A 57,671-nucleotide genomic window follows, 5' to 3' on the forward strand; every position below is an offset into this window, starting at 1 on the left:
ATCAGCTCAATCGTCAGCGCCACGTTGTCCCCCGGCATCACCATCTCCGTGCCGCCCGGCAACTCCGCCACGCCCGTCACGTCCGTCGTACGGAAGTAGAACTGCGGACGGTAGCCCTTAAAGAACGGCGTATGTCTGCCGCCTTCTTCCTTGGTCAGAACGTAAACTTCGGCCTTGAACTTCGTGTGTGGCGTGATCGAGCCCGGCTTGCACAGCACCATCCCGCGCTCTACATCTTCCTTGGCCGTTCCGCGCAGCAGCAACCCGGCATTGTCCCCCGCCAGGCCTTCATCCAACTGCTTCTTGAACATCTCCACGCCCGTGACCACCGTCTTCTGCGTGTCCCGGAAGCCTACGATCTCGACTTCCTCGCCGACCTTGATCTTGCCACGCTCAATACGGCCGGTAACAACGGTTCCGCGCCCCTGGATTGAGAAGATATCTTCTATCGGCATCAGGAACGGCTTATCCACATCGCGCGCCGGCAACGGCACGTTCTTGTCTACCGCTTCCATCAGCTCATCAATGGATTTCTCCCACTTCGCTTCCCCGTTCAGCGCTCCCAGCGCCGATCCGCGAACGATAGGCAGAGTGTCTCCCGGGAACTGGTACTTGCTCAGCAGCTCCCTGACCTCCATCTCCACCAGGTCCACCAGTTCGGCATCTTCTACCGCGTCCACCTTGTTCAGGAACACCACGATATACGGTACGCCGACTTGTCTTGCCAGCAACACGTGCTCCTTGGTCTGCGGCATCGGTCCATCGGTCGCCGCCACCACCAGGATCGCCCCATCCATCTGCGCCGCTCCCGTGATCATGTTCTTGATGTAATCCGCGTGCCCCGGGCAATCCACGTGCGCGTAGTGCCGGTTGGCCGTCTCATACTCCACGTGCGCCGTCGCGATCGTGATGCCGCGCTCCCGCTCTTCCGGCGCGTTATCAATCGAATCGAACGAACGGAACTGGATCTTGGGGTTGTGCTTGGACAACACCTTCGTGATTGCCGCCGTCAACGTCGTCTTGCCGTGATCAATGTGCCCGATCGTCCCTACGTTCACGTGCGGCTTGCTGCGGTCAAATTTTTCCTTCGCCATGTTCTCTCTCTTTGCTCCTGGCTCTTTGCTCTTACTTGCTTTAAATCTTTCGCGGAATTGATCCGCGCTTTCCGCGTTCATCCGCGGCAAAAAATTCTCTTTCAGTAATACGAGTACAACTTCTTAAACTTGCTGCGAATCGCGGGTTCCACCTGCTCCAGCTTGGTCAGATAATGTTCGCGCAACTGCGCCTGATCGGCCGTGCCCAGCGAGCTAAAAAGCTGCTCAGCCAGCGCTTGTGGCAAAAGCCCCTTTTGCAGCACACCGGCAAAATCGCGAATGCGGAGGTTGCTCTTTTCCATGCTGCGCAAAAACTTGTCGACCGCCTGGGGAGCAAAAACCGCGTCAATCGCCGCCTTCAACTCGCCAAAGACCTGCTGGTTATCAACTGCAATGCCTGCCTGCGTATATGTCATCGCTCGCTACTTAACTTCTAATCCTGACTTCGGCTAATCCTGGAGCGGGAGACGGGAATCGAACCCGCGACCAACAGCTTGGAAGGCTGTGACTCTACCACTGAGTTACTCCCGCCAACTCCCGATTGTGTAATTGGGTAATTTAGTAATTGGGCAAATTGCACAACCACTCCGACTCACAGCTTTTCACTTACTCAATTACAAAATTACCCACTTACCCAATTTGCATCTCTGGAGCTGATGACCGGGATTGAACCGGTGACCTCTCCCTTACCAAGGGAGTGCTCTACCAACTGAGCTACATCAGCAAATCTTTATTTGTCCTCAGCTTCGGCGCGCCTGCGAAACTCGTGGGTCACAGTTCGAATTGCGAACAGTCCCAGAATCGCAAGAGTAACCAACCGAATTCGCTGATCGCTCAACGTAAACCAGGCAAGAATTGCTATTCCAACATAAATCGTCAGCGCAATTCCTAGCTTGGTCACACAACCTCAAAGTAAAAAATCCTGGTGCACAGGGGAGGATTCGAACCTCCGTAGGGCTTTGCTCTAAGGGCTCCGCAACGCTTCGCTGCTGCGCCCTCGCGCTCTGCTCACGCCATCCAGCGCTCGCTCCGCGCTCACCCTTTTTACTGCTACTCAAATCCTGGTGCACAGGGGAGGATTCGAACCTCCGTAGCTCCAAGGAGCGGCAGATTTACAGTCTGCTGCCATTAACCACTCGGCCACCTGTGCGCAGGGCCGGTCGTTAACTCTAATCACCCGGCTCTTAAAACCATCTCTAAGGACTCAGCAACACTTTTCTGCTGCGCCCTTTTTACAGGCATAGCTCCGCGTTTGCGAACCAAGCAGCTATAGACAAACCACGTTCCGGAAATTTTCCTCGAGTGGAGTGTTGCTGTTGCAGACCTGCACCGCGTCCCGTCTGCTGGCGGATCAAAACTGGAGCTGGCGAAGGGATTTGAACCCCCGACCCTCTGATTACAAATCAGATGCTCTACCAGCTGAGCTACGCCAGCCTGATTCCTTCCGGGAACTGCCCTGAATGGAAACACAACGTCCCAAAGAGTTCTTCACACCAGGGACAAAGTTTAAAGGTTAGCACAGCGGCTATGATCCAGCAAGCCGCAGTGTTATTCAACAGTAACCATGCCGGCAAAACAGAATGCTATGATGCCGACTGAATAAATTTTAACGGAAACCAGCATATTCCGCCACTCTTGGATGCACGAATGCGACTAAAAAAACGCTATTTTGCCCTCGCGCTGGCCCTGGTTGCGGCAATCGCCTCGGGAATTTACCTCTGGATGTGGATGCACGCCGCGCCGGAGTGCGTCCGTTTGCTGCCCGACTCTGATGCCGTGGTGTACGTGAACCTGGCGCCGCTGCGCGTGGCCAATGTTTTCACCAGCCTGAAAAAAGTCGCCCATGACCAGGACTACGAAAATTTTATCGAGCAAACCGGTTTTGACTTTGAACGCGATCTGGATGAAGTCGGCATTGCAGTCCATCTTCCTTCGCCTCCGGATGCAAATGCTCCGGCGGGAGCTGCACAGGAAACCAGATTTTCAGAAGTCTTTAAAGCGAACTTTGACCGCAACCGCGCAAGCATTTTTTTTCATAAAATCTCCCGCAGCACAGAGATCTATCGCGGGAAAGAAATCTATACCATTCCCGTGGAAAACCGGCTGGTACGTGTGGCAATCTTGAGCGCGAACCAGGTTGCGGTTTCCAATGTGGAGAGTCCCCAAATCATCCATCAAATGATTGACCGCGCGCCCGAGTCGGGCCTGCCGTTCATCGAGCCTGCGCTGGTACGCGAGCACTACAAAGATGTCACCTTCGGCAGTTTGGCGTGGGCCATCGGGAAATATTCTTCTTCCAGCAACAGCCAAAATCTTAGCCTACCAGGTGGGTTCGACCTGCCCCTTCCTGCCCAGACGACTTGGGTTGTCTCTCTCCGCTTTGCCGGCTCCATTGAACTGAAAGCGCAGGCCCTCACCTCCAACGAAGAAGATGCGCGCAAAGTTGCCGACACGCTGGGTACACTTTTGAGCCTCTTCCGCTCATTGCAGACAAATATTGGGACGCAAGGACCAGATGCGGACGTAAAAAGCTTTTTTGACAGCTTGCAGGTCACACAGGAAGAAAACCGCGCAACCTTTACGGCAACGGTTCCCATTGGATTTATCAGGAAACTTGCACGCGATGCGCCTCAAGCGATGACAAATCAACCGGAAGCAACCCCGTCACCACAGGAAAAGAAGAAGAAGTTTTAAAGAAAATAAAATTAAGAAAATAAGTTACGAGCCGGCGGCGAGTACAACTGCCTGCGCCAGGGTCGTGCGCAGGTATTTGTAAGGATTGACGGGAGTGTTGTTGATGCGGACTTCGTAGTGCAGGTGCGGGCCGGTGCTGCGCCCGGTCAGGCCAACGTAACCAATTACGTCTCCACGTTGCACATGCTGGCCTGCGATAACAGCAAAGGCGGAAAGATGTCCGTAACGTGTGCTGATGCCGTGGTGATGGTCAATCTGGATCAAACGGCCGTAACCGCCTACTTCTTCAGCCATGGTAACAACACCGTCTGCGGGCGCGATGACCGGGTGGCCGTAACTGCTGGAAATATCTATTCCACTGTGGAATGCACCCTCGCCATTGAAGGGATCAATTCGTTCACCGAACGATCCGGTCACCATTCCTTCGACCGGCCACAAATTCGGGGCCTCAGCCATTCGCATCCAGTCGGCTGTGGTTGCATTCTTCACCAGAGGAGAGCTGAGTGCAATGGATGTAACTCCCGTCAACGCAGAAGTGCGCAGAGCATAAAGCTGATCCAGAGAACTGTTGACCTGCTGGTGATTCAAAGAACCGGAAATGGCATTATCCAGAATGGGATCTGACTTAAGGCCGTACAAGGAAGAAACTTCGCTTGCCAGCGACCCTAGCGATGCCACCTGCGTATCTTTTTCCTGCGCTACCTGCTCCAACTGGTTATAGCGGTTGGCAATAATTTCCTTTTCCGTCCGTAGCTGATTGAAGCGCGCCACCTTGGTCAGCATGCGGGTATAGGAGCCGGCGATGCCCGTAATGGTAAACATCCCAATCAGGGCGCCGGCAAGAAATACATATAAGTAATGAATAGGAATGGGAATTTTGCGGATCTGCCCTTCGGCATCGCGGCAAACAAAAAAGATGTAGTAGCGCTTCCGCAAAATATAAATCCCTCCGCCCACTCTGGGGCGAGTGCTGTTTAATACCTACTGCGGTTGACCCACTGTTGGGTTACCGATTCAATGCTCCCTGGTTTTGAGCATTGAGGAAACTATCGGTGACGGTCTGTAAACCATCCAGGGGTCGTTGCGACAGAACCTATTATGGAAAACGGCCCCCTAAAGCTAACAAAGCGGTGGGGCCGTGTCAATTCATTCCATTAACAAGATAGTTACATCAGTCGCATTGACACCTTTGGTGAGGTGGCCCATAGGGAGGTGGCCTTTGGTAACAAAATATCGTTTCTCGCAGCCTGCTCTGAGTTGGTTCTGAGATGAATATCGTGCTGTTAAGTCTTGTATATTGAATCAAATGCCATTATCGGAGCTATTGCTGATTGAAAAAATCCGGGCTTTAGCGCGCCAGACTTCGGGCAGGCATCGGGGGGCAAAAGACGCTCTGGGGGCTATCCGCATCGGCATAGGAGACGATTGCGCTGTATTGGCTGGATCGAAAACCCACGACCTGCTGGTCACCACTGATCTGTGCATTCAAGATGTACACTTCCGGCTTGACTGGCATCCCGCCGAGTCGGTGGGCCATCGCTGCCTGACACGAGGGCTGAGTGATATTGCCGCCATGGGCGGAGAGCCAACCGCGGCATTTCTCTCGTTGAGTATGCCGGCTCGTCTCCCTCAGAAATGGGTGGATGGATTTTTTAAGGGCTTTCAGCGATTGGCAACGCGATTTGGTGTCGCGTTAGCAGGAGGGGATATCGCCACCAGTCCCCAGGGCATTTCTGCAGATATCGTTGTGCTGGGCCGAGTGCCAAAAGGTAAAGCTATCTTACGTTCCGGAGCGCGTCCGGGCGATTTGATCTATGTAACCGGAACTTTGGGCCGTTCGACGGAGGCGCTTGCTGGATTCAAGCTCGGGCAGCGACGCTCGCCATCCGTCACTTCCACTCATTACCTTCCTCAACCCCGCCTCAAAGCAGGCCAATGGCTGCAACATCAAGACGCGGCAACTGCAATGATTGATATCAGTGACGGGCTTTCGACTGATATGGCGCATATTTGCACTGAGAGCCGAGTGTCCGCATTATTGCTTCGCGAAGCCATTCCGTTCGATCGCTCTCGCAAACGCAGTTTTGGAGAACGCCTCGAAGAAGATACGCGCAGGTATGTTTTTGCCCTGCATGGCGGGGATGACTACGAACTGCTCTTCACCGCGCCCCGCAGAAAAAAACTCCCGCACACGCTCGGGGGAACGCGAATCACCAACATCGGTGAGATCACGGCGCCCAAAAAAGGCGCCGCTCCGATCACCATTGTTCATGGAGATGGCCGGGTTGAGCCCCTGGATGTGCGCGGATGGGAACATTTTCCTTCGTCCGCGATGGGAGATAAATAGCCTGATGGATAATCTCGATCTCTTGATGCGTCGTGTTCGTAGTTGGTTTACCGATGACTTTGAGCAAATATGGGCACGGTCGGATAATGAAGTGGTGCAGTAATCGGCCAGTCTTATGTTCCCGATACCCATTTCTTTTTCTTTAAGGGTCTCGAATGATTGAAACTGTTGTCAAATTCATTCGCCAGCACTGCCTCCTTAAACCCGGTGAGCGTGCAGGCGTAGCGGTTTCCGGCGGCGCCGATTCGGTGGCATTGCTGCGTATCCTGCTCGAATTGCGCAGTGAACTGGGAATCGTACTCGTGGTTGTGCACTTCAATCATAAAATTCGTGGTGTGGAATCGGATGATGATGAGCGATTTGTGCGCGAGCTGGCAGAGAAATTCGGGTTGAGTTTTTTGAGTGGCGAGGACGATGTGCCGGCATACTCTCGCGAACACGGATTGGGCATGGAAGCGGCTGCTCGCAAACTGCGTTATAAGTACTTCGGCACGTTGTTTCAACCGGAGGAAGGCGGTAGCGTGCCAATGCTCGACAAGATTGCCACAGCTCATACCCAGAACGACCAGGCGGAAACCGTACTCATGCGCCTGCTCCGCGGAGCCGGTACGCGAGGGCTGAGCGGGATTCATACCAGCCTTGCAGATATGGACCCTGAGGATACTCACCACCAACTGAATTTAGGCGCTCCTCGCATCATTCGTCCTCTCCTTGCGATCACTCGCGGTGAGATTCTTGATTACCTGCGTTCTATCAACCAATCCTGGCGTGAAGATTCCAGCAATCGTCTGCTCGAACACACACGCAATCGCGTGCGGCATGAATTAATTCCCGCGTTGGAGCGGGAATTCAATCCGGCAATCACGCGAGTGCTGGCGGAACATGCGGAAATCGCGCAAGCAGAAGAAGAATATTGGAATTCACAAGTGGAGCAGGTTTTGCCCGCAGTTTACGCTGCCGACCGCAATGTCTTGAAGGTTGACTCTTTATTGAAATTACCTTTGGCCCTCCAGCGCCGCGTGATTCGTATTGTGGCGGAGCGCAATGGACTCACTCTGGATTTTGAACATATCGAGGCCGTGCGGCGGCTGGCTCACGGCAAAGCCGGCCTTAGGCCGAGACAAGTAGCGCTTCCTGGAGGAGCGGCCGATCTGGCCGTACGTGATGGGATTTTGGAACTTATGTTGCGGTTGGGTAGTCTAAGTAAAGTAGCGGCGAAGGACTATGAATACCGCCTTCCGGTACCGGGATCGGTTGCCGTGCCGGAGATCGGAAGGTATATCCGTGCACGGCTGGTAACGGTGCAAGAAGAGGGGAAAACACCGTTCCAGAGTTATAATCAGGCCCAGCTACTCAATCCAATGACCCTTAGCGCCGGGCTGACTGTAAGAAACTGGCGTCCCGGAGACCGGTTTTGGCCAGCCCATACCAAGTCTCCAAAGAAAGTGAAGGAGTTGCTGCAGAAGATGGCGGAAACGGAACGCAGATCCTGGCCGGTGGTAATCAGCGGTAACCAGATTGTGTGGATGCGGGGATTTCCATCCCCTGCCTGCTTCAGTCTTCCAGCCAATGCGCCAGCTTCCACGCGCGGCCTCTTAATCGAAGAGGTCGGAGACAGAAAATCTGTGAGCGAGTAAGTGAATTTTTGATGAGTGTTTGTCCCGAGCGAGCGGGTCGGGTTCCCAAAGCACCCGGGTTCGCAGAGCGCACCGGGTTTGTAGATAAACGAGGGTTATGGTTTGAGTAAGACAGTTGCCACTGAAGAACGTGTTCTGCTGAGTCCAGAGCAGATCCAAAAGCGCATTCGCGAGTTGGCCCGGCAGATTTCAGATGACTACCGGGGCAGGACCTGCTGTGTTGTCGGAGTACTGGAAAATGGCTTTATGTTCATGTCTGATCTGGTGCGAAACTTGGAAGTGCCCGTGATCTGCCAGTTCATTAAGCCTCATATGCATGAACTTTCGGCGGGCGGCATTTCTCGAAAAGAAATCAATTACAGCCCCTCGGTGGATGTAAAGAACCAGCACGTGCTGCTGGTTGAAGGATTAGTGCAAAGCGGCATCACCAGCGATTACCTGATGCACCATTTCAAGGCTCAGGGGGCGTCTTCGGTAAAACTGGCGGCCTTTCTGGATAAATCCTCGTCTCGTAGGGTTTCCCTGCGGCCCGACTATTACGGATTTGTTCTTGATGAATCGTTCGTGGCCGGCTATGGCCTCGGATCTCCCCATCTAAACCGCAATTTGCCCTATGTAAGGATTGAAAACAGCCGTTTTTCAAACCCCCCGGACGAGACTGTTCGCTGAAATCCGGGTTAGGGTAAATATCCCACGGGTTAGAAAGCTAATCCTTTAGTTACGTTAGTTATATCCATCTCTGGTTAAAAAGGGTTTAGAATCGTAGGAAGTGGTTTTTTGCGTCGGTCGAAAATGGTTACAACGCATCTAATCACCAAGCGTCATAACAGTTATGAGGCTGTCTCAAGGTCCCAGTAAGGCTGTGACCTGCAGAAGTTAGGAGTACGTGGTGAATTCAACCGTAAAAACGATTGTGGTATGGGCGGTCATCCTGTCGTCCATCATTGTGCTGTACCAGGTAATCAAATCAAATGGTCCCAACAAGGAAAAGGAACTCAACTTTTCTGACTTCATGAGCGAAGTGGACCAGGGAACTATTACAAAACTAACCATTTCTCTGGAAAATTATGAGGCTAAGGGTACGCTTCGCGACGGTAGCACCTTTCGTACCGCGGTTCCTCCCAATTATCCGCACATGATTGACGTTCTGACCGAGAAGAAAGTCCCGTTCATATATCAACCTATAAGCTCGGGCAATTGGCAGACTGCTTTGATGTTCTTCGGGCCGGTGCTGCTGCTGGGAGCGTTCTGGTTCTTCATGATCCGCCAGATGCAGACCGGGGGCAACAAGGCCCTCAGCTTTGGCAAGAGCCGCGCCCGGCTGCTGAGTATGCAGCAAAAGAAGGTCACGTTTAAAGACGTTGCTGGCGTGGACGAAGCCAAAGAAGAGCTGCGTGAAATTATCGAATTCCTGCGCGAAGCGCAAAAATTCCAGAAGCTGGGCGGACGCATTCCTAAAGGCGTGCTGCTGGTCGGCCCTCCAGGAACCGGCAAAACGCTGCTGGCCCGCGCCGTGGCCGGCGAGGCCAATGTGCCTTTCTTCTCGATCTCCGGTTCAGACTTCGTGGAAATGTTTGTAGGCGTGGGCGCAAGCCGCGTCCGCGACCTGTTTGAGCAGGGCAAAAAGAATGCGCCTTGCATCATCTTCATTGATGAAATTGACGCCGTGGGCCGCCACCGTGGCGCTGGCCTCGGCGGTGGACATGACGAGCGCGAGCAAACCTTGAACCAGTTGCTGGTCGAGATGGATGGCTTCGAGTCGAACGAAGGCGTCATCCTGGTGGCTGCCACCAACCGCCCTGATGTGCTTGATCCGGCGCTGCTGCGCCCCGGCCGCTTTGACCGGCGCGTAGTGGTAAGCCGTCCGGACGTGCGTGGACGCGAAGAGATTCTGCGCGTTCACACTCGCAAGATTCCTCTCTCCGACAATGTGGAATTGAACATATTGGCCCGCGGCACACCTGGATTCTCAGGCGCTGATCTGGCCAATATGGTGAATGAAGCGGCACTGCTGGCGGCACGCAATAACCGCAAGACCGTCACCATGTTCGACTTCGAGCTGGCCAAAGACAAAGTTCTCATGGGCGCGGAGCGCAAATCGCTGCTTCTTACGGATGAAGAGAAAAAGGTCACGGCCTATCATGAAGCAGGCCATGCCCTGGTTGCCTCCAAGCTGCCGTATGCCGATCCTTTGCACAAGGTCACGATTATTCCGCGCGGCATGGCGTTGGGTGTAACCATGCAGTTGCCTGAGACCGATAAGCATAACTACACCAAGGAATACCTGGACACCGAAATTGCTATCCTCATGGGTGGCCGCCTGGCGGAGGAGATCTTCCTCAACCAGATGAGCACGGGCGCCAGCAATGACATTGAGCGTGCCACCGAGATGGCGCGCAAGATGGTCTGCGAGTGGGGCATGAGCGATCTGGGTCCGCTGACCTTCGGCAAGAAGGAAGAGCAGATCTTCCTGGGCCGCGAAATCGCCCAGCACCGCGACTTCAGCGAAGAAACCGCCATGAAGATTGACGTTGAGGTCCGTAAGATCGTGGATGCCGCATATCAGCGGGCCAAGAACGTGCTGGAAACCGACCGTGAGGCCCTCATCCGCGTGGCCAAGGCGCTGCTAGAGCGTGAAGTGCTCGATGCCAACGAGTTGAAGCTGGTGATCGAAGGCAAAGACTTGCCTAAGCCACCAACTCCTAACGACAACGACGGCGCCCCTCAGCATGTGCTGAAGCCGGAACTCAAACCGGAACGCGCTCCGGGTATGGCTCCAGGACAGCAGCCGGCGTAATCGTTACAACTAAAATGTTCAACAAGGGCGGCCTCAGTGCCGCCCTTATTTTTTTAGGTCGTTATCTAACTTCCGAGCGGCGGACTGCTGGCTAAAGCCGGTTGGTCGCTTTCCATATGTATGACTCCATCCTCTGAGCTGAAGAAATGCCAGCAGCCCGTGCAGCTGGGTTGGATAGGATCGGCATTGATGGTGAATGAATCCAGTTTGCCTTCGTGTTTCTTGTGGAAGGCCCGGTAGGTAAACACGTATCCATTTCTGCGGTGGTCCGCCCATGTTCCGTTTGTGAGCCACTCATAATTCTGCTTAGACGACGTGGTTCCCTTTAGTTGCGACATCTGTTCAAGGCTGTCGGGATAATAGCCATATTCGGTCTGATACGTCGTCGCAGCGTTAACGATAGTACGGACGCCGACAATTGCCGAATCTGTATTGCCGAGCTGTATGAACCGCGGCACAACAAAGGCAATCGCAACAACCAAACAGATAGTCGCGACGGCAACTATTGTAAAGATCGTCTTGTTCAGCTTCATGTTCCCTTGGATGCACTAGTCCGATTCATTGTGAACGAATTTCTGTATCTAGACTAACTGGCAGCTATTGCAATGGGGGGCTCTCGGCTGAGGCCTGGTGGTCGATTTCCATCCTCACAACTCCATCCTCTGAGCTGAAATAATACTTCATGCCTGTACGGCCGGGTTGAATGGGGTCGGCGTTGATCGTGAACGCATCATATTTGCCGTCGTGGTGCGAGTCAGAGGCCTGGTAAGAAAACACATATCCGTTTTTGGCACGGCTGGCCAGCGTTGCATCAATGAAGCCGGCGTGGTTCTCATCGGGTGCAGCATTACCCGGAGGCTGGGAAAGCTGATCGAGCGTCTGCGGATAATGACCGTATTCAGCCTGATATTGTATGGCTGCGGTAACGATCGTACGCACACAGGCAATTGCCGAAGACTGGTTAGCAGAAATTCGGGCCCTCATCAAGTTGGGAATGGCAATGGCAGCAACAATAAGAATCAAAGGGATTGCAAGCACAAGAATCGCGACCACCACCACGGCAATGACGATGGTCTTATCACTCGATTTGGCCTTTGCCGCTGGCGGGTAATAGGGCGCGGCGGCCGTGGGTAAGACGCTGGTATCGGCTCCGCACTTCATGCAGAACTTCTGGCCGTCGGCCGCGGACTCTCCGCATTGCGGGCAAAATCTCATGGTCTCACTCCTGTTGACTGCAAACCAGCATTCATTATGAACCCACTTTGCAAAATTTAGTGCTGCTCCCCAGCTTCGTTTTCGGGTTTCTTTTTCTGCAGGATCTTTACTGCTGCTTATCCTGGCTGTCTTCCGATCCCAGAGGAGGACTTCCTGCCCCCGCAACTCTCTTGGAAACGCGGATGATTCCCGTTTGATCTAAGTAAAAATGACGCTCTCCCTGGAAATTAGAGACCGGATCCACATACAGCACAAAGGCCGTGGCATGGCCGGCGACATCCAGCGCGCGGGCATCGTAGGAAAAGCGATACCCGGATTGCTCGGGCAAGGTCTGGGACGAATCTACCAGCGCCGCGCCAAATTCATTGGGCTCTCCGCTGGCACGCGGGCCCAGGAGCGCGAGGTCGGTGGGATATCCGTGCTGGTATGTGTCGTGGTACACGGTCAAAGCATGGTTCAGTTTCTGCAGACTCTGGACCGCGGCCGCCTCGTTGGCGCTTATCTGTTTGCTAATGATGGTGGGAACAGCTACGGCTGCAACAATCGCCAGGACAGGAATGGCAACAACCACCAGGATTGCACCCACGACCAGCCAAATCGTCTTGGAGCTGGTTTTGGCAGGAGTGGGAGGAGGGAACAACGGCGCCGGAAAGTTGCTGCTGGGGCCAACAGCGGGAATTGCACTTACATCCGTGCCACATACCATGCAGAACCTTTGATGATCCTGCGCTGTCTGGCCGCATTGTGGACAAAACCGCACCCTCTTGTCCTCGCAAAGAAGGTTTTAGCACATTTTCGAATCGTTAGCTCTTAAGCTTTTGCCTTTAGCTCTTAGCTTTCAAAAACAAAACCGCCGCAGATGCACGCAGACTAACACTGCTTCGGGAAAATTACTCAAAAAGCCTCTGCGTAACTCCGCGATCTCTGCGGTTTCACTTGTTTGTTTTGGGAAGAAAAATCAAGAGGAGACGAGAATCAAAAAGCTGAGAGCCAAAAGCTACTAAGAGCTTCTTTCCAAAATAAAAGAATCCCGAGGGGGCGGTTCACCAATTCTCCTCTGCCAGCAGCTCGCGTTAGACCCTCGCTGACCTGCTCTCGCAGATTGTGCGGCTTTCACCGCGGCAAACTGCGCGCGATCATGCTCGGGCTCCGGGCTAACCACCAACCGGGAAAATCCGGTTAACTTCCTCGGGACTCTATACTGCCTTCAACAAGATTTCCGTTCTCCTCACCCAGCAGATTGCTATAGACCCTCACCGACCCTCCGCCTTTTTCTGACTACGCCTTGCGGCGCAGCCCCCACCAAGCTTGCGGGCTTGATGGTTTTCTGCTCCCGAGCGCCGCTACGCTGTGGAAGCATTTGGCGGTGATCTAAGCTTGAGCCCCGGACGCACTACCAACTGGGAAAACTTAGAAAAATGTCAAAGAACGATTATGTTTTTACGCCTCTCAGTTTTTATGTCAATGAAATTATCGAGCTTTTATCGCCTTTGTTTTCACTAAGCTGCAGCTCGTCCACAGGCCGGTGCCGCAGATTTTGTGCAGGTGATTTTTTATTTTCTCCAAACGGCACAAATTGACGCGAATTTTGCAGCGTATTTTATTTACGCAATCGAATAACTGCTTTGCCTGCGTGGAAAAATCGTTGTGCAAAAACTGTGCTAAGACAATGTTAATGCGGGTTACCCGACAAAAGAGCAATCGAAGATTTAATATTCGAGATGCCCCTGTTGTTGGAATTGCGTGATTTCTCGCTCACAAATTACGTCAAACGATCACCAGAAAACCAACCTGCTTCTATGGGAAATATCTTCAGCGCTGTGGAAATGCCCACCCCCGGGTAAAATCCGGGGCGGGCATTTTGAATGCTATGCAGTCCTGTACATACTCATCATTTTCCACCCTTGACCACATTGATGTATTGTTGCTTGTTTTTCAACAGACTCTTGAGTTCGTCTTGAACCTGGGTTTGAAACTGGCTATCCGCTGATGCGCGTTCGGCAATGGCAGAAAGCATGTCCAGTTTCTTCAGATTTGTCTCTATGTCATTCTTCTTATTCAACTTTTCTAAGTTATCAAGCTCCTTGTCATTCATCTCTATGCGGATCGCTTTCGCGGCCTCAGCAGAAAGTGCGAGCCCATATTGCTTAGCGGCCTTCACCAACGCTTTGTCAATCTGATCACTGACGTCGACGCCAAGTACTTTTTTGGTCACGCCATCACCGATGGGCGTGCACGCACCAAATTCACATCCTTGGCTGTTTGGCAACAATCCGCCAAGCAGGCTTTGGGGCTGAAGGTGTATAAAGCCGGGAAGCCCCAGGTTCTCGCTCAACGGTGGACGCGGACGGGGGTTGACTGTGCCATGGAAGACAGGATGAGGATGTCCTCCGCCAAACAAGAAGTGGATCAGCTGTCCAATCCCGAGAATCAGATCGATGATGCAAATTTCCGGATTACCCGTGGCCACGCCGATTGCGCAGGGACCGCCTCCGTCCAAGCCGGAGGGATCTCTGAAGTTGGCTGGGTTGCCGTTGACATAACCGTAGCGATTGAAGCTTTGCGGATTGCTCGGATCCCCTTCCAGCAGATCCGCGCTCATAAAGCGTCCCAGACGCGGGTTGTAATAACGAAGATTGGCATAATCGAGACCGGACTCGAAATCGTGTTGGTAGCCGGTGAAGTGGATGGCGCTGTAATCAGGCCCGGAGCAGGACAAGCCATCGCCGTAGATCTGGCTGGAGCAAACCTCGACCACCGAACCGGTCCAATCGGTCGTCACCCGGTCCGTCTGCTCCCAGTCGTTATAGGAAAAATATGCGGCCGAATTTCCAGGAGCGTTGTTGTAGGAACCAATATGGGAACCGTCAAAGTAGTTCTCCGCCTGGGTCCATGTCCCCGAAGGTCCGACGGTTGCAACCACATTGTTCGCAAGATCGTAGACGAACTCAGAGACGCCCCCTGGAAGTATCTTGTGGACTCGTCTTCCGTCGACATCGTAGGTATAGGTTGCGGTCGAGCCGCCGTCTATGGCAATGATCCTGTTTTCGGCGTCATAGGTGAAAGTATGAAATCCATCGTTCGTAACGTTACCCAGAACGTCGTAGGTCACTCCACTGCCATGATTGTTGGCATCAAAGGACTGCTGTACGCTGAGTGCGCCATTCTGATGCCAGCGATTGGCGTAAGCGTCAAAGTCCCAGGTATATCCGGTACCGCTGTTAAGGCGCTTGAGGTCATCGTAACCAAAACTCAGGTTCCCCATCACGGAATCATTGCTTGAGGTGATGAGGTTATCGAGTCTGAGAGCATTGTTAAATGAATATATCGTGTTAACTGGGTGACTATCGGTGCCACCACTTAGACTGCCACTGTTGGGACTGAGGGTATAAGGCGCAGGAAACATGCTGCCGTAAACGGAACTGTAGGTGAAGCTGAAAGCAATTCCATTGCCTACTGTTCCTAAATGCTTAGCCGTAAGAGTAATTTGCCCATTGGAAGCGCTGGCGCTAACGTCGGGCGAGCTAAAATTATTCACCAGCGACTGTGCCATCTGTTGTGCAGTAAATCCGCAGATGTAAGTGATCTGCGGTGTGGAAGCTGAACCTACACTCATGCTGACGTAGCCGATGTCGCAGTTTCCGCTGCTGTCGCTATAGGGCTGTCCACTCAGTGTGATCGTGGCCTGGGCTGGCGCAACTCCAACCGGCGGAGCCCCTATGGTCTCTCGTTTCGAGCTCACCGAACCTCGTGGAGAGTATCCAATGGCCTCCACGACTCCGTTGCCATACGAAGCCTGTGTGCGACCGAACGGTCCGTAGTGGATACCCGAGATCAAAGTGCCGGGATGAGTAGAATCTGCCAAATTGCTCGTCATTCCGATGGTGCGTCCGCCGGTCGTTCCTCCTGAGTGGTAAAGGTAAGAATACGTGACGCCGGCCGCGCCATTCGTAAAGCTGGTGCGCGAAGAAGCCAGATTATATTGATAGCCCATGGTGGTGTAGCTGCCTGTCGCAAAAAGCCGGGGAGTAGATTGGTAGTCATAAAGCACATTTCCCATGGCATCGTAGTAAAAACCAGAACCATTGCCCCTGGGGCCCCGGGCAATTTTCGAAGTAAGCCTGCCGATTCCCATCGAACCAGAATGTCCAGCCATCGTGGTTTCATCGTAGTAATAGTTCACGGGCGGAGTCACGCCATCGTCGTAGCCCGTGCTGAGTAACCGGCCCAACGGGTCATAAGTGTAGGTCGTTGTCAGCAATTGTGTGGGATCACTTTGGTTGGGTTTAGGTCTCTTTCGAGTCTGTAGATTGTCGTTATCGTCATAGCTGTAGGACACAACAGAGGACTGACCATCCATTTCAGGAATCGCATCAGCCACCAGGCGCCCCAGGCTGTCATAGGCCTTGGTCCGGACCGTGCGATTCCCCTGGTTGACCTGAAGCAAATCATCGAGAACATCGTATTGATAGATAGTCAAATAACCCGTGGCGGCATAATCCTGCCCGCACGCTGCCGTCGAACTGCTGCCAATATAGCTGGTGGAACTGACCTCACAAACGGAGGCAGTCCGCCCAAAGGCATCATATTGCTTTACCTTGGTTACGATGCCGCGTTCGTCATAGAACACCTGCGCTGCGTTATCAAAACCAAAACCGATGAAACTTTGGTCTGAGTGGGTAATTGTGTCAAGTCTTCCGAATGTATCGTAGGTATAGGAATCTCCATTCCCTGAGCAAACTTTCGGGGTTGCACCGTTCGTCTGGTATGGATAGGAATTGAATTGCAACTGGCCGCGCGTATCATAGCACTGGTCCTGCACATTGAAAGTGCCTTCCTCGTTGGTAACACCTTTGCGGTCAGGACGGCCCAGGGTATCGAAGTGTATGTACGTCACCTTGGTTGTTCCTGACCCGTCGATCTGTTCGGTCCTGGTGTTGTAGGTTGGATCAGGGTAAGCGAAAGTAGTGTTACCCCCGCCCGGAGGGTTCGTGAGAGAGGTAAGACGTCCGAGGTTGTCATATCCGTAGCCGGTGGTCTGTGAGTTTTCATCGGTTGTGCTGGCGATCAGGCCACTGCTGAGGTCATAGCTGGTTTTGACAATATGCTGGGTTGTCGTCGGCGGGTTTGTGGATGCTGTATTCGGGGACTGGACTTGCGTCAAATATGCGTAGCCGTAAGCGCTGGAATACGCAAACGTGGTTTGCGCACCCAATGGATCTGTCTGGCTGACTGCATTCCCAAGCTGGTCATAAGCTGAATGGCTTGAAATCCACCGGTCACTCCCTCCGTTGGTTCCTTGCAGCCAGCGTTGTACGGTAGTCACGTTGCCGCGAACTAGATCGGTATAAGGGAAGTTCTGGTCATCATGCTGGGGAACTCCGTCAATATGAACAAGCCCAGGCTGAGGTTCGTCATAGCTGATTTGGATTTGTGACCCGGGCTTTCCGGAGCTGTCTTTGATGACGACGCCGGAAAGCCGGTCAAGCATATTCTTCTGGATATATGCAGTATCGGTTTTATAGGAATAGTCCGTTTCCCGGTAAGGAACCGCCGGTGGAGCGCCGGTTGGATAATAGTCCCATTCCTTGACCGATGTTAGATTGCCATAGGCAGGGTTGTCGTAAGTGTATTCAGTCTTACTGCTCTTCCCATTGGGCAGGGTGAGCGTATTGCGGAAAGCTTTTATATATTGCGCTCCAGCGCAGTTCATGCCACAGGGATTGCTGAAATCATAGTCCGTCGTTGCTGTAGCCGACAAAGATCGACCCGGGCTCCCGGGAGCGTTTGACCCGGTGTAATAATCCACTTGAGAGTTCCATGCTCCGTTGTTGAGAACAAAAGTGTAGACAATATCGTCTGCAAGTCTTGTCGCCGTCGCTGGACGGGTAACCGTCACTTTTTCCTGGCACCCGGTGCCGTTGGCGGCGCATTGCGAGATCACCGAAGGCGTGAATTGCCACGTTCCGCCATCGACAGCCATAGATGTAATCCAACGATTTTGGTTTTGATAGGAATCCAGGAAATTGGAATAACCGTAGTTGATCTGCCCTCCGTTGGGAAGCGTAATGCTGGTTAATTCGCCATAGGCCCCTGCATCGTAATTGAAGGTATAGGATCCTCCATCCGGAAGTTGAATGCTCTGAATGACGGTTATGTTATCTCGAAACTCCGCGACGGCAGATTGTTGAAAGTGTGTCTGTACGAGAATCGTGCCTGTCGTGACGGTGTAGCGCGCGCGATTCCCCTGCCAGGTAAGCACATCATAGTAAGTCTGGTTCCCATTTTGCGTGACATTGACCGGTGACCGCTGCAACGTATCCGTCAACAAGCCGCCATTGGTTCCTGCCGACAAATAGTTACCGTTCGAATCAGTAGGGCGCGGATAAACCTGGCTGCCATCTCTTGCATAGATGGTTATGTTGTTGTAGTTGGTTACAAATGCGTGCAGGCTGGAGCTGTCTGCCGCCATGGCATCAGCGTTCGGTTTGTCCTGGGGGCCAACGCCATTGGGACATCCTCCGCTGGGTGCCTGGAACGTTTGCAGGCCGTTGAACCAGTGCGACGTACCGTCCGGATCGGTATAGACCCAGGAACTATAGGAAGTTGCGCCCGGATTGTTATTGACTCCATTGCAATATATTCCTGACGTTATGTTCGTGACCTTTCCGCTCAAAGGAGTTACCACTCGCCATCCTCCTTGTGAGTTGGGTATGTTGTCCGGCCTGAAACTATAGGCGACTTGGGGGTTGGCGATATTCACGATGTGCCAGATCCGGCTGTCGTATACCAGTTTCACATCGGCGGAAATGTTGCCGCGCTGCGGCAGTGAGCTCAAAGGAATTTCCAAATGCAAATTGCCGTTGCCCACATTGATAAAGCCGTTCTCGACCGGAATCTCCGTGGCAAATGACGGATGCCCCGTAGCATAAATGTAGTCCTGCCCGTAGGATCTGGATGTCATCCAGAGCAATAAAGTGCAGCAAGAGAAAAATAATACTTTCCCTCGCAATGACCCCTGCAGTTTGCGCCATGTAATCTTCATGATCTTCTCCCTACAATTCTGGTTCTTGGTGATGGAAAGAACGGCTTGTTTCACAGAGAGGAATCCCCTCCGCTTGCCTGTGACCCTTTTAAACAGGCAGAGCACAGCAGGATTCCCCTCTCTATTCATCAAGTGCTGGTTTTAAGAAAAGTATTGGAAATTTTTTTTAGCTAAGGTAAGAAATGGCGGTTGATTGGGAGTAAGTCTTTATTTTTCAGTTGTTTGCCAAAACAGTTTCCCCGTTCTCAGTAAAAGACAAGTCTAACCACAAAGGCACAAAGGAAAACTGGCAAACTGAATACTGCTTGATACCACCCTGGTATCAAATGATTGATTTCTTGGAAACTGCGGGCCATCATTGTGCCAGACGTGTGTCTACGTTAAGCATTCAAGTATGCCCAGGCTTAGGCCGGGTAAGCTTTTGGTGAGCGCTTGTCCCGCGCGAACTAAAAGCGAGGGCGTAGCGGTTTTACCGCGGAGCCCTTAGAAAGAAAGTTCTTTGACAATTCGTTGTCGGTGAATCGAAGCGTGAGCTTTCGGCGTCCTTGGGGGCCTGGAGCTGTTTCTTAGACTGCCGGGTCCATTACTCCATTCTTAGTCGTAAGAAATTGATTGCTAAGGATTTAGAGTGGCGTCCACTACTCTAAGTAATGGGGGGGTGAGGACCTACGGAACAAGGGATTTAAGAGCAGTACTCGGACTTTCTTATGTACTCTCACCCCATCCGGGCAGACTAGCAGCAAGTCCCCTCCCCTGGATCGCTCTTCGCCAATAATAACGCGGGGCAGACGCGATTCAGGGCACTCCAAACACTTGCTAGCAAGTGGGTTGGCGGCCCCACACAATCTTCTAAAAATCTGCGTTGATCTGCGGCGAAGGTCCTTATGCTTTTCTCAGTTCGAGACCCCGTCCCCTGGGCATTCCGCAAATTTTCATTTTTTCAACCAGATTTCGACGCGGCGGTTCTTGTCGCGTCCGTCTTCGGAGTCGTTGGATGCTACGGGAAGTTCAGAACAAAAGGCCGCGGTGGTTGACGGCCGCACTCCCCGCAAAATGAACTGCTCTTTCACAGATTCGGCGCGCTTCTTGGAGAGATCACAATTCACGCGCGCGCTTCCTTTATTGTCGGCAAATCCGAGAAGGAAGATGTTGTCGCCGGAATAATGCAGATCGGTCAAAAAGGTGACGACGCGGTCGAGATCATCTACCGCTTTGTTGTCCAGGTCGGATTTCCCGGCACGGAAGCGAAAATTCAACGACAACCTCTGCGCGCCCTCGATAAGCCGGCGGTATTCAGTCGGCGCACCAGTCGGAACGGGACCGGCAACCGGCTGCACGTTTTGGCCGACGAAGCCGATCTTCTCGACGATGTTTTGTCCCTCGCTGGATAAAGCGAAATTTATGAACTTGAGAGTCAGATCGTTGGGCGGGCTGGCAGGGGTATAAAAGAATAGGCGGCGTGAGAGCGGATAATCTTCCGTCGCAACCGTCATGCGATTCGGCATGAGCGAGCGGCTGCCACTGTCAGAGACGGCAATGGCCTTGGCCGATTGAACGTAGGGCAACCCGATGAAGCCAATAGCACTGGGATCTTTGGCAACGGAATCGGAAAGTTCGCGGCTATCTTCCACTCTGTGAGCGGAGGCGACCAGAGGTTTGCTGCCCAGCACAAGAGTTTTGAAGGTGTCATAGGTCCCCGACTTATCATTGCGCGCGAACACGTTGACGGGCGCACTGGGGCCGCCGACTTGCGACCAATTGTTAATTTCCCCGGTAAACAACTGCGCAACCTGACTTTTACTGAGCGACTCTACGGGGTTGGTTTTGCTTACGATCACGGCGATGCCGTCGAGTCCTAAGACGTGCTCGGACGCGGGTGAGGTCATGTCCCCAAAGCTTGCGAGCTGGCCGGCTTCGGCGGGCTTGATCTTGCGCGAGGCCATGCCGACATCACAGGCGTTCTTCTGCAGATCTTCAAATGCAGTTGCCGAACCGTGAGCGTGAATCTCAATCACCCGGGGAGCGGAGTCGCCCGGCATGATGCCCTGGACGCGCACCTCGTCCTCTTTGTCACCGGGAACGGTTTTTACTTCGGTTGCCCCCTGCTGCCTGAGAAACCCTTCAGCCAGGGCCGGCGCCAAAGCAGCGCCGATGGTGTTCGAGCCGCTTAGCTTGAGAATCGCTCCGGTAGAGGAAGCAGCAGCGTTACCATGAAGCCGGGCAGAAATCTGTGGCCAGAAAAAGTAGATTGCTCCTCCTGCGAGCACGATCACCAGCAAGGCAACCACGGCCTGGACGGGAGACTTCCTCTGCGACTGCGGAGCTTTCCAGATCGGGCCCAGGGCCCGATTGCATTCCGGACAGGCGAATGCTTTGCCTTCTGCTATGGTGATGAGTTCACGGCTGTCGGCTTTATTGCACATGCCGAAATTGGTGCACTTTCCGGTACGGGTTGGCATAGTCGTTTCTCTATCTTTAAATTGTTTATTTATTGTCTGGTTCCCAGGAGGACTACAGCAGCTTCTCCCGCGTTATAAAACATGCGATAGACCTTATCCGACGGATTCTTGCGCCTGGCCTTGATCTCTTCCACCTGCGACTGCACCGAGGCGCTCAAAGCCTCTCTCTTCTGCACGTGCAGATACTCTTTTTTCAGCAGCGGCTGAATGGTCGCCACCAGCGCGTCGAAGGTGAGCTTGTTGGATTCACTGATGGCCTCGTTGATATCACGTCCCAGAGAGACCGGAGGATTGTCTGCTCCTGCCTCGCCCTGATTGACCAGGTAGAGATTTTTGAGGCCGGTCGAGGGGTCCTCCAGGGTCTGCACCACGTGCATGGCTTTGCCGATCATCAGGTAGGCCAGGAACTTTCTGGGTTCAACGTCCTCCACGTAGAGGTTCGGCAGGGCCGGGCCTTCGCTTTCCAGGTGCAGCTCCATTCTGGCCTGCTCGGAGTTGCTGGCCCTGATGCGCTGCTCATATTTCTCGCGCAGGAATTCGGCTTGCTGGATGAAGCGAACCGGGAACAGATTGGTGATGTTCACCAGGGTGATTTCCCGGGCTTTGGCGTTGCTGATCACCTCGACCTTGGCTCCGGCCGCCGCCTTCTCAAATTCACTGCGCAGCGCCCCGAGAAATCCCGCAGCGTGGGCAGCCTCGGGGAGGATGATGGAAAGGCAGGAGACGAATCCCTCGCCCGGAAACGTGCCGGGGCCCTGGCGCGTGATCTCGGCCTGACTGAAGCGCAGATAAGGCCTAGCGCGGGAAACAACATCGGCGAGATACGCCCGCAGCGCCTGGGGATCTTCCTGATACTGGTGCTGCAGTCGCTCTAAGACGCTCAACTGCAAAATCCGCGCATCAGGAGAGGTGGCGGCAACATAGTTGTTGTGCGCCGCGACCACGTTTTTCAGGCTGGTGATTTCCAGAATGTCCGCAAACTTTTCTTTGGGAACGCGAAGATTGAAGCTGGCGAAGCCGTGATTCGCTCCCAGCAGCCGGGCCAGTGCGGCGCGCACGGTGGTGCTGTGCTTCTGCTGCTCGGCGCGGTCACGGACCACGGCTTTGACAAAGTTTTTGACCGCCTCGGGTTGATAGAAGCGGATGACCGGTTTCTGCACGCCGGCCTGGCCGGCATCGGAGCAGCGCTCGGCGACGCGTGCGGTGAAGTCTTTGATGACCTCAACCATCATGGCCGCGCAGTGATCAGCCTCTGAGGCCAGCATGGCCACCTCGCTGATGAGCGCCGGCAACAGCTTCACGGCAAATCCCAGGCCTTCGATGCGCGTGCGATAGATATACAACTGCTGCAGGGATTCGATCTGCGCATTCAGCAGGGTCTCGCGTTTCCCCTTGCCGGCAATCACGCCCAGGCGAGACCACTCGGCGGCATGGGAGGCGACGCGGGCTGCGGCCTCCTCTTCCATTTGCCGGTGTTTGGCGAGCTTGCCTTCCATCTGCTGCTCGCGCTCTTCGAGCGAGGCCAGAAGCGCTGCCAGAATGCGTGAGATATCATGCATAGACCGCAGGCCCGCGATCCATTCCTGGAAAAGCTCTTTTTCAATGCGTACGCAGAGTTCGCGGACGTAGCCGCCGATCTTCTCGCGCGGGGTCTCGTAAAAACTTTGCACGCCGACGTCGCGATAGTTCTGGGAAAAGGCGGCCTCGCAAAGCTTCGACAACTCCTCCAGCCAGACGCGCTCGTTTCTGTCGAACGACTCGTGGACGTGCGACATCAGGTTGGGCACCAGGTTGAGCCAGAAGGCGTTGATGGGCTTCCAGCGCTTGTTCTTGACCTCATCGGGCAAAATACCTTCGGAGAGGACCAGGTGCTCGTCTGACAGACACCAGCGCTGCAGTGTTTCCTTCAGGCGAACGAACTCGGTGAAATTCCGGGTGCCGGGACCTTCGGAATATCCGCGGGATTCGATCCAGTGATTGAATTGCAGTTGCAGGGCTGCCTGACGTGCGAAGGTGTAGGTCAGATACTCCTGGATCTCTTCTTCCGGATAGATAATCTGCTTGATGCCAAAGGTGAAGAACTGGCGGGAGCGCTCGGCATTGCGGGTGAAGGGAGATTCTTCGGCGCGGCTATCCATGTTCTCGAAGGTCTCCTGCTGTCGCAGAGAATCCCAGACCATGTCTTTTACGGCGACGATCTTCTGATATAGAAATGCAGAAACCAGCTCAGGAATTTCCTTGTCCACATCAAGTTTGTTCTGGTCTTCGTTCTCGTCGGAAAACAGGTAACAGCAGTTGAATGGGTCCTGCTGCACGAGCCGGTCTTTCCTCTCGCCTGACAAGTCGTGCGGCTTGAAAGCGCCGACACTGAGCGCGTTCAGCTCCATCAGTGCTGCATAACCGTTGGCGTGGTAGTTGGCACCGGCACGGCTTGCGCCCGGATTTCGTTCCGGCAGCAAAGCATAAACCAGGATGCGGTAATGCTTGTCGGGATACAGCGCCCGGATCTGGGAAACAGCATCCACAACGCATCCGCTGCCGATGCCGCCCGCCAGACCACAGCAGACGTGAAACGTCACCGGGGCCGGACTGCCAGCTTCCATTTCCTTGACCAGTGTCTCCACTTGCCAGCGGAACCAGGTCACGCCACCAGCAAACAACAGCCTTCCCAGACGCCGCTTCTGACCGCCAGTGATACCTCCGGCAGCAGCGGAGTTGAATACACTGCGAAACATTTCGCGGTCGCCGATCCAGGGGCTGATCCCCGGATAAACCTCAGGATTTTCCAATACCGAAGTCAGGTCCTCGCCTGAGATCTTGCTGAGCTGTACGTTATGGTCCACGACCTTCCATGGGCTGGTGGGATCTTCAGGAACCATACTCTCGTCGCTGGAGTCTACGTAGAGATAGCGGACATTCACCCCCACAGGGCCTTCACTGCGGAAGTTCTGACAGACCGTCTTGCGTAAATAGCGCAAGACCTTTCCGCCGGTTCCACCGAGTCCTATGACGAGGTGATTATTGATCATGGTAATGGCCGCCCATCATAAATAATCTTAATAACGATAGAAATGGAATGAGACGCTGACTCAGAAAATTCATCGTCTCTTAACAAATCCGCCATGCACAGAAACGAGTGCAACTGTGAGGGTCACAAATTATGAGTTGCGAGGATTGCGAGCATTATATCCAAAGGATGCACAGATAAAAATACAGTTTGTTGCATGGCCGGTTACTGATTTGCCTGGTGATTTCCAATCTCGGGAAAATCCCAAAATGGTTCGGCCAAAGACCCCGGCAGTTCCATGGCTTGGAGTTTCTGCGCCTAAAAGCCATGGCCATGATTCCGCTCAATTACCGTTGACATCGCAAAGATTCCAAAACGCTATTCATTCTGTTTGCTACGCTGAGATGAGACAATAAATTCAAGCTGAAACCATGCTTTCGGTTGAGAACCTTAACGTCTTTTTTCGGGCCGCTGACGGCAAACAGCCACCTGCCGTGCGGGATGTTTCTTTCTCGCTGCAGCCGGGTGAGGTGCTGGGACTGGTGGGAGAATCCGGTTCAGGTAAATCGGTAACCAGCCTGGCGATTATGCGGCTGCTGCCACCACAGGCGAGCATCGAAGGAAAAATTTTGTTTCAGGGCGAGAACCTGCTGCGGATCCCGGAAGAAAAGATGCGCGACCTGCGGGGCGCGCAGATTTCCATGATCTTCCAGGAGCCCATGACTGCGCTCAACCCGGTCATGCGGGTCGGCGACCAGGTTGCCGAGGCGGCGAGGGCGCACGGAAAAACTTCCAGGAAAGAAGCTTACGCTCAGGCGGTGCAAGCGCTCAACGATGTTGCTATTACGGATGCCGCGCGGCGGGCACGGGATTTTCCGCATCAACTTTCGGGAGGCATGCGCCAGCGGGTAATGGTTGCTATGGCGATTGTGAACCGGCCGCGGCTGCTGATTGCCGACGAGCCAACCACCGCACTCGACGTAACCGTGCAAGCCCAGGTGCTGGAGTTACTGGCAGAGCTGCGCCGCAAGTTCGGGTTGGCCATGCTGTTGATCTCGCACGACTTGGCAGTGGTCTCACAGGTGGCCGACCGGGTTGCGGTCATGTATGGCGGCAGCATAGTCGAGATGGGGACCGTGGAGGCCATCTTCCGGCGCGCGGTGCATCCTTATACAGCCGGGCTGTTGCAGGCGGCACCTACTCTGCACTCGAATCGGAGCGCGCCTTTAGCTACAATTGAAGGTTCGGTGCCCTCTCCCGATAGATTCCCCCCAGGATGCGCATTTGAGCCACGCTGCGCAATACGAATTCCGCAGTGTCGGGTGAGCTTGCCGCCGCTGCTTGAGGCGGAACCGGGACATTGGGCGCGTTGCCCGGTTGGGGTGCAGCATATGGAGATAAAGACCGGTTAGGGGGCATTACTGGAAAAACCACTTATGAGATGGCTTCTGGTAACGGAATGTTGCGGAGCGCTAACATGTTGATATAATCAGCGCCCGCGAATCAGCCGTAACATTTTTTTAAGAGATACATTCAAGACTTTAATAGTACTGAGAGCTCCAGTTTGCGAATTCTGTTTCTCACCGACATACATGCCAACCTGGAAGGGATGGAGGCATGCGTAGCCAGCGTACCGGGGCACGATATGATCGTCAATTTAGGCGACATCGTGGGCTATGGTGCTTCGCCCAATGAGGTCAGCGACCGCTCGCGCGAGTTGTGCCACGTCTTTGTACGCGGTAACCACGATAAAGCTTGCACGGGCCTCGCCGGCATTGACGACTTTAATCCGATTGCGGGCATGGCGGCCATATGGACCCAGCAAACCCTCACGGTAGAAAACCTGGAGTGGTTGCGCGCCCTGCCCCAGGGGCCGATTGAGCTGGAAAATATCTGGCCAGCAAATAATGATCCGCTCCATGCAGTGAAGGTACAGTGCGTACATGGGTCGCCTTTAGACGAAGATGAATACATCATCGTCATGCGCGATGCCTATCAACCGTTGCTGGCCACCGACGCTACCATTACCTTCTTCGGACACACGCATATCCAAGGCGGCTTCTGCAATCATGGAGAAGAATGGGAGACACTGCGTCCGATGTATCGCACCAAGCGCGAGCTGGAATCCTGTGACCTGGCCATTATGCCTGAGGCCAAATACCTCATTAATCCGGGATCGGCGGGACAGCCCCGCGACGGCGACTGGCGCGCAGCCTGCGCTCTGCTCGACACCAACGAAAACCGCGTCACGTTTTATCGCGTGCCTTACGACGTGAAAAAAGCGCAGGACCGGATCTTTTCGGCTAAGTTGCCGGACAGGTTGGCGTTGAGGTTGGGGGAAGGAAGATAGAAATACAGTTTCAAGTTTCGAGAGAGTAGTGAATCGGCTTCCTGTCTGCCTTGTGAGTGGGAACATTGGAGCTTATGCCGAAGAGAAAAAGATTCACATGCGGCTTGCTGTGGATGGCGATATTGATTGCAACAGGCCTGCCGGCAAGTTGGGTGTCTGAACTGCGGGCACAGGCGACGCAGCAACCCGAGAGCGTTAGCGTGGTGGACGGAGCAGCAGGCCCATGTTCCGTTGAATTCACAGTGGCCGATGCCAGCGGAAAGCCGGCGTACGCAGCTCTCATCAATGTCCATATGGCTTACGGCTTCATGGGCCTTCGCAAGCTCGATCTCAGCGTGTACACAAATACTGCCGGTAAAGCGAGATTTACCGGCCTTCCGGAGAAGGTCCAGAAGCCCCCTCTTGTATTCCGCGCTTCAAAAGAGAAGGAAACGGGTGGTGCGATTTATAATCCTGCAACCGAGTGCCAGGCAAAGCATGACATCATGCTGAAAAAGCCATGACTACGCGTGCTGTCCTTCAGTCCTGCGCAGACGCGCGATGACAAGTCTGATTTCTTCGAAGGTTATTTCCGGGGGCAAAGCATCTTTGAGCAGCTTGAGGCGCTGCATTCCGTGCTGGGCGCAGGCTGCTTCAATCTGCGCGCATTTTCCGGCATCAACCCAGGCGGGTTGAAACTCCAACTCTCCACGTTCCACCATCGCCGCCACCAGAGACACAACGCTGCCGAGTTGGCGGCCACGAAGGTTTGCGATCTGCTCAAGGCTGTGTCCCTTCCCGATCAACAAGACTGTTTCTTCCGCGGGGGCCAACTTCTTTTCAGACGCTTGCCGTGCCCGCGCGCCATCGCTAAACTGCTTGATTGCGTTCAATATCTGCCGGCCATACAGCTCGGTCTTGCGTTCCCCGAATCCGTAAACGCCCCGCAGGCCGGCCAGCGAATCGGGCTGCACGCGGCACAATTCTTCCAGCGAGGTGTCGTGCATTACGACAAAAGCGGGGACCCCCTGCTCCTTGGCGGCAGCGCGGCGCCATTCGCGAAGATATTCGCGCAGGTCGTTATTTATATCTGCGTTTGGATCTGCGTTTTGGTTTATGTCCTGATTTATGTCTGAACTCCGATGCCGTGCGCCGCGTTCTGCCCGCATTGAAGGCCCGCTGCCAACAATCGGCGAGACAAATTTTTGCCGCGGTAGACGGGGCACGAAAACAGGACCGGACAGCCACTCGATTGCGGGACCGCATATATCACAAGCCCCGCACGATTCCCATTTCGGGGTCTCGCCAAAGTGGGAACAAATCTGACGATGGCGGCAAGTAGTGGATGCGGCATAGCGGCGAATCTGGTGATAGCGTTGCCAGGCGCGCTCTTTTTCCGCCGGATCAGCAATCTGCTCGACGAAATAAGTCAGCAACCCCACATCGCGCTTCTGCCAGAGCAGAATGCAATCGGCCGGCTGTCCGTCGCGCCCCGCGCGTCCGGCCTCCTGGTAATACTGCTCGACTGATTTCGGCAGCGCAAGATGGACCACGGCGCGTACGGCCGCTTTGTTGATGCCTAACCCGAACGCGATCGTTCCCACGAGCACGCGAACTTCGTCGGACATCCAGCGTTCCTGGTTGCGCCGGCGCATGTCATTTTCCATCTTTCCGTGATACGCAACCGCGGCAATTCCCTGCTCTTCCAGGAAGTCCACCGTTTCCTCGACTTTATTGATCGTGGGCGCGTAAACAATGATATTGCTGCCTGAATATTGTTTGAGTGTTCGCACAAGAAGATCGGGTTGCGTACCCGGCTCGCACTCCTTCGTCACATAGCGAAGGTTGGTCCGATGAAAGCTGGCAATATATTTATGAGGATTGCGCAGCCGGAGCTGATCAATGATGTCGTGACGCACCTGCCGGGTGGCGCTGGCGGTAAACGCGGCGATAGGAAGGCCGGGAAAACGATCGCGCAGCGAGCTGAGCTGCCGGTACTCCGGACGGAATTCGTGGCCCCACTCCGAGATGCAATGCGCCTCATCAATGGCAAACAGCGCGATGGGCACACGCTTCAGCCAAGCGATCGTATCCGCGCGCGCGAGCCGTTCCGGGGAGAGATACAGAAGACGGTAGTGCCCCTCCGACGCCTTGCGTGTGATCCTGGATTGTTCTTCAGTGGCGAGCGAACTGTTTAACATTCCGGCAGCGATTCCCATCTGGGTGAGTTGCGCGATTTGGTCCTGCATCAGGGCGATCAGAGGAGAAATCACAATCACAGTCTGCTGCGGCAACATCGCGGCCGGCAATTGATAACACAACGACTTTCCGCCGCCCGTAGGCATGACTACACAGGTGTCATGGCCTGCCACCAGACTGGCGATGACTTTTTCCTGCAGTGGACGGAACGAGTCGTAACCCCAATAGCGACGCAGTGCCGCCAAAGATTCGACCTCTAAAGTCATGCAGCTAGTATAAAGCGCTGGAAATGCTCAGGGGCCAAATCGGAGGCGTTCGAAGCATCATTCTTCTCTAAGCCTGCATTCATTATAAAAATGCAATAAGATTGAAGCTCATGGCCCCTCGTCCTAAAACCACCTCTCAATCGGCGCTTTTTAAGAGCAGCGAACCTTCTTCCAAATTGCCTGTGGTAACCGTGAACATTGACGGCGGTGCACGCGGAAATCCGGGGCTGGCCGGCTACGGGGTAGTTTTCAAAGACGCCTCGGGGAAAAAGATCGCTGAGCTAAGCCGTTACCTCGGGATCCAGACCAATAATTTTGCCGAATATTCCGGGCTGGTTGCGGCGCTGGAGTTTGCGGTAGAGCAAGGTTACAAGGCGCTGAAGGTCTTCAGCGATTCGGAGTTGATGGTCAGACAGATCACCGGCGTTTACAAGGTCAAAAGCCCGGAGCTGCGCGAATTGTATGACAAAGCCCAGGCGTTGATACGCAAGCTGGAATCGTTTCGCATTGAGCACGTGCGACGCGAGTTCAACCGCGAAGCGGACAGGCTGGCGAACCATGCGATGGATGAAGGGAAATAGGAAGGGCGCTATTTCACGCCATCAACGATGAAAAGATGCGAGAGGGTACGTTGATAGCTGTAGGCATACGATTTGCCATCGGGCGTCAGGAGAACGGAATTCATGTTATTAATGCCCGCCAAATCCGACGGTTTCAGTTCTTTATATAAAGTGCCTTTGCCGGTGGCGATGTCGTGGCGGTAGATCTGGAACTGGCGGTCGCCTTCACGGTAAAGAAAAAGAGCGTGGCCGTCGGCGCTCCATTGAATGGGTACGTCGCCGGGTGTATTTCCCGTCAATTTCTGGGGCGTGCCGCCTTCGATGGGATAAATGAAAATATCGTCGTGGGCGCCCATGAGGGCTACGGATTTGCCGTCGGGCGAGACCGTAAATCCGCCTCCAATATCGGAGACGTCAATGCCTTCGGGCGTTATCGGGCGAGGTTTGCCGCCATCAACATCCTGCACATAGAGCCGGGCAGCATGATCGGTTGCATTGCCGGCAAAGATGAAGTGCTTGTCATCGGGAAGCCATGAAGCAAACTGATAAGAGCTTATTTCATCGTTAACGATCTCTTTCGGCTGACCGACACCGGTTGACTGTACGAGTAATTTAGGAGGGGAGCCCGCCATGAAAGACAGCGCCCAATTTCCATCGGGAGAGAGGGCGGCGGCCTGGCCTTCTCCAAGCTGAACGGGAACGGAGCCGTCAGATTTGCTTAGATAAGTGGCGGCGTTCTTGCCTCCTGCTTCCCCGGATTCATTCATCAATAGCATGGTGCCATCGGTTGACAGGTCAGTTGCGGTGGAAAGGTCAAGCCAGGAAAAATCATGCTCTTTTTGACTGCCCGAGAGCATTCCGATCACTTCAGCATGTACGTCGTCTTCGGCCAGCAGGACCCTGCCGTGAGAAATATCCTGCAGGGTAAGAATGTCGGGTGTGCTGAGCAGAATGCGCTGATGCTGGGAAAGATCAACCGCCCACAATTGCCGGTCATTGCCGGTTTTCGACGCGGTAAACCAGATTTCATCTCCCGTGGGCGACCAGGCAAGGCCCAGGGCGCTGGCCCAGTCGCTGGATAATACCGTCCGCTTTCCGGATAAATCCATGATGACGACGGATCCGCTGTCATCGCGATGGCTAGGATGATCTATGAAAGCGATCAGCTTTCCATCCGGAGAAAAACGCGGGTTGGTGACATAGCCTGCGGTGGAATACAACACCTTGCCGACGGGAAACTCCAACTGGTTTTTTACGCCGGCATCGCGAACCACGGCCATGCTGCTGCCATCGGGCGTCCAATCGGCAAACTGGATGTTGGCTTCCCTTTTTCGGGGCGCACCACCCGACAAGGGAACCTCGGCCAGCGTGTTATTTTCATCGGGCAACAAGATCGCCATGTTCTCAGTAGACGAAATGGAAAGAATTTCTGCTTTGGGAATCTCCAAGGAACGCGATTCCAGGCTGCCCGGCCGGGTGGTGAAGATGGCCAGGTCTTCTCCATTTAATTTTGCGCCGTAGATGACCGTGTTGCCATCGGGAGTGAAACGCGCAAAGGGAATGGAACCGCGGCGAAATGTCAGTTGCTGAAATGAGGGCGGCAGCGAATAACTCAAACGCTTGCCCAGCCAGAGACCGAAGACAACCGCAATGACGGCAAGAAGACCGGCATAGAGCGGCAGCTTCCAGCGGGCGAAGCGGATGGCGGTATCCTGCTGCGCCATTCGGGCCTGGGTGGAGGTCCCCGAAAGTCCTCGCAGGGCAAAAGCCAGATCATGCGCGGAGTGGAAGCGTTCGTCCGGGCTCTTTTCCAGACAATGCCGCACGATTTGTTCCAAACCGGGAGGAATGGTGGGATCAGTCTGTGAGATTTCCGGTGGGTCGTCTCTTAAGATCGCGGCGTTGATATCGGTGATGGTTTCTCCGCTAAAAGCGCGGTTGCCGCAGAGCATTTCATACAAAATTGTTCCGAAGGCGAAAATATCAGAGCTGGGTTCCGCACTCTTGCCCCTGATTTGTTCCGGAGACATGTAGCCGGGCGTGCCCATCACCACTCCAGCCATCGTAGCCATGTTGGAATCGTAGAGCCGGGTTTCTTCTAATAGTTCAGGTTTGGTTAGCTTGGCGATACCGAAATCGAGGATCTTGGCGCGTCCATCTTTGGTGATGTAAATATTTTCCGGTTTCAGGTCGCGGTGCACGATTCCTTTTTCATGCGCAGCAGCCAGGCCACTGGCGATCTGAATGGCATATTCCACGGTCTTGCGATAAGGCGGCCGGCCACTCCGCAGAAGATCGCGCAAGGATTGCCCTTCGAGCAGCTCGGTGACAATGTAGGGCGCACCCTCAAACAGGCCAAAATCAAAAACGGCAAGAATGTTGGGATGGTTGAGCATCCCGATGGATTTGGCTTCCTGTTCGAAGCGGTGCAGCCGCTCAGCATCTTCTGCCATGGCGGCAGGCATCACTTTGATGGCTACATCACGGCTGAGCCGGGTGTCGCGCGCGCGGTAGACCTCACCCATACCTCCGCTGCCAATCATCCCGATGATGTTGTAAGGCCCTAATTGTGTGCCTGTTTTCAGCATGCAAAGTGGAAGTGCTGGTGAACTCTCCTGAGCCGGTCTTGCTGAGTGCTATGGTTATAGCTGATTACGGTAATTGCTACAAGATTGTTACAAGGGCCCGCGCATCGTTTCAGATAGAGTACGCGCCGAACCAGGTTTTAGTTTTTACCGCAACGAAGCTTTAGTTTTTACCACATAGACACAGCGGCACGGAGAAAAGCAAAGGCAAGACCCGCCGCAGATCAACGCTGATTTTTACGCAATGCCACTTCCAACGCTTTTCCTCTGCGCTTCCTTAGCGCCCTCAGCGGTTAGATTTGTGGTAAACCTAATGACTTATGCTCCGAATTTGTGTGGTTCTTGCCCTAGTCACCTGTAGCTTTGCCGCGTCCATATCTACGCCCGAGCATCCGCTGGCGACACTGCGGCCGCATCCGAGAATCATTGCCACCGATGCCGATTTCGCCCGCCTGCGCGAACTAGTACGCAAAGATGCATTCGCAGCAAAGCTCTATGCCGACCTCAAGCATCAGGCCGACCAGATGCTCGACCAGCCGACCGTGGTGCATCGTTTGATTGGCCCGCGGCTGCTCGACCAGAGCCGCCTGTGCCTGGAGCGCGTCTACACACTGGCGCTGGTATATCGTATCAGCGGTGAAACTAAGTACCTGAACCGCACGGTAAAAGAGCTGCGCGCCGCCGCAGCGTTCCCAGATTGGAACCCATCGCATTTTCTCGACGTGGCCGAGATGACCCATGCACTCGCCATCGGCTACGACTGGCTCTATCAGGACCTCAGCGCCGAAGACCGCGCCCTGTTTCGCCGGGCCATCACAGAAAAAGGACTGGACGAGGCCATCAAGATCTATCAGCACCACAACTGGTGGACCGTAGTCGTGCACAACTGGAACCAGGTGTGCAATGGCGGTATCACGCTGGGCGCATTGGCAATCGCCGATGAAGACCCGGAGCGCGCGGAGTACATCGTGAAGCAGTCGGTGGAATCTATCCAGCTCGCCATGGCGTCCTACGCACCTGAAGGCGGATGGGCTGAGGGCCCCGGCTACTGGCAGTATGCTACGTCGTACAACGTCTACTACCTGGCGGGACTCGAGAGCGCGCTGGGCACCGATTTTGGGCTCTCATCACTCCCCGGCTTCGAGCATGCCGGCGATTTTCGTCTCTATTTCCAGGGCCCGGGCGGCACCTTCAACTACGCAGACGCGCACTCGCCCGCGGGTACCGCGCCTGAAATGTTCTGGCTTGCGCACCGGTTTTCGGAGCCGGTCTTCGCGTGGGACGAATTGCGGCATCTGACTGCGGGTGACAAGCCGCAAGCTCTCGACCTGGTTTGGTATCAGACAGTAGGGCGAAGCCCGGACGCGGCGCACTGGACGCGGCGCAGAATGTTTGCAGGCGTCAACGTAGCTTTTCTGCGCAGCGGTTGGGAGTCACCGGATGCTTTCTGGATCGGCGTCAAGGGCGGTGACAATCAGGCCAACCACAGCCACCTCGACCTGGGCAGCTTCGTGCTCGATGCACGCGGCGTGCGCTGGGGGCTCGACCTGGGCAGCGATGATTACAACATGCCCGGATATTTCGGCAAGCAGCGGTACACGTACTATCGCTTGCGCACGGAATCACACAACACGGTGTTGATTGACGGCGAGAACCAGGACGCGAAAGCCAAGGCCCCTATGACTATGAAGAACGGAGTAGCGACCATTGATTTGGCAGAAGCCTATCCGGGGAAGGTCACGAAATTCGTGCGCACCGTCGAGCTTACGCCGCAGAACACTGTAACGGTGCGCGACGAGATTGAGGCACCTCACCCCGTGGAAGCCTTGTGGGGCATGGTCACCGATGCGCAGGTGACGATTGACCACAACCACGCCCGACTGGAAAAAGGAAATACCGCGCTGCAGGCCGAGATCGTCTCGCCCAAAGGTGCGGTCTTTGAGACGGTTTCTACCACTCCTCTGCTGACGATAGAAGATCCCAATAAGGGGACTCAGAAATTAGTGGTCCGGCTCAAGGGCAAGGTGACCCGCACGCGGATCGAGGTGGAGTTCCGGTAGAGAAAAGCGATCAGCACTCAGCCTAGGAGCGATGACATGAATAGATTCGATGATTTGTTCGCAAACGATGTGACTCTCACTCTGAAAAAAGAGGTGGAGTTCCGGTAGAGAAAAGCGATCAGCACTCAGCCTAGGAGCGATGACATGAATAGATTCGATGATTTGTTCGCAAACGATGTGACTCTCACTCTGAAAAAAGAGGAGGCTCTCGTTCTCTTTGAGTTGCTCGCTAACATCAAAGAGGAAGCCGCCATACCTATCCGAGATGGAGCCGAACGCAGGGCAATCTGGAATCTCGCAGTACTCTTTGAAAGCAAGCTGGCAGAACCATTCATGCACGATTACGCTGCGATCATTCAAGACGCCAAGAGCCGCCCGGTAGCGGGCCATCCAAACTGACTTCAACGATTGAAACGGCTCAATCTTGAAAATCCGTTCTCATCAAGCCCCGGCCGTGCGATACTGACCAAGTGATTCGCCGAACAACCATAGGCGTTTTGACCGCAGTGATCTCGTTCTTCGCGCTGCCGTCTCAGTTCGCCTATGCGAAAAGCGAAACCGACGTTTGCACCATTGCTTGCCTGGCGGAAGCCCGCACGCAGCAGCCAGTCAAGCTGCGAACTGAAGTCGCGCGTTTCCCCCGCTATGCGGAAGCAAACTTTTCTCCACTGCCCTCCCTGGCGGTCGAGTTCGCCGGCACAACCCGGCAGCAACGTGCCCCGCCTCTCATTCCAGCGACAAACTGAAATTAACAAAATCACCGGAATAGTAAGGAGGACGGCCATGCGCCAGTTTCTGCGTTCACTTTTTGCAAAGCGAGCTTCCACGCAATTCAATATTCAACGGATCAACTCGATCCGCTCCAACCTGGCCCAACAAAGCGACGAGCAGTTGCGGGCGTACGCGCGCGGCGCGACCGGCAAGATGGAAATCATTGCGGCCGCCGCGGTCGTGGCTTCGCGCATTCTGGGACTGGAGATGTTCGATGTGCAACTGCAAGGCGCGCTGGCCCTGACCGAGGGCAAGATTGCGGAGATGCAGACAGGGGAGGGTAAGACCCTGGCGGCGGCGCCGGCCGTGGTCTGGTATGCCAAGCAGCGAGAGGGCGTTCACGTGATGACGGTGAACGATTACCTGGCCCGGCGCGATGCCAAGTGGATGGGAGGAATCTACGAATTCTTTGGCTTTTCCGTGGGCTACATCCAAAGAGACATGAGCACGGAAGAGCGCAAGCGGGCCTATCACTGTGACATCACTTATGCCACGGCCAATGAAGTTGGTTTCGATTATCTGCGCGACCAGATGGCGCTATATCCCGGGGAGCAGGTACACCGAGGCTTTACAGCGGCGGTCATTGATGAAGCTGATTCCATCTTGATCGATGAGGCGCGCATTCCCCTGGTGATCGCAGGCGGGGAAGCAAACGCCGAAAGCCTTCCTTACCGGGTGGACCGCCTGACCCGCCAGTTCCGGTCCCTTGTTCATTACACGACGGATGAATACGCAAGGAATGTTGCCCTGACCAACGAGGGGATTCGGGCTGCGGAAGCGGAGTTCGGCTGCGACAATCTGTTCGCTGAAGAGAACCTCAACCTGCTTTCAGCGATTCAGGATTCCATTCATGCGCACGCGCTGCTTCATCGCGACATGGACTACCTGGTGAAAGACGGCACGATTAAATCCGTCGACGAATTTAAGGGACGCATCATTCAAGACCGCCGCTGGCCCGCCGGCCTACACAGCGCGATTGAAGCCAAAGAAGGTGTGGCCCTCAAGAAACAGGGCGGAATTCTAGGTTCGATTACTTTGCAAAACCTGGTGGCGCTGTATCCTCAGGTATGCGGAATGACGGGCACGGCCGCCACACAAGTGGAGGAGTTTCGCGCAATCTATAATCTTGCGGTCGAGGTAATCCCTACCAATCGTCCCGTGATTCGCAGCGATCATCCGGATGTAATATTTCCGACCAAGCAAGCCAAAGAAGACGCTGTGATACAAGAGGCCGGGCGCGTACATCAGACCGGGCAGCCGGTGCTGGTGGGGACAAGCAGCGTAGAAGAATCGGAACGGCTCAGCCGCCGCCTGCAGCTCGAGGGGATCGAGCACCAGGTCCTGAATGCGCGCAACGAAGAACAGGAGGCTACGATTATCGCGCGCGCGGGCGAACTGGATGCAGTAACGATCTCCACAAATATGGCAGGACGCGGTACTGACATCAAACTGGGGCGCGGTGTGGCGGAACTTGGCGGCCTTCACGTCATTGGCACCAACCGGCATGAAAGCCGCCGGATCGACAACCAACTGCGTGGGCGGGCGGGGCGACAGGGTGATCCCGGCAGCTCTCGCTTTTTTATCTCTTTGCAAGACGACCTGCTGGTGCGCTTCGGCATTGATGATCCGCTGGCGCTGAATGATGTGGACCACATTCAGCGGCGGATGGAGGGCCAGAACCTGGAAATTCGACGGTTCCTGGAGAAGTATGAGTCTGTCATTGAAGGGCAGCGGCTGGCAATTCAAAGCCGCCGCCAGGACCTTCTCACCGGCGCTCTCCCCTGTTTTTCGGAAACGGAGAGATTGGTAAGACTGACCACCATCGACGATCTCTGGGCGGAGTATCTGGAAGCCCTTACAGAGTTGCGCTCAAGCATCCATTGGGTCTCATGGGGCGGACGCGACCCGCTTCATGAATACCTGAAGACTGTCGATTCTTTGTATCAACAACTTGAACCGCAGATCGAGGAAGAGACGCCGAAACGCCTGGCGAAAACTCAAGCCGGCGGCTTTGATGCTTCGCAACGGGGAGCAACCTGGACTTATCTGACGACCGACCGGCCCTTTGGCAGCATCTCGGAACGAATTCTCCGAGGTTTGGTGCACAAGGCGAAACAATATGTGCACTGAGCCAGCCGTGTAGTGACAAGGTCTAAACTGCAAAGGGAGACGGGACAGGGCCTGATCATTGCCAGGCACCAAGCAGACGCCGCAATAATACAAATTCTCCCAAGTGATAAGCGTTGTGATCCGCGAGGAGCAGCACCTCACGCAACACGGTTTGTCCGTCACCGTGTGGGATTTTGGCGAACAAATCTGTGGATTCGTTCGCTGCCAGATCGGCCATGGCTTTCAGGTCGGCGCGAAAGGCGTTGACGCTCTTCTCCCAGGCTTTGTCGTTCGGAGGAGTTGGCGTGCCCGGCCAATACCCTTTTGGGAATTCGGGAGATTTATGCTTGGGGTTGCGGGTAAACTCGAGGATATCCCACTGGGTGATGCACAGGTGTTCGAGCACCTCCCAGGGCGAGTGCTCAGCGCCCTTCGGCCTTTGGCCGCGAAGAGCCGCCGGGAAATCTTTGACCGCCGCGTCAAGATTCAGGTGCGCTCCACCATCATTGAGCAGATAGAGCAGATGTTCGCGTAGAGATTTGTCGTTGGGCATGGTTGTTGCTCCTTTAAGCGTAGTTTTCGTTTTAGATGATCTTTAGAGCGGATGTATTTTTTTATTTGCGCTACGAACGCAGGCGCCTAGCGCAGAACTCGCCTTCGAGCTTCCAGGTGGTGCCATCGGGTTGCAGCGCTTCTCCCGTCCAACGGAACGAGTTGGGCGTGATCTCGCTGAAGATCCAGCGGATGGGCGTGCCGTTGGCGTGAGTGCCGATCTGCACGACGTCTTTGCCGCTCCAGCGGCCGATCAGCTCGTCGCGGTTCCCGGTTACACCGTTGATCCAAGTCACACGCCAGGCTTGAAGTGATGCGTCCCAGACGCGCAGCGTCGTGCCGTACATGTTGCAGGTCTTGTCTGGCGGCCCGGTGCGCTCGAAACGCGGCGGCATGATCCAGACATCCTGCACGGCGCGGCCTTCGAGCACCCATGCGAAATGGACCTCGCCTTTAAGGTGGCGCGCGGAAACGTCAACGCCGTAGTGGAGGATGTCGAGTTCCCAGCTACCGATCAGCCATCCGTAGGCATCGGCGGATTCGAGGATTTCGGGTGAGCGGCCGGGAGCCGCTAATACAGCATGAAAACCCTCTTCTTTTTTTAGGGCTTCAATTGTTGTCATGGTTCGACCTCCTGGAGTCAAAAAGAATTCAGTTGATTTCCGCAATATGGTGCGGGCACTTCCAAACGGCGCGCCATCGTGTTCAGACGCGATGGGCCCATAGCTCTTCATAGGTACGCCATTTTTTCCCGGTAAGTTTCTCTGCGTACCAGTGGAAGGAGCTCGGCTGGATGTCAGAAAAGATCCAGCGAATGGGCGAGCCATCGGATAGCTCTCCTTGCATGACGATCTCAGTTCCGATCTTTCGTCCTGTCAGTGTACGAACAACACCAAAAATCGGATCAATATACGTAACCCGCCATGAGTCACTCTTGGGATCGTAGAACCGCACCGTACTGCCGTAGATCTTGGGATCTGAATCACTCCGCTCAGTTTCCAGAAACACGTCTTGAATCGCCCTTCCCTGAAGCACCCAATGAAAGTAAATTTCGCCTTTGTCGGTGCGACGGCTGCCGTCGTCGCGGTACTCGACGCCATCAAAGATCCATGACCCCACAAATTGGCCAAATAGCATCAGTTTGTCTTGATGTTCAGGCGCCGGTTTTTCCGCCAGCAATGCCGGGAAGCTGCTCTGCGCAGCAACGGAAGCAAAGACCAGCGCGACAAAAACAACAACTGTGAGTGAGCGCACGACCATAATCCTCCGGACAAGAGATCGCTTTACGCAACCAAAAGATTACTTTCTTCCGGTATGCTAGAAGTGTTATACGGCGGCACGGGAGACGGATTCTTGGCAAAAATTGCGGTCGAATTAGAGCAGGCTGTGGCACGGCGAGCCGTGAACGGAACCCGGGGCGATTTGACGCAGCGCGTGCTGGCCCAGGGCAACGGCTGGAGCGTGGTGGATGTAATGTGTACATCAGGTCCGCAAGATCGCTCTTTTGAAGAGCAGCACTCACGCGTTTCCATCGTCATTGTTTTGGCGGGCAGCTTTCAGTACCGAGGCCAATCCCGATTCGGGCCGGGACGCGAGTTGATGACCCCGGCTTCGCTTTTGCTGGGCAACGCCGGCGAATGTTTCGAGTGCAGCCATGAACATGGCGCGGGAGACCGCTGTCTTTCGTTTTCTTACGCCCCAGATTATTTCGAGCGTCTCGTGGCCGATGCCGGAGGCCGCGGCGCTCACGCGAAATTCCGTGTGCTTCGCCTGCCGCCGTTGCGTGTATTGTCGCCGCTGGTGGCGCGGGCCTGCGCCGGCTTGGATGGGTGCGACGTACCGTGGGAGGAACTTAGTCTGCACCTGGCGGCGCAGACGGTACAGCTCGCGAAGGGTGACAATCATTTCTCCGATACGAACGACGCTCCACCGAGTACGGTGGCTCGGGTGACACGAAGTGTGCGGATGATTGAGCGACATCCGGATTCCGGGCTCGAGGTCGGAAGCCTGGCGCGAGAAGCAGGGTTGAGCCCGTATCACTTTCTGCGTACGTTTGAACGCCTGACAGGCTTGACACCGCATCAATACGTTCGGCGTGCGCGCCTGCGGGAGGCGGCAACGCGGCTGGCGGCGGAGCCGGGAAAGATTCTCGATATCGCTTTCGATTGCGGCTTCGGCGATGTATCAAATTTTAATCGGGCCTTTCGTACGGAGTTTGGCGTGAGCCCGCGGGGATTCCGCCGGGAGCTCGGTTTTAACCACAGAGACCCCGAAGCGCAGAGATTTCCAAATCTCCTTACGTAGAGTAAAAAATCCTCGTTGGTCCGATTTAAGCCCGCGGGTGGTTTCAATCTCCATCGGAGGTCCTTCGCCTACGGCTCAGGATGACACCTTATAAAAAGTGACATGTTTTAAGGATGACAACAAAGCCAACAGCTTCTAGATAGCTACGGTCGCTTGGGAAGTTGCCGGAGATATCCGGTGGGAGTGTGGCCGACAATTGATTTGAAGTCCTTTACAAAGTGTGCCTGGTCGAAATAGCCAAGGTCTTGCGACAGGGCGGCGAAATCCACATCTTTCCCCGAATTTAGCCGTTCGACGATTTCGTGAATGCGGTAGACCCTGATCACCCACTTGGGCGCTACACCGACATACTGATCAAACATCCGCTGCAGCATTCTCTTGCCGAGATGGAAGTGGGCGACGACATGCTCTACGGTCATGACCTCGCGATTGATACATATTTCATCCACAATCTGGCCGGCGAGCACCGCGGTTTCGTCGCGCTCCGGCACTCGCCGGCGGAGAAAATTTTCTGCAGCATTGACTCTCATGTCGCCATCTTCGAAGCTGAGCACGGATTGCTCGAACTCCTGAGCACTCGAGCCGAAGACATCATTGAGAGGGATGGAGCGGTTGGTCAATCGGGAGAGCGGCGACTTCAGGAAAGGATAGAACCCTCCCGGCCTGAATTTCACGCCGAAGATTTCGCCCAGACCTTCAAGAACGTGCGACGACCTGCCTTTTACGACACCGTAAATCCGCGAGTTTCCTTTTCTCAGCCCGAGCTGAACCGAGGGATGAGAAACGGTCTGCGCATCGTAGGGAGCAACGCCGCGCAGGTCCCAACTGACCATCCAAAAATGCTCGATGAACACACCCAGATCGGCTGACGGAAGGCGCCGGAAGTAGCGGAACCTCTTTTCGTCTGCGCCAAGGTTAAGTACGCCTCTTGGTTTGAGTCCGTAGGTTTGAGCGATGCGTGATGCCACGTTAGCTGATCCAGTTCCGGATATTGTCTCACGTCAGAATATTGAAGCAGATTTGGCCCGCGGGTCGCGTTTTTACAATACTTGGCGGCGATCCATCGTTATCTTGTCTCAAGAGAGTGATATTTATGAAGCATCACGAAGCAAGTATGAAACACAGATTACCCGGCGGAGCTAGAGTCATCGCGATTATCTGGTTTGGCCTTGGCTTTGTCTCATTGGCATATGCACAAACCAATTTACAAACTTTGAGTAAAAACCAGAAGGGGATGATCATGACAACCCATGCAAGTGGAACGTTCGAAGTAAAGTTGAACCCGCAGACGGCGTATGAAGCATCGCTCGGCAGGATGTCCATTGATAAACAGTTTCACGGCGACCTGGAAGCGACCAGCAAGGGCGAGATGCTGAGCGCCATGGGGAGCGTCAAAGGCTCGGCCGGTTACGTGGCGATGGAGCAGGTCAGCGGAACGCTGCATGGCCGCAGCGGCACATTCGTGCTCCAGCACCGCGGCGTCATGACGCGCGGGGAGCCGCAACTGAGTGTCACCGTGGTACCGGATTCAGGCACCGGCCAGCTCGTGGGGCTTACAGGCACGATGATGATCAAGATCACCGACGGAAACCATTCGTATGAGTTCGATTACACGCTCGCCGAAACACCCTGAAACCCCATCTGTGTGCCATAACAGCGGGTGATCGAATATCAAATCATTTTGATATACTGCCAGCCATTCAAGGCCAAAATGAAACTGCCGGGCAGCTCGCTGCCGGTGAAGGAGCCAGGATGGCGAAGCGACGAATTGTGTTGTGGTTTGTGAGTTTGATATTGCTGGCGGGTTTCGCAGTGCCGGCGTTGTGGGCGCAATATCCCAAAGCGCCGGAGACGTACTCGATAACGGAGACCAATTCGATGATGGGCTTCGATATAACCATGCAAATCTATCGTGACGGCTCCAAGGCCGTGGTTGATCAGAGCTACGGCCCGCGGGAGGGAAGTCCCAAAGGGGTTCACACGCGCACCCTGTACGATTTGCACACCCAGCAGAACTATACCTGGAATTTGATGGATGCTTCCGCTCTCTGCGGAGGGGGCACTTTCTCGGGGGATTGGGGCGACCCGTTCGCTGCTTCCGCTGCGATGAATGCCGATATGGCTAAACGGCAACCAAAAGAAATAGGTACGGAGACGCTCAACGGAATCGCGACCAAAATTCTGGAAGTCGCTGTTCCTGACAACCAGGCGAAACTTTGGGTGGATGAAAAATACGGTCTCATCATCAAGGGGCAGATGACCGGGATCAGCGGCCAGCCGCAGACGATTCTCGAAGTGAAGCAGCTCAGCTTCGCCAAGCCACCGGCTTCAGTGTTCGTTCTGCCCGCAGCCTGCGCTCAGGCTGCGGCCGCTCCGCGTGTGCCGACTGAGGCAGAGCGTATTGCGGCAGAAACCGGTGGCCATGCGGAAGACTTTTCGAATGCCATCATGCCTCCGCCGTCGCAGAGTTCGTGTACGGTCTTGTTCAGAATTCTTCGTGCCGACACCATGGAGCCCATGACCAGCGGATTTCAAGTCGCGCTGGATACACAGGTGGACCTCGATCACCCGGCCAGCTACTCTACCGGATTGGGCGCTGACGGACGCGCTACGTTTTCAGGAGGAGGCCTGCACGAGGTCACAGGGCAATTGCGCAATGGCGTTCTTCGCGTCGAGAACACCCCGCCGCACTTCAACGTGGATATTTATTTCGGTAAGGGTGGCGACAGCTCGGCGCTCATCTACCGGCAGTGCTTCGGGCCGCAGACCACACTGCTGTTCGTAGTTAAGAACCCTGAAAAACTCTCCGACGGAGGCGACTGGCTCTGGGTCAAGTCGGGTAAGTTCGCGGCCAAGGGCGTGAAGTAGCGCCGAAATGTGTAAGCCAAAAGGTCACGCTCCCGAACCCGCGAAACAGCTAAAAACCTTTGCTCAAGGGGAATAAATGGGGTAGTGTTAACCCTCATGGCTCCCACCCAAGATGAGATGGATGCGCTGCGAGCGCAGGTGGCGTCACTTACGACGCGGATTTTCCGGTTAGAGCAAAGACTGGGGATTGCTGCCGAGGCTCCGCAGCCGGCAGTGGCTGCGCCGATGGTTCAGCCTTCGACAGCAGTACCGGCAGCTTCTGCGCCGCTTCCCACTTCGGGACCAGCGGTAACTCCGCCTTCCTTTGCGCAAGTGAACGCAGGCACCGTCGACAAAGCCAGCCTGGAATCGAAGATCGGCAAGCTATGGCTTAACTGGATTGGCATTATTGCCATCCTGGGCGGCGTCTCTTACTTCCTAAAATATGCCTTCGATAACAACTGGATTGGGCCGGCAGGCCGAGTTGCCATTGGGCTGATCCTCGGCATCTCGGTTGTGCTATGGAGCGAACTCTTCCGCCGCAAAAAACAGGCATTTTTTTCATATTCCCTCAAAGCCGTCGGGATCGGGATACTGTATTTATCGCTGTGGGGAGCACGCCAGTTCGATCCGCCTCTGATACCGGTGGAAGTCGCATTCGCGGCCATGATTGTGGTTACGGCAGCCACAGCTGTCATGGCATTTGCCCAGGATGCACAGATCCTGGCTTTGTATGCGCTGATTGGCGGGTTCCTCAGCCCGTTGCTGGTTTCCACGCACCATAACGAAGAAATTGTTCTGTTCACTTATGTCGCCATTCTTGATCTGGGAGTGCTGGCGCTCGCCGTCCTCAAGCCCTGGCGACGGCTGCTGTGGGGCGGTTTTATTGGAACCATCATTCTTTATGCGGGCTGGGGCGAGCAGTATTACTCGATCAGCCAGCGCTCGATCACGGTATTGTTTACGGCGATCTTTGCCGCGATCTTTGCCGCCATCCCGTTGGTCACGCCGTACTACCGCTCCAGTAAGTTTCCTGGACCTTCCATCACACTAACCTTGCTGCCTTTCTTCAATGCCGCCGGGTTCTTTCTTGCGCTCTACGGCATGTACGAAGACGAGAAGACGAAGCTCACCTGGTTCGCCCTGGGACTGGCGGCGGTCTACCTGGCCATCAGCAACGTATTCATGCGGCGCTTTGCGGAAAAAGATACGCGCAAGGTCGTGGCCCTGCTGCACGTTGCGATTGCCATTGCGTTTATCACGATTGCCATCCCGCTCAGACTCAATGCGCATTGGATCACCATCGGCTGGCTGATTGAATCGGCGGTGCTGTTATGGATTTCAGAGCAAACCAAGACCGCCGTGCTGCGTTACCTGGCGATCACGACGCTGGTGCTGGCTATTTTCCGCGTGTTCGTCTTCGACAGCTCGGAGATGGCGGCACGATTGGTCTTCAATGCGCGCTTTGCCACGTATGCGATCGCGATTGCGGTGCTGGGCGGAATCATCATTCTGGGGAGCCGCGAGACCGTCTCTGCCGAGACCGGCAAGTCTGTGCCCAGAACAGGAACATGGGCGATCCGGCTGTCGGGTATCGTATTGAGCGTGCTCATCCTGGTTGGTTTGACGCTGGAAGCGCATGATTACTTTGGCCGCCAGTACGCGCAGGTGGACATTTACAACCCCAATAACCCAGAAATCTATTCGCGGCTCGAGATTGCCGAACGCTTCAGCTTCTCCGTGATCTGGCTGGTGGTGGGCGCGGGGCTGATGGTGACCGGATTCTGGAAGCGGTCCGCGTTTGTGCGCTGGCAGGCGCTGGTGCTGATTGCGTTTACCATCGCCAAGGTCCTTATTTATGACTCGTCGGAACTCGACCGCGGATACCGCATCCTGAGCTTCATCGGTTTGGGGGTTGTGCTGCTCGGCATCTCGTATGCCTATCAAAAAGACTGGCTGAAGCTTTCGCCGCGCGGGGCGGGGAAAGCTGATTCGGGGAGCTCGGCATGAGTATTCCCGCGAGAGTTCTTTTTTATGAGCGCTTCGCTACGCCACGCGCCTGCCTTCGGCAGAGCGGAAGTGATTTTTTATCCGCTTACCCAGGGCTTACGCCCTGGGCTACATTCTGCCGCCCCTTCCGGGGCTGGAATTCCGACGGTGCGAGCATCCTGTTTTTTCTCTACCAGCTTATAGGACGTCATTCCAGAAGAGGACCTGCATTCACGATCCTTTTGCAATATTCAATATGAACATGAAGAGCTTAGTCGCAGTCACTATTTTTGCAGTTCTCGTAAGCGCCTCCATTCCTTACTTCAAGTATTCGCGCGACGTTCAGGGCGGCGGGGCTGGTCATCAGTATTACTTCGTCGTGGACGAAACCGTTTGGCAACATGCCCGCCCGGACTTGAGCGATCTGCGTCTCTATGCGAGTGACAACAGCGAAGTGCCGTACGCATTGACCATCGCACGAGGCAGCTCGGAGACGGACCAGAAAGAGGTGAAGGTGCTGCAACCGGGAACGGTCGGCGACAAGACCCAATTCTTTCTGGAGATGGCGGGCCTCACCGAGTACGACCGAATCACGCTGAAGCTGAAGGCAACAAACTTTGTGGCCAAGGTGCGGGTGGAAGGCCAGGACGACCTGCACGGCGCGCGTTGGGCCACGCTCGGGAACACCATTGTTTACGACCTCTCAGACGACAACCTGGGAAACAACACCACGCTGCGGCTTCCGGTCACGCGCTATAAATATTTGCGCGTCACCATGGAAGGAGCCGTGAAACCCGCAGACGTGGAAGGCGCCAGCGCCAACATCAGAGAAGAAGAAAAGGCAGTTTGGCGAAAAATCAGCAGCGAACCAACCAGGGAAGAAAAGAACAAAGAAACCGTCTTTACTTTTTCGCTGCCGCCGAATGTTCCCCTGGAGCAGATCGAGTTCACCATTGATGCGGCGCAGCCCAACTTCAAGCGCGAGGTCGAGGTGCAAAGCGGCAAGAACGAATGGCCCAGTTCAACCGGCGAACTCACCCGGGTGCACATGGTGCGTCACGGACAGAAGATTGATTTCGAGCAATCCACGCTCGATCTGGGTGGAATCAGGCCAGAGACGCTGAAGGTGATCATCCATAATGGGGATGATCCGCCACTGAAGATCACCGGCGTACGGCTGCAACAATACGAGCGGCGGGTTTACTTCAACTCTGCTGGGCCGCCCCACCTCTACTATGGCGACGAAAAGCTCGACGAACCGGTTTACGATTACGCCAAGCTTTTTCAGCAGGACACGAATGCCGCTGAAGTCAAACTGGGCGGAGAGCAGACCAATGCGGCGTACACGGGGCGTCCGGATGAAAGGCCGTGGTCGGACAAGCACCCGGCGGTGCTGTGGATTGCGATTGGGGCAGCCGTGCTGGTGCTGGGCGTCATGGCGTTGCGCTCGATGAAGAACGTGAGTGCAGCGTAAAAAGCAGTACTCAGTACTCGGTCCTCAGTACTCAGAAAGAGCTCGCCTCGGATTTTCGCGGATTGGATTCCAGCGTCCCCCCTTTGCCGGCTTGGGTCGAGAGGAAAGCTATTAGCTGTTAACCTTTTAGTTAAAAACGCGAGCTCACGCGGAACGAAAAAAACGACCCAGAGGGGGACCCTACTTAAAGTAGGCGTCTTCTGCTATAGGTCATTTGGTTTCAATCTTTTGCAGAGTGTGTTCAAGTAGCCCTATTGCGCCTTGTGTACTTGCGTCACGTATTAACGCATGAGTAAACAAAGCGTGAGTTGGAACAAGGATTGATAGCGGTCGAGAAACCTCACGGCCGGCGTTTGGGGTAAGTTTTCAAATAACTTCATGGGGCTTACTAACCCTAGCCCCCGCGCTCCTGGGAGCGCTGGATACACTTTCAGAGCTGATGATAGTCCACGCTTCCCCAGAAGTTAAGAATTTGATACCACAATGGGACCATGGGGCAAGACAGTTGCCAGTAACCGGTTGCCAGTTTCAGAAAGGCAATTCGTGCCCTGACCCAAACCTGTCTAAGAAACAAGCTCTGGAGCGATTCCAGAGTTGGTGTATGCGCGAGTACCGGAGCTAAAGCCCGCATTTTTCTATGATCCTTAACGCACGGCTGAAAGCCGTGCTCTTCCACGGTGATCCACGCATTCGCGAGTTTTTTCGCAACTCTAATGCCCAGGATTTTATTGAGCTTTTACGACACGACTGAAAGCCGTGCTCTGACAACTTTATTTCGAGAGTTCTCGCTTGACGATTTCACTCACCAGCTTGCCGTCTACGCGCGTGCCTGTGGCGGCGAACTTGGCCATGGCGTTCTTCATCACCGTGCCCATATCTTTCATGGTGGGTGTTCCCATTTCGGTAATGGCGGCGCGCACGGTGACGGCAACTTCTTCCTCACCGGCGGCTTTGGGCATGTAAGATTCGATGATCACGATCTCGGCGGCTTCTTTGTCGGCCAGTTCCTGGCGGCCGCCCTTGGTGAACTGCTCGACGGAATCCTTGCGCTGCTTGATGAGCGTGCTGAGAATGGCCAGCGCCTCTTTTTCATCGAGCGGAGCGCGCTTGTCTATTTCTTTGCTCCTGAGGGCGGATTTCACCATGCGCAGGGTGGAAAGGCGATGCTCCTGGCGGGCGCGCATGGCTTCGACGATGTCTTTTTGAATCTGTTCGGGGATGCTCATAAATGGTAGCGTTTACGATTTTCTCATAAAGGGGCAGATTGATTCACCACAAGAGACACAGAGGCACAGGGAATTGAATCATTTGGGTCATCGGGTCATTGATTCATTGGGTTGGGCACTTAGATCGTGGAAGTGACGCCACCATCGATGGCAGTGCACGCACTGTTCTCAGATTCTTCGCTAACGCTCAGAATGACATTTCTAATAACAGAGGCTTTTTAGACAGATGGCGTCCATCCCTATTCGCGGGCGTCTTAATCGCGGGCGCTTTGGCCTGCCGGTATCTCCGTCAGCGCGTCACTATCCTCGAGTTCTGGTAGAGGGGTAAAGTCCAACGCTTTCAGATCGGAGTGCAGTTGGGTCACGGAGTCGAAGCGGAGGGCGTGGATACCGAGCTTTTTCGCTCCTTCAACATTCACTTCCCGATCATCAATGAACAGGGCCTGGACAGGCGCAACCTCGAGGCACTCGAGGCAGTGCTGATAGATTGCCGGATCGGGTTTGACCAAGCGAAGTTCGGAAGAGAAGATCGGGCATGATATATGCGCCATCCAGGCAAAGTGCCGGCGCACATGAGCGGCCATTTCTGCGGGCATATTCGACAGAATTGCGGTTTTCAATCCCCTGGACTGAAGCGCGGCCATCCACTCGATCATGGGTTGGTTGAACCGGCTCCACATCTCAATATCGCGCTTGCGGAGAGCTTCGATCTGCGCCGGCGCGAGAACCACGCCAGCCTGCTCGGCGAGCCAGAACCAGTAGGCAGTGGGCGTGAAATCACCGCGATCGTAGGCCAGACGGCTGCTGTCGTATAGGGGGCGAAACTGATCGGGAGTGAGATGAAAGAACCCCGACATCTGCTCGACGGCTTCAGGGGTGGGCTCAAGACAGAGGACTTGGCCGTAGTCGAAGATTACGGCCTTGATATCGAGCGGGGTGTGTTTAGGATCAAGCATTTGTTTATCTTTCCAGAGATTGTTTCAAAAATGTATTTGGTTGTTGATCGTTAAATTGCAAAACGCTAAAGAGTCTGTGTGAGAACTCAAAGGCATAGCACCGTCCCTTGCGGGACTACGAATGGTTTGTTACCGATACCCAGCGCTGAAGCGCTGGGCTATAACACATCACCCCTTCGGGGTTGTTCGTCTTCAAAATTCTTAAGAATTCAAAAACAACCGAACGTTAAGGTTTCTCGGCACAAAAGGGATTCCTCGTCGCTACGCTCCTCGGAATGACAATTCAATCATTCATCTTGATGCTCGACCATTCCGTACCTACAGGCTTTTTCCGCAAGCTCTAAAGTCGGCTCTGATACAAAGCTTATTCTTAAACAAGCTCCTAATGGTCATAGTGCAGGGGGAAGATAGTTTCGTCCAATGAATTGTAGAGTGCTATTTGATAACTTATAGGAATGAGTGTTTCTTTTAGTATTGACGAGATGCGATCTTTTTTCGTCCTGGCTGGGGAGCTGCACTTTCGCAAGGCTTCCGAGCGGCTGTTCATGTCGCAGCCCGCTCTCAGCAAGCAGATTCGCAAGCTGGAAGAGAAAGTAGGAGGGGCGCTGTTCACGCGCACTCGCCGCCGCGTGCTCTTAACGGAAGCCGGCAACGTACTGCTTCCGTTGGCGAAGAGGCTGGTACAGGATTCGGAGGCGGCGTTGGGACGGGCGCGCGAGGCGGCTGAGGGACGGGCGGGCACCTTACGGATCGGATTCGGCATCGCTTCAGCGGCCGAGATATTGCCGCGAACGCTTCTGCGGTTTCGGCGCAGCAATCCACACGTGGAGCTGCAGATGCGCGACATGTCCACGCCGGGACAGACGGCGGCATTGCTGGATGGACGAATTGACGTAGGGATCTTGCGCATGCCGATTGTCGAGACCGAATTCGAGAGCTTCCCGCTCTCCCGCGAGCGGCTGGTGGCGGTTGCGCCCGAATCGGTTGCGTACAGCCGGAAACAGGGCTTGGCTTCGCTGCGCGACCAACCTTTTATATGCTTCCCAAAATCGGCCTCGGCTACGCTTTATCAGCACGTGCAGACGGTTTGCCGGCGCGCGGGGTTCAGTCCCAATCTGGTGCAGGAGGCCAATGAGCTGTTCACGATCCTGAATCTGGTTCGAGCCGGGCTAGGCGTCTCGCTGGTGCCCAGCGCGGCGATAAGAATGAATGTTCGCGGAGTGCGCTTCTACGAATTGCACATGGCTGAAGCAGAATGGCAGACTGGCCTGGCGTGGAAGCGGCTGTCGGAGAAGCGTCCGCTAATTCTCAGGTTCGCGGAGGCCATGCGTGCCGCGGTTCGAGAGCCCGGCGCGGGCGGGGCGTCACGCAACAAATAAAACGATTATTTTATATAGTAAAACAGAGTGCGCCGTCGCTGGTCACAGCAAGAGGCATGCTGTATCATTGAGATTAATTCTTCTCCTAAGGACCTCAAATCATCATGATACGTAAAAACAGGCTTTTTACCCCGGGCCCAACTCCGCTTCTGCCCTCGGCGCAGAATGCGATGGCGGCTTTTGGGATGCACCACCGCACTGCGGACTTCCGCACGCTCTACACGCGCACCTTGGCCGACCTGAAGGCGTTTATCGGCACTAAGAACGACTGCCTGCTGCTGGCCTCTTCCGGCTCGGGGGCGATGGAAGCTTCAATTTCGAACCTGACCTCACCCGGAGACACTATCCTGGTGCTGACCGCCGGTAAATTCGGCGAGCGCTGGGCAGACTTGGGCAAGGCCTACGGCTGCAAAGTGGAAGTGGTGAAAGCGGAATATGGACAGACTTTTCCGCTGGAGGCCGTGCGGCAGAAGCTGAGCGCGGATGTGCGCGTGGTCTATATGCAATCGACCGAGAGCTCGACCGGCGCGCGACACGATGTGCATGGCGTGGCCAAACTGCTGCGCGATGCCAAACATGAGGCGCTGCTCGTAGTAGACGCCATCACTGGCCTCGGCACCACCACTTTCGACGTGGATGGTTGGGGTCTCGATATCGTAATCGGGGGATCGCAAAAGGCGGTCATGATTCCGCCTGGGCTGGCATTTCTTTCGGTCAGCGAGCGCGCATGGCAGCGTATGGAGACCACGAAATCTCCGCGCTATTACTTTGATCTGCGCAAAGAGCGCAAAGCGGCCTCGAAAGGTGAATCGGCTTTCACGCCCGCTACCTCACTCATTGCCGGATTGGGTGCGGCGTTTGATTTTATCCGCACCGCCGGAAACGGCGACCTGGCAGCCGGACGCGATGCGCTGATTGCCAATGCCGAACTGGCTGCGGCCATGACGCGCGCCGCTGCAGCAGCCCTCGATTTGGAGCTCTATGCTCCGACGGCCCCGGCAGCAGCGCTAACCGCCATTATCCCGCCAGCGGGAATTGATTCCGGAGTGTTCGTGAAGGGCTTCCGCGAGATGTTTGACGCGGTCATCGCCAACGGACAAGGCGACATGAAGGGCAAGCTGTTTCGCATTGCTCATCTGGGATATTTCGACTACCTGGATACGATCGCCATCATCGGCGGATTGGAGCTGGTGACAGCAAAGGTTACCCAGCGCAAGAACTTCGAGTTTGGCGTGGCCTTGCGCGCGGCGCAGCAGGTTTACGCTGACGCAAACGGCATCGCTTACGAGACACAGGCTGCGCTGGCTTCGGTGAAGGCGTAGAGGCATCGAGCATCGAGAACGAAACTTCTCAGGTTATCCGATGGAAGCCGTGGGTGGCGCCCATCTCCATCGGAGGTCCTTCGTCCCGCACAAAACGCGGGACTCAGGATGACACTTAGAAAAACATAGACAAAGTCTTAAGGAATAACACGAAACATGAAAATTGTACTTGCTGAAAAGACTTCGTCTGCCGCGGTGACTCTGTTTAAAGAAGAGTCCGGGTGGACGGTGATTACTGCCGACCAGATCAACGGCGACCTGCCCAAGCAGATTTCCGATGCCGATGCTCTGCTGGTGCGCTCGGCGGTGGACGTGAATGCCGGGTTGCTGGAACACGCGCAAAAACTCAAAGTCATCGGCCGCGCCGGCGTAGGCGTGGACAACATTGACCTGGAAGCAGCCACGCGCCTGGGGATTGCAGTCATGAATACCCCCGGGGCAAATGCGGTAGCTGTGGCCGAGCATACTTTTGCCCTGATGCTGGCCCTGGCGCGGCATATTACGCGCGCCGACGTTACTACGCGCGCCGGCAAGTGGGAGAAGAAATCACTGCAAGGTAGCGAACTGCGCGGCAAGACGCTGGGCATTGTGGGACTGGGCCGCGTGGGTCTGGAAGTCGCAAAGCGGGCGCGCGCATTCAGTATGGAGATGATTGCGCATGATCCGTTCGTCTCGGCGAGCGTTGCCCGCGAGCTCGGCATCCGACTGGCTTCGCTGGATGAAGTTTATGCCGCGGCCGACTACCTCTCTTTACACGTAGGTCTTACTCCGCAAACTAACGGCATGATCAACGCCGACTCGCTGAAGAAGATGAAGAAGGGTGTGCGGCTGGTGAACTGCGCCCGCGGTGAGCTGATTGATGACGCAGCTCTGGCGGCAGCGCTGCAATCGGGACATGTGGCCGGGGCCGCGCTGGACGTGTTTACGGAAGAGCCGCCCAAGGGTTCGCCGCTGCTGGCGCTGGAGAACGTGGTGGCTACGCCCCACATTGCCGGTTCCACCGGCGAAGCGCAAGACGCCGTGGGCATGCAGATCGCCCGTCAGGTCAAAGATTACCTGAAAGACGGAGTCATCCAGAATGCCGTCAACGTGCCTTCGGTCTCGCACGATGAATATGTAGAGATGGAACCTTATATCCTTCTGGCCGAGCGGCTGGGCGCCTTCCTGGCGCAGGCGACTACAGGCAATCTGGAAGAGATCTCAATTCGTTACAGCGGGCGCATTGCTGAGTGGAAGACAGACCTGATCCGCAATGGAGCTATTAAAGGCATCCTGAATCTGATGCTCTCGGAGCGCGCCAACCTGGTCAATGCAGCATCGCTCGCCCAGGAGCGCGGTCTGCAAGTGCATGAGACCAAGAATACCGAAACCCTCGGGGGATGGACCGGCAATGTGCTTTCGCTGCTGGTCAAGACCAATCAAAAAGAGATGCTGGTGAAGGGCGCGATCTTGCATGGAAGATCTCCGCGCTTGCTGGCGGTGGATGACATTGACGTTGAGGCGCCGCTGGAGCACGATATCGTTTACCTGGAAAATCGCGACGTCCCCGGTGTGATCGGAAAAGTGGGAACCGTCTTAGGCAGCCATAAGGTCAACATCGCCAATTTTGCACTGGGACGCCGTGCCGGTGAAGGCAGCGATGCCATTGCCGTGGTGCAGGTAGACACCAAAGTTCCGGAAGCGGCCCTGGCGGAGCTGCGCAAGATTGATGCGGTGAAGCTGGCAAAGACGATGAGGTTTTAGAACTGCTTACCGCGGATTGCGCGGATTTTTTTAGAGTGCCTTTTCCTATTTCTGTGCCGCAGCACAAGACACAGCTAAAACACTCTCGAGTTCGGAGCCATCGTCGTGATTCCGGTCGTGATTCCGTCAGCGTGAGGGAAAAATCCAGGCGAAAATCCGATTGAAGCCGTACATGGTTCCCATCGCCATCGGAGGTCCTTCGCCACGTGGCTCAGGATGACAGCTCACCAGCTTCTAAGTGGATTACTCTTCTTCTTCCTGGCTGCGGCGGAGTTTCTTGCTTTCTGCCAGCACGCTCATGCTGTGCATCAGGTTTTGCAGGGTCACGATTCCTACCAGACGCTCCTGGTCCACGACTGGGATAATCGTCAAGCCGCGCGAGGTGATTTTGCGGAAGGCGCTGGCCAGGGTGTCATTCTTGCCGGCAATTTCGTAAGCGCGGTTCATGATGGATTGCACGTAGGCATTGCCTTCTTCTCGCAATGCCTGAAGAATTTTTTGCCGCGAAACAACCCCCACCATATCGGTGCCGCGCACCACGGGAAAATCATCCTGCAGGGTGTGGACGGCCTTGCTGAGCGCGTCTTCGAGCGTATCGGCGGGTGAGAGAGTGGAAAACTCCGTCAGCATGACTTCTTCCATGCGCACGTTCTCCAGCACGGATTGAAATAGAACGGTGCGCTCCTCAAGCTGTGCCCCTATAAAAAGAAAAAAGCCAGTCAGCATCAGCCAGGGATTCCATATCCCGGCAGACATGAGGAGAAGCACGAACACATTGCCCAGGTTCACCGCGCGGCGGGTAGCGAGCCCGAATTCCATGTGGCGCGAGAGCAGGGCGCGGAAGACCCGGCCGCCATCCAGGGGAAAGGCCGGCAACAGGTTGAGCGCGGCGATCAGGAGGTTAATCCACACGGCTGAGCGCGGCAGATTGCTCAAAAGCAACAAAGGGGTTTGGCGCAGGGCCGACTGCGGTGAATATTCCAAAGTGACCGCCGTAAGCACACCGGCAAGGACAATATTGACGATAGGGCCAGCCAGGGCAATGCGAATCTCACGCTGCGGGTCAATATGCTGGTGCGCGAGATGCGAAGTTTCTTCGCGGGCGCTCTCCATCAGCGAGAGGCCGCCGATAGGAAGCAGAATAATGGCGCGAGGCAGGGGGCCTCCGCGCAGGGCAACGGCGAGGTGTCCTAGCTCATGCGCCAGCACGGCGCCCATAACAATTCCGGTGAATGCCAGACTGCGCAGGAAGGTGGAAGGGTCAACCGTCTTAGACTGAGACTGAGTGATCCAAACGAAAAGCAACAAAAAGAAAAATGTGAGGTGCACCCTCACATTAATGCCAAACCACTGACCCGCCGGAATCGACCAACTTCGCATACCCATAATCAACGCCTACAGACCGCAAATGCGGCCTATAGACATTGTACAGAGGATTAGACGCGAAATTGAGTGCGCAGGTTCCAGAGAAGCGGCTTTCAGCAACCAAGTCTATTTAAACAGTTCCTCGAAAAGGTTCTCATATTGCCGGGTGACTTCGCCCCAGCCGTAGCGTTCGCGGGCGCGTTGCGCGCCTTTGAGGGCGAGATCTGCGAGCAGTTTGGGATCATGAAACAGGTTCTGCAGCTTTGCGGCGAGATCATCTTCGCTGTGCTCGAAGACGACTCCGCAGTCGGCAGCGGTTTCGCGGTTGGATTCGATATTCAGGTAGAGCACAGGATTGCCGGCAGACATGGCCTCCACCAGCGCGGGATGGATGCCGCCAACTTCGCAGGCAAAAACGAAACAGGCAGCGTTGAGCTGGAATTCCCAGTATCCGTTACCGTAGATTGAGCCGGTGAAGATCACGCGCTCGCTGGCCAACGAGCGCAGACGCTGCTCATAGGCTGGATCGTAAGCGTTGCTGCCCACCATCACCAGGGGCCACGGAATCTTGGTCTTCTCGTAAGCCCGAATCACCAGCTCGGGATTATTCTCGGGTTCAAGGCGGCTGACGTATAGAACATATTTCTTTGGCTCCAGACCAAAACGCTTTAAAACAGAGTTTTCGGGGCTGGTTTGCAGGCGCTCTGGCGGCTCGGCGCCGTATCCGATCATGACGGAAGATTTGCGGTAGCGGCTGCGATAGTAGCCTTGCATGGTCAGCGAGTCGGTCACCACTTTGCTGGGTGTAAAGACAGAAAAAAACTCACAGATTGAGAGAACAATCCGCGCCAGCGGGCCCCACTTTTTTCGCTGGCGGTCGAGGCCGTCAACGTTCAAAACCACGGGCTTGCCAAACAGGCGGGGAATCCAGGCGACGGGGCTGTTGGCCACGTTGCACATGAGCACGATATCAGCGCGGGTAAAAATAACGTGTAGGACCGAGAGAAAAGTGTGCACGGGCGTGTCTAAATGCTTAGCCGAGATGCTGGGCAGGATGACGCGGCGAATCCGGGAATCAACGAGGGTGTCATCCTCGGGACGAGTAAAGGCGTGGCGGCAATACACGGTGACTTCATGACCATCGTTCACCAGATACTGAGAGAGCTTTTCGTAAAAGGCCTCAAAGCCGCCATAGCGGTTAGGGATGCCGCGAGTGCCTAAAAGAGCAATCTTCATGAAAAATGCTTTTCCGGTAAGACTCATCAACATATAACATTTGCAAAGAGAACGCTCATGAAGGTGCTGTTTGTCACAAACGATGCTTTGGCGGCCCAAATGGCGGGTCCGGCGGTGCGCTGCCTGGAGCTGGCCAAGGTGCTCAGCAAGCACCACGAGGTGACCATTGCCACCGGGCTGCCCAGCAAGCTGGCGCCTGAAGGGATACGCATCCTGGAGGATGCTGCCCATCAAACCGGCGAATTAAAGGCCGCGGCCAAGGCGAGCGACATCGTAATTTCCCAGGGCCTGGTGCTGGCCCGCTTCCCCTTCCTGAGCAAATTGGCCAAGCACCTGGTGATTGATCTTTATGATGCCTATCTTCTGGAATATCTGGCGCATACGCACCCGGAGCATCCGCAGTGGGGATATCTGCGGCAGTGGTATCGCCTGAACGAACAGATGCTGGAGGGAGACTATTTCCTTTGCTCGAGCGAGCAACAGTGGGACTACTGGCTGGGGCGCTTGTGCGCCCTGGGGCGGCTCAATCCAGAGGAGCATAAGCGCGATGCCAGCTTCCGCAGCCTGCTGGGGATCGTTCCCTTTGGGCTGCCGGCCCAGCCGCCGGTACGCACGGAAAACGTTCTGCGCGGGATTGTGCCCGGTGTGGGTTCAAAAGACTTTCTGCTTCTGTGGGCGGGGGGGCTGTGGCAGTGGCTCGATCCTCTCACGGTGATTCGCGCGGTCTATGAAGTTGCCAAACAGCGGCCCAACGTCAGGCTTGTGTTCCTGGGCGCGCATGATCCCAACCCGAACAACCGGCCCATGTCGAAGGCGGATGAGAGTCTCTCATTGGCGCGAGAGCTGCATTTGCTCGACAAATACGTGTTTTTTTATCCGGTCTGGGCGCCCTATGAACAGCGTCATAATTTTTTGCTGGAGGCGGATATTGGCATCTCGGCGCATCCCGCGTCAGTGGAAAGCCGTTTTGCCTTCCGCACCCGCGTGCTGGATTACATTTGGGCAGGACTGCCGATGATCCTCTCGCAAGGAGATTACTTCGGTGATTTCGTTGTGCGCGAGCGCGTGGGCCCGGCGCTGCCGCCGGGAGATGTCATGGCGTGGAAAGACGCCATCCTGGCCCTGGTGGAAAATCCTGATTTGCGGCAGGAGATGCACACCCGCCTGCAAGCGCTGGCTCCGCGTTTTCAGTGGGAGAAAGTTGCGGCCCCGCTGCTCGAATATTGCAACCAACCCTACAACACGCAACGCGCGTCGAAGCTCCGGCACAAAATTGTGCCGTTTCTCAGTTCGGGGTATGACATTACGAAGAGATTCAGGAAGTAAATACCAATCCCATTGTGGGAAACAGGAGACGTAGCAAGCTACGTCTCTACCCATCTTTATCTACTCATCCACAACACCAGACGCAGCAATGGCCATAGCCATTGTTGCGCCAAGTGTAGTGGGATTCTGGGAGTTTTGGTTGCTCTTAGTCTTTATGTTTACTCGTTAATTGCTTCTTAACGTTAATCCTTTAATTAATTGCTGGACGTGTTCGACTTACCGTCTTTCTGCGCACTAGCCGCCTCATCGCCGAAAGCCAGCGAGTACTTCTTGCCGGCGAAATGAATTTCGGTCAAAGACAGGCCGCCATCGCTGCTCTTGCTCGTCCGGTAGGTGTCGTTAGCACCAGCGCGATCCTGCTGGACCACGCGGGCCGGCACAGTGGCCACTACCTTACCCTTCGACAGGATGTTGAGGTCAATGTTAGGACCCGCGCCCTCCCACTTAATCTGGTATTGCCCGGGGGCCAGTTGATGTCCGCTCACGGTCACCGGATCACTGAGCTCCAACGAACTTTTGGTTGCAGCAAATGCGGCCGTCGCCAGCAACAGGGCCAGCGCAGGAAGTAGCTTCTTTGAAATCAGGGACAGCTTCATATCACTCCTTTTTCTTCTTTCCCGAACGCCGGGATGCGGTTTTGAACGACTTAAATTTGCCTTGCAGACACACTTGCGTTGTCACGCCAGGATGCCCTTGCGACGTCAGCTTCGACATCTTCACGCCTGTCGGCTAGTAGCCATGCGAACAGTGGACGCAACTAACTTCGTCTCTATTCTCG

Annotated in this window: 43 protein-coding genes and 4 tRNA genes; 22 read left to right on the forward strand and 25 right to left on the reverse strand. The window is 55.0% G+C overall.

The genetic code is table 11. The features are described 5' to 3' along the window. The 7 genes from tuf to VK738_19090 form a co-directional block, all read right to left on the reverse strand. On the reverse strand, nucleotides 1-1,094 hold a 1,094-nt coding region (gene tuf, locus VK738_19060), incomplete at its 3' end, for an elongation factor Tu (protein HTD24764.1). A gap of 101 nt (nucleotides 1,095-1,195) precedes the next feature. After that, complete coding sequence (locus tag VK738_19065) at nucleotides 1,196-1,510, reverse strand: hypothetical protein (protein HTD24765.1); 315 nt, start codon at nucleotides 1,508-1,510, stop codon at nucleotides 1,196-1,198. Between the two features lie 40 nt (nucleotides 1,511-1,550). After that, nucleotides 1,551-1,625, reverse strand: a tRNA-Gly gene (locus tag VK738_19070). Between the two features lie 117 nt (nucleotides 1,626-1,742). After that, a tRNA-Thr gene (locus tag VK738_19075) sits at nucleotides 1,743-1,818 on the reverse strand. Nucleotides 1,819-1,824: 6 nt separating this feature from the next. Continuing rightward, nucleotides 1,825-1,995, reverse strand: a complete 171-nt coding sequence (locus VK738_19080) for a hypothetical protein (protein ID HTD24766.1) — start codon at nucleotides 1,993-1,995, stop codon at nucleotides 1,825-1,827. A 161-nt stretch (nucleotides 1,996-2,156) separates the two neighbouring features. Then, nucleotides 2,157-2,244, reverse strand: a tRNA-Tyr gene (locus VK738_19085). Nucleotides 2,245-2,452: 208 nt separating this feature from the next. Continuing rightward, a tRNA-Thr gene (locus VK738_19090) sits at nucleotides 2,453-2,528 on the reverse strand. A 213-nt stretch (nucleotides 2,529-2,741) separates the two neighbouring features. On the opposite strand from VK738_19090, the gene VK738_19095 reads away from it, so the two are divergent. After that, nucleotides 2,742-3,788, forward strand: a complete 1,047-nt coding sequence (locus VK738_19095) for a hypothetical protein (protein HTD24767.1) — start codon at nucleotides 2,742-2,744, stop codon at nucleotides 3,786-3,788. Between the two features lie 24 nt (nucleotides 3,789-3,812). On the opposite strand, the gene VK738_19100 is transcribed toward VK738_19095, so the two are convergent. Further along, nucleotides 3,813-4,724 carry a M23 family metallopeptidase gene (locus tag VK738_19100; GenBank protein HTD24768.1) on the reverse strand — a complete coding sequence of 304 codons (912 nt, stop codon included), beginning with the start codon at nucleotides 4,722-4,724 and terminating at the stop codon, nucleotides 3,813-3,815. Between the two features lie 370 nt (nucleotides 4,725-5,094). Between VK738_19100 and thiL the strand changes: the two genes are divergently transcribed. From thiL to ftsH, 4 genes are all read left to right on the forward strand, one after another. Then, nucleotides 5,095-6,135 carry a thiamine-phosphate kinase gene (thiL, locus tag VK738_19105; GenBank protein HTD24769.1) on the forward strand — a complete coding sequence of 347 codons (1,041 nt, stop codon included), beginning with the start codon at nucleotides 5,095-5,097 and terminating at the stop codon, nucleotides 6,133-6,135. A 155-nt stretch (nucleotides 6,136-6,290) separates the two neighbouring features. Beyond that, complete coding sequence (gene tilS / locus VK738_19110) at nucleotides 6,291-7,772, forward strand: tRNA lysidine(34) synthetase TilS (GenBank protein HTD24770.1); 1,482 nt, start codon at nucleotides 6,291-6,293, stop codon at nucleotides 7,770-7,772. Between the two features lie 102 nt (nucleotides 7,773-7,874). Beyond that, nucleotides 7,875-8,441, forward strand: a complete 567-nt coding sequence (locus tag VK738_19115; protein HTD24771.1) for a phosphoribosyltransferase family protein — start codon at nucleotides 7,875-7,877, stop codon at nucleotides 8,439-8,441. A 220-nt stretch (nucleotides 8,442-8,661) separates the two neighbouring features. Continuing rightward, on the forward strand, nucleotides 8,662-10,569 hold the full coding sequence (gene ftsH, locus VK738_19120; GenBank protein HTD24772.1) for an ATP-dependent zinc metalloprotease FtsH: 1,908 nt from the start codon (nucleotides 8,662-8,664) through the stop codon (nucleotides 10,567-10,569). A gap of 65 nt (nucleotides 10,570-10,634) precedes the next feature. On the opposite strand, the gene VK738_19125 is transcribed toward ftsH, so the two are convergent. The 6 genes from VK738_19125 to VK738_19150 form a co-directional block, all read right to left on the reverse strand. After that, a complete protein-coding gene (locus VK738_19125) occupies nucleotides 10,635-11,102 on the reverse strand; it encodes a hypothetical protein (GenBank protein HTD24773.1) in 468 nt (155 codons plus the stop codon). 64 nt (nucleotides 11,103-11,166) lie between these two features. Continuing rightward, complete coding sequence (locus tag VK738_19130; protein ID HTD24774.1) at nucleotides 11,167-11,784, reverse strand: zinc-ribbon domain-containing protein; 618 nt, start codon at nucleotides 11,782-11,784, stop codon at nucleotides 11,167-11,169. Between the two features lie 106 nt (nucleotides 11,785-11,890). Next, nucleotides 11,891-12,490, reverse strand: a complete 600-nt coding sequence (locus VK738_19135) for a hypothetical protein (GenBank protein HTD24775.1) — start codon at nucleotides 12,488-12,490, stop codon at nucleotides 11,891-11,893. 1,185 nt (nucleotides 12,491-13,675) lie between these two features. Then, on the reverse strand, nucleotides 13,676-18,829 hold the full coding sequence (locus VK738_19140; GenBank protein ID HTD24776.1) for an RHS repeat-associated core domain-containing protein: 5,154 nt from the start codon (nucleotides 18,827-18,829) through the stop codon (nucleotides 13,676-13,678). A 932-nt stretch (nucleotides 18,830-19,761) separates the two neighbouring features. Further along, nucleotides 19,762-21,288 carry a substrate-binding domain-containing protein gene (locus VK738_19145; GenBank protein ID HTD24777.1) on the reverse strand — a complete coding sequence of 509 codons (1,527 nt, stop codon included), beginning with the start codon at nucleotides 21,286-21,288 and terminating at the stop codon, nucleotides 19,762-19,764. Between the two features lie 29 nt (nucleotides 21,289-21,317). Continuing rightward, nucleotides 21,318-24,317: a tubulin-like doman-containing protein gene (locus VK738_19150; protein ID HTD24778.1), complete on the reverse strand. Its 3,000-nt coding sequence runs from the start codon at nucleotides 24,315-24,317 to the stop codon at nucleotides 21,318-21,320. A gap of 409 nt (nucleotides 24,318-24,726) precedes the next feature. Between VK738_19150 and VK738_19155 the strand changes: the two genes are divergently transcribed. The 3 genes from VK738_19155 to VK738_19165 all read left to right on the forward strand — a co-directional run bounded on the left by VK738_19155 (nucleotide 24,727) and on the right by VK738_19165 (nucleotide 27,148). Next, nucleotides 24,727-25,707, forward strand: coding sequence for an ABC transporter ATP-binding protein (locus tag VK738_19155; protein HTD24779.1), 981 nt, complete (start codon nucleotides 24,727-24,729; stop codon nucleotides 25,705-25,707). Nucleotides 25,708-25,859: 152 nt separating this feature from the next. Continuing rightward, a complete protein-coding gene (locus VK738_19160) occupies nucleotides 25,860-26,645 on the forward strand; it encodes a metallophosphoesterase family protein (GenBank protein HTD24780.1) in 786 nt (261 codons plus the stop codon). 74 nt (nucleotides 26,646-26,719) lie between these two features. After that, complete coding sequence (locus VK738_19165) at nucleotides 26,720-27,148, forward strand: hypothetical protein (protein HTD24781.1); 429 nt, start codon at nucleotides 26,720-26,722, stop codon at nucleotides 27,146-27,148. Here the strand turns inward: VK738_19165 and VK738_19170 are convergent, their stop codons facing one another. Next, complete coding sequence (locus tag VK738_19170; GenBank protein HTD24782.1) at nucleotides 27,149-29,068, reverse strand: RecQ family ATP-dependent DNA helicase; 1,920 nt, start codon at nucleotides 29,066-29,068, stop codon at nucleotides 27,149-27,151. 131 nt (nucleotides 29,069-29,199) lie between these two features. Here VK738_19170 and VK738_19175 point away from each other — a divergent pair, with 131 nt between their 5' ends. Beyond that, nucleotides 29,200-29,670, forward strand: coding sequence for a ribonuclease HI family protein (locus VK738_19175; GenBank protein ID HTD24783.1), 471 nt, complete (start codon nucleotides 29,200-29,202; stop codon nucleotides 29,668-29,670). Nucleotides 29,671-29,678: 8 nt separating this feature from the next. Here the strand turns inward: VK738_19175 and VK738_19180 are convergent, their stop codons facing one another. Beyond that, the gene (locus VK738_19180; GenBank protein ID HTD24784.1) at nucleotides 29,679-32,237 is read right to left on the reverse strand and encodes a protein kinase; all 2,559 of its coding nucleotides are present in this window, start codon (nucleotides 32,235-32,237) and stop codon (nucleotides 29,679-29,681) included. Nucleotides 32,238-32,554: 317 nt separating this feature from the next. Between VK738_19180 and VK738_19185 the strand changes: the two genes are divergently transcribed. The 4 genes from VK738_19185 (at nucleotide 32,555) to VK738_19200 (ending at nucleotide 37,195) form a co-directional block, all read left to right on the forward strand. Then, nucleotides 32,555-34,294 carry a heparinase II/III family protein gene (locus tag VK738_19185; protein HTD24785.1) on the forward strand — a complete coding sequence of 580 codons (1,740 nt, stop codon included), beginning with the start codon at nucleotides 32,555-32,557 and terminating at the stop codon, nucleotides 34,292-34,294. Between the two features lie 144 nt (nucleotides 34,295-34,438). Further along, entirely contained in the window at nucleotides 34,439-34,693 is a 255-nt protein-coding gene (locus VK738_19190) for a hypothetical protein (protein HTD24786.1), read from the forward strand. A 71-nt stretch (nucleotides 34,694-34,764) separates the two neighbouring features. Further along, nucleotides 34,765-35,040: a hypothetical protein gene (locus VK738_19195; GenBank protein HTD24787.1), complete on the forward strand. Its 276-nt coding sequence runs from the start codon at nucleotides 34,765-34,767 to the stop codon at nucleotides 35,038-35,040. A 37-nt stretch (nucleotides 35,041-35,077) separates the two neighbouring features. Beyond that, nucleotides 35,078-37,195, forward strand: coding sequence for a hypothetical protein (locus VK738_19200; GenBank protein HTD24788.1), 2,118 nt, complete (start codon nucleotides 35,078-35,080; stop codon nucleotides 37,193-37,195). Between the two features lie 55 nt (nucleotides 37,196-37,250). Here the strand turns inward: VK738_19200 and VK738_19205 are convergent, their stop codons facing one another. From VK738_19205 to VK738_19215, 3 genes are all read right to left on the reverse strand, one after another. Then, nucleotides 37,251-37,727 (reverse strand): DinB family protein, encoded by a 477-nt coding sequence (locus VK738_19205; GenBank protein ID HTD24789.1) that lies wholly within the window; start codon nucleotides 37,725-37,727, stop codon nucleotides 37,251-37,253. A gap of 70 nt (nucleotides 37,728-37,797) precedes the next feature. Continuing rightward, entirely contained in the window at nucleotides 37,798-38,349 is a 552-nt protein-coding gene (locus VK738_19210) for a hypothetical protein (protein ID HTD24790.1), read from the reverse strand. A gap of 82 nt (nucleotides 38,350-38,431) precedes the next feature. Beyond that, nucleotides 38,432-38,980: a hypothetical protein gene (locus tag VK738_19215; GenBank protein HTD24791.1), complete on the reverse strand. Its 549-nt coding sequence runs from the start codon at nucleotides 38,978-38,980 to the stop codon at nucleotides 38,432-38,434. Between the two features lie 99 nt (nucleotides 38,981-39,079). Here VK738_19215 and VK738_19220 point away from each other — a divergent pair, with 99 nt between their 5' ends. Further along, a complete protein-coding gene (locus tag VK738_19220; GenBank protein ID HTD24792.1) occupies nucleotides 39,080-40,030 on the forward strand; it encodes an AraC family transcriptional regulator in 951 nt (316 codons plus the stop codon). A 143-nt stretch (nucleotides 40,031-40,173) separates the two neighbouring features. Here VK738_19220 and VK738_19225 read toward each other — a convergent pair whose 3' ends face one another. Beyond that, nucleotides 40,174-40,998, reverse strand: a complete 825-nt coding sequence (locus VK738_19225) for a helix-turn-helix domain-containing protein (GenBank protein ID HTD24793.1) — start codon at nucleotides 40,996-40,998, stop codon at nucleotides 40,174-40,176. 272 nt (nucleotides 40,999-41,270) lie between these two features. Here VK738_19225 and VK738_19230 point away from each other — a divergent pair, with 272 nt between their 5' ends. From VK738_19230 to VK738_19245, 4 genes are all read left to right on the forward strand, one after another. Further along, a complete protein-coding gene (locus VK738_19230) occupies nucleotides 41,271-41,663 on the forward strand; it encodes a DUF3224 domain-containing protein (GenBank protein HTD24794.1) in 393 nt (130 codons plus the stop codon). Between the two features lie 119 nt (nucleotides 41,664-41,782). Next, nucleotides 41,783-42,898 (forward strand): hypothetical protein, encoded by a 1,116-nt coding sequence (locus VK738_19235; GenBank protein HTD24795.1) that lies wholly within the window; start codon nucleotides 41,783-41,785, stop codon nucleotides 42,896-42,898. Nucleotides 42,899-42,994: 96 nt separating this feature from the next. Continuing rightward, the gene (locus VK738_19240; protein ID HTD24796.1) at nucleotides 42,995-44,887 is read left to right on the forward strand and encodes a DUF2339 domain-containing protein; all 1,893 of its coding nucleotides are present in this window, start codon (nucleotides 42,995-42,997) and stop codon (nucleotides 44,885-44,887) included. A 241-nt stretch (nucleotides 44,888-45,128) separates the two neighbouring features. Further along, the gene (locus tag VK738_19245; protein HTD24797.1) at nucleotides 45,129-46,340 is read left to right on the forward strand and encodes a DUF3999 family protein; all 1,212 of its coding nucleotides are present in this window, start codon (nucleotides 45,129-45,131) and stop codon (nucleotides 46,338-46,340) included. 770 nt (nucleotides 46,341-47,110) lie between these two features. On the opposite strand, the gene VK738_19250 is transcribed toward VK738_19245, so the two are convergent. Together VK738_19250 and VK738_19255 are read right to left on the reverse strand one after the other, a co-directional pair. Further along, nucleotides 47,111-47,566, reverse strand: coding sequence for a GatB/YqeY domain-containing protein (locus VK738_19250; GenBank protein HTD24798.1), 456 nt, complete (start codon nucleotides 47,564-47,566; stop codon nucleotides 47,111-47,113). A 254-nt stretch (nucleotides 47,567-47,820) separates the two neighbouring features. Then, the gene (locus VK738_19255; protein HTD24799.1) at nucleotides 47,821-48,522 is read right to left on the reverse strand and encodes an HAD family phosphatase; all 702 of its coding nucleotides are present in this window, start codon (nucleotides 48,520-48,522) and stop codon (nucleotides 47,821-47,823) included. Between the two features lie 455 nt (nucleotides 48,523-48,977). Here VK738_19255 and VK738_19260 point away from each other — a divergent pair, with 455 nt between their 5' ends. The 3 genes from VK738_19260 to serA all read left to right on the forward strand — a co-directional run bounded on the left by VK738_19260 (nucleotide 48,978) and on the right by serA (nucleotide 52,966). Next, entirely contained in the window at nucleotides 48,978-49,901 is a 924-nt protein-coding gene (locus VK738_19260; protein HTD24800.1) for a LysR family transcriptional regulator, read from the forward strand. Nucleotides 49,902-50,005: 104 nt separating this feature from the next. Further along, nucleotides 50,006-51,223 (forward strand): alanine--glyoxylate aminotransferase family protein, encoded by a 1,218-nt coding sequence (locus VK738_19265; protein ID HTD24801.1) that lies wholly within the window; start codon nucleotides 50,006-50,008, stop codon nucleotides 51,221-51,223. A 156-nt stretch (nucleotides 51,224-51,379) separates the two neighbouring features. Then, entirely contained in the window at nucleotides 51,380-52,966 is a 1,587-nt protein-coding gene (gene serA / locus VK738_19270) for a phosphoglycerate dehydrogenase (protein HTD24802.1), read from the forward strand. Between the two features lie 243 nt (nucleotides 52,967-53,209). Here serA and VK738_19275 read toward each other — a convergent pair whose 3' ends face one another. Together VK738_19275 and VK738_19280 are read right to left on the reverse strand one after the other, a co-directional pair. Then, nucleotides 53,210-54,346 carry a site-2 protease family protein gene (locus VK738_19275; GenBank protein HTD24803.1) on the reverse strand — a complete coding sequence of 379 codons (1,137 nt, stop codon included), beginning with the start codon at nucleotides 54,344-54,346 and terminating at the stop codon, nucleotides 53,210-53,212. A gap of 111 nt (nucleotides 54,347-54,457) precedes the next feature. Continuing rightward, nucleotides 54,458-55,567: a glycosyltransferase gene (locus VK738_19280; protein ID HTD24804.1), complete on the reverse strand. Its 1,110-nt coding sequence runs from the start codon at nucleotides 55,565-55,567 to the stop codon at nucleotides 54,458-54,460. A gap of 57 nt (nucleotides 55,568-55,624) precedes the next feature. Here VK738_19280 and VK738_19285 point away from each other — a divergent pair, with 57 nt between their 5' ends. Continuing rightward, nucleotides 55,625-56,893, forward strand: coding sequence for a glycosyltransferase family 4 protein (locus VK738_19285; protein ID HTD24805.1), 1,269 nt, complete (start codon nucleotides 55,625-55,627; stop codon nucleotides 56,891-56,893). Between the two features lie 194 nt (nucleotides 56,894-57,087). Here the strand turns inward: VK738_19285 and VK738_19290 are convergent, their stop codons facing one another. Continuing rightward, entirely contained in the window at nucleotides 57,088-57,489 is a 402-nt protein-coding gene (locus VK738_19290; protein ID HTD24806.1) for a hypothetical protein, read from the reverse strand. Between the last annotated feature and the right edge of the window lie 182 nt (nucleotides 57,490-57,671).

It is taken from the genome of Terriglobales bacterium, assembly GCA_035487355.1.
Taxonomy (GTDB): Bacteria; Acidobacteriota; Terriglobia; order Terriglobales; family Acidobacteriaceae; genus QIAW01.

What these genes read in the sequence shown, in the direction of transcription:
- VK738_19065 (HTD24765.1), bottom strand. Translation starts at nt 1,510, where the DNA reads ATGACATATACGCAGGCAGGCATTGCAGTTGATAACCAGCAGGTCTTT.
- VK738_19095 (HTD24767.1), top strand. Translation starts at nt 2,742, where the DNA reads ATGCGACTAAAAAAACGCTATTTTGCCCTCGCGCTGGCCCTGGTTGCG.
- thiL (HTD24769.1), top strand. Translation starts at nt 5,095, where the DNA reads ATGCCATTATCGGAGCTATTGCTGATTGAAAAAATCCGGGCTTTAGCG.
- tilS (HTD24770.1), top strand. Translation starts at nt 6,291, where the DNA reads ATGATTGAAACTGTTGTCAAATTCATTCGCCAGCACTGCCTCCTTAAA.
- VK738_19125 (HTD24773.1), bottom strand. Translation starts at nt 11,102, where the DNA reads ATGAAGCTGAACAAGACGATCTTTACAATAGTTGCCGTCGCGACTATC.
- VK738_19130 (HTD24774.1), bottom strand. Translation starts at nt 11,784, where the DNA reads ATGAGATTTTGCCCGCAATGCGGAGAGTCCGCGGCCGACGGCCAGAAG.
- VK738_19135 (HTD24775.1), bottom strand. Translation starts at nt 12,490, where the DNA reads ATGGTATGTGGCACGGATGTAAGTGCAATTCCCGCTGTTGGCCCCAGC.
- VK738_19140 (HTD24776.1), bottom strand. Translation starts at nt 18,829, where the DNA reads ATGAAGATTACATGGCGCAAACTGCAGGGGTCATTGCGAGGGAAAGTA.
- VK738_19145 (HTD24777.1), bottom strand. Translation starts at nt 21,288, where the DNA reads ATGCCAACCCGTACCGGAAAGTGCACCAATTTCGGCATGTGCAATAAA.
- VK738_19150 (HTD24778.1), bottom strand. Translation starts at nt 24,317, where the DNA reads ATGATCAATAATCACCTCGTCATAGGACTCGGTGGAACCGGCGGAAAG.
- VK738_19155 (HTD24779.1), top strand. Translation starts at nt 24,727, where the DNA reads ATGCTTTCGGTTGAGAACCTTAACGTCTTTTTTCGGGCCGCTGACGGC.
- VK738_19165 (HTD24781.1), top strand. Translation starts at nt 26,720, where the DNA reads ATGCCGAAGAGAAAAAGATTCACATGCGGCTTGCTGTGGATGGCGATA.
- VK738_19175 (HTD24783.1), top strand. Translation starts at nt 29,200, where the DNA reads ATGGCCCCTCGTCCTAAAACCACCTCTCAATCGGCGCTTTTTAAGAGC.
- VK738_19180 (HTD24784.1), bottom strand. Translation starts at nt 32,237, where the DNA reads ATGCTGAAAACAGGCACACAATTAGGGCCTTACAACATCATCGGGATG.
- VK738_19185 (HTD24785.1), top strand. Translation starts at nt 32,555, where the DNA reads ATGCTCCGAATTTGTGTGGTTCTTGCCCTAGTCACCTGTAGCTTTGCC.
- VK738_19190 (HTD24786.1), top strand. Translation starts at nt 34,439, where the DNA reads ATGAATAGATTCGATGATTTGTTCGCAAACGATGTGACTCTCACTCTG.
- VK738_19200 (HTD24788.1), top strand. Translation starts at nt 35,078, where the DNA reads ATGCGCCAGTTTCTGCGTTCACTTTTTGCAAAGCGAGCTTCCACGCAA.
- VK738_19205 (HTD24789.1), bottom strand. Translation starts at nt 37,727, where the DNA reads ATGCCCAACGACAAATCTCTACGCGAACATCTGCTCTATCTGCTCAAT.
- VK738_19210 (HTD24790.1), bottom strand. Translation starts at nt 38,349, where the DNA reads ATGACAACAATTGAAGCCCTAAAAAAAGAAGAGGGTTTTCATGCTGTA.
- VK738_19230 (HTD24794.1), top strand. Translation starts at nt 41,271, where the DNA reads ATGACAACCCATGCAAGTGGAACGTTCGAAGTAAAGTTGAACCCGCAG.
- VK738_19235 (HTD24795.1), top strand. Translation starts at nt 41,783, where the DNA reads ATGGCGAAGCGACGAATTGTGTTGTGGTTTGTGAGTTTGATATTGCTG.
- VK738_19240 (HTD24796.1), top strand. Translation starts at nt 42,995, where the DNA reads ATGGCTCCCACCCAAGATGAGATGGATGCGCTGCGAGCGCAGGTGGCG.
- VK738_19245 (HTD24797.1), top strand. Translation starts at nt 45,129, where the DNA reads ATGAAGAGCTTAGTCGCAGTCACTATTTTTGCAGTTCTCGTAAGCGCC.
- VK738_19250 (HTD24798.1), bottom strand. Translation starts at nt 47,566, where the DNA reads ATGAGCATCCCCGAACAGATTCAAAAAGACATCGTCGAAGCCATGCGC.
- VK738_19255 (HTD24799.1), bottom strand. Translation starts at nt 48,522, where the DNA reads ATGCTTGATCCTAAACACACCCCGCTCGATATCAAGGCCGTAATCTTC.
- VK738_19260 (HTD24800.1), top strand. Translation starts at nt 48,978, where the DNA reads ATGAGTGTTTCTTTTAGTATTGACGAGATGCGATCTTTTTTCGTCCTG.
- VK738_19265 (HTD24801.1), top strand. Translation starts at nt 50,006, where the DNA reads ATGATACGTAAAAACAGGCTTTTTACCCCGGGCCCAACTCCGCTTCTG.
- serA (HTD24802.1), top strand. Translation starts at nt 51,380, where the DNA reads ATGAAAATTGTACTTGCTGAAAAGACTTCGTCTGCCGCGGTGACTCTG.
- VK738_19275 (HTD24803.1), bottom strand. Translation starts at nt 54,346, where the DNA reads ATGCGAAGTTGGTCGATTCCGGCGGGTCAGTGGTTTGGCATTAATGTG.
- VK738_19280 (HTD24804.1), bottom strand. Translation starts at nt 55,567, where the DNA reads ATGAAGATTGCTCTTTTAGGCACTCGCGGCATCCCTAACCGCTATGGC.
- VK738_19285 (HTD24805.1), top strand. Translation starts at nt 55,625, where the DNA reads ATGAAGGTGCTGTTTGTCACAAACGATGCTTTGGCGGCCCAAATGGCG.
- VK738_19290 (HTD24806.1), bottom strand. Translation starts at nt 57,489, where the DNA reads ATGAAGCTGTCCCTGATTTCAAAGAAGCTACTTCCTGCGCTGGCCCTG.